This window comes from Sedimenticola thiotaurini, assembly GCF_001007875.1.
In the GTDB taxonomy this organism is placed as follows: Bacteria; Pseudomonadota; Gammaproteobacteria; order Chromatiales; family Chromatiaceae; genus Sedimenticola; species Sedimenticola thiotaurini.
The window spans coordinates 3,734,522-3,792,192 of sequence record NZ_CP011412.1 but is presented as its reverse complement, the minus strand read 5'-3'; the positions used below and the strand labels follow the sequence as shown (position 1 = coordinate 3,792,192).

Here is a 57,671-nt window from a genome sequence, read left to right as displayed (position 1 = left end):
CTTCGGCCTCGGTGCATTCCTGGGCAATATCGGCGGTACCCACTGGCTGTTGAGCGGTCTCAAGACCAGCACCATCGCCCTGGCCACCGTTGCCCTGATACTGCTGGTCGGATAATCATATGAACACACCACAACATCGCGCCGCTGCCTGCTACCAGGAGACAGCGGAGGCGGTTGTGGCACGCCTCGGTTCTGACCGGCAACAGGGGCTCACCGATCAGCAGGTGGCGGAGCGGCGGACAGAGTACGGCGCCAACCTGCTCAGTGAAGGAAAACGCAAATCGCCGATTTTCCTGCTGCTGCACCAGTTTACCGATTTCATGATCCTGGTGCTGATCGCCGCCGCGATCGTCTCCGGCATTATCGGTGAAGTGGAGGACAGCATTGCCATACTGGTGATCCTGACACTCAATGGCCTGATCGGTGCCGTGCAGGAGTATCGTGCCGAGCAGGCGGTAGCCGCCCTGCGGGCCATGGATATCCCCCAGGTGTCGGTACGCCGAAACGGAGAGCGGCAGTCGGTCCCGGCACCCGACCTGGTACCCGGTGATATCGTTTCGCTGGAGGCGGGTAACCTGGTGGCGGCAGACATGCGCCTGTTGCAAGCGGCGGGGCTGGAGAGCGACGAATCCATGCTGACCGGTGAGTCCCAGGCCGCCCAGAAGCATAGCGACGTGATCACCACCCCCAACCTGCCACCCGGGGACCGGCACAACATGGTGTTTCGCGGCAGCCACATCACCCGGGGACGGGGCGAAGGGGTGGTGACCGCCATCGGCATGCAGAGCGAGATCGGCCAGATCGCCAGGCTGCTGAGCGAGCAGAAACCGGTACAGACGCCTCTGCAGATCCGCATGGCCCGTTTCGGCCGACGCCTGGCCCTGGCCATCCTGGCGATCTGTGCACTGATTTTTATTACCGGGCTGTTCAAGGGAGAACCGGTGATGCTGATGCTGCTGACCGCCATCAGCCTGGCGGTGGCGGCCATCCCGGAGGCATTGCCGGCGGTGATCACCATCTCTCTGGCCATGGGGGCACGGCGGCTGAGCCGGCACAACAGCCTGGTGCGCAACCTGCCGGCGGTGGAAACCCTCGGCTCAGTGACCTACATCTGCTCCGACAAGACCGGCACCCTGACACAAAACCGCATGACAGCGGAGCGTTTTGTGATTGCCGGCAGCCCCTTTTCCACCCTGACCGAGGCGCTGGCGCTACCCGCCGCACACCAGATGGGCAAGGCGCTGGCACTCTGTAATGACGTCACCCGACAGCAGCAGCAAGCGCAGGGCGAGCCCACCGAACTGGCCCTGTACCAGGCGGCTGAAGCGGCCGGATTCCAGAAGCAGACGCTGGAACAGCAGGCGCCGCGACGGGGAGAAATCCCGTTCGACAGTAAACGCAAGCTGATGCTGACCCTGCACCCCGACGGAACCGGGAGCATCGCCTATGTGAAAGGGGCCCCCGAGGTGGTGGTGGCCCGCTGTCATCACCAGTGGGGGGCAGAGGGGCCTGAAGCACTGCATAACCGGGATTGGCTGGATCAGGCGGAGGCCCTGGCCAACCAGGGATACCGGGTTATCGCCGTGGCACAACGCCGTTTCACCGAACCGGAGGAGAGTCTGGACGATGCGGATCAGCACCTGACCCTGCTGGGACTGGTCGCCCTGATCGACCCGCCCCGTGCCGAAGCCAGGGCTGCCGTGGACGAATGTCGCCGGGCCGGGATCACCCCGGTGATGATTACCGGTGATCACCCCGGTACGGCAAAAGCGATCGCGGTCAGACTGGGTATTGTGCAGGAGCAGGCCCGGGTGCTGACCGGTCAGCAGCTCGATCAACTGTCAGAGGATGAATTCCAGCAGCAGGTCAGGGAGGTGAGGGTCTATGCCCGGGTCTCCCCGGAGCAGAAGATCCGCATCGTGCAGGCGTTGCAGCAACAGGGTGAGTTTGTCGCCATGACCGGTGACGGGGTCAACGACGCCCCGGCACTGAAACAGGCCGGCATCGGTGTGGCCATGGGCGACAACGGCACCGATGTGGCGCGCCAGGCCGCCGACATGGTGCTGCTGGATGACAACTTCGCCACCATTGTCAAAGCGGTCCGGGAAGGGCGGCGCATCTTTGACAACATCCGCAAGTTCATCAAATACACCATGACCTCCAACTCGGGCGAGATCTGGACCCTGTTTCTCGCCCCCTTCCTGGGCCTGCCGGTGCCGCTGCTGCCGATCCATATTCTCTGGATCAACCTGGTGACCGACGGACTGCCGGGCCTGGCCTTTACCCTGGAGCCGGAGGAGCCGGGCAGCATGCAGCGTCCACCCCGACCGCCGGAGGAGAGCATTTTCGCCCACGGCATGTGGCAGCATATCCTCTGGGTGGGACTGTTCATCGGTGCCACCTCCATCGGTTCCATGGCCTGGGCGATCGGACAGGATGACCCCAACTGGCAGACTATTGTGCTGACGGTGCTGACCTTTTCCCAGCTGTTCCACGCCATGGCGGTACGCAGTGACCAGCGGTCAATCTTCAGCCAGGGGCTGTTCAGCAATCCGGCCATGCTGGGGGCAGTGATGCTGACAGTGGTGCTGCAACTGGCGGTGATCTATCTCCCGTCCCTGAATGCCCTGTTCAATACCGCCCCCCTGCCGCTGGCGGATCTGCTGATCTGTTTCGCCATCGCCTCCCTGACCCTGCTGGCGGTGGAGTGCGAGAAACTGCTGATACGCCGGGACGTGATCTATCGCGACAGCCAAAAGCCGCTTCAGACCAGATCCGGATAGCATACAATAGCCGTCCCGAGTGCCGAGACATCCCATGAACAAGCTGCTTGAAGTCGATAACCTGGTAAAGCATTTCCACCAAGTCCAGGCGGTGAACGGGGTCAGCTTCGCCATCCAGCGCGGCAGCTGCTTCGGCCTGCTGGGTCCCAACGGGGCCGGCAAGACCACCACGGTGGAGATGCTGGAGGGGATCATCCAACCCACCAGTGGCAGCATCCGCTACAAGGGCGAGCCGACCGGTGCCACCTTCCGGCAGGAAGCGGGCATCATGTTCCAGGAGACCTCGCTGCAGGAGTTTATCCGGGTCGGCGAAACCCTGGAGCTGTTCAGCCGTCTCTACACCCACACCCGTCCACTGGATGAACTGATCGAACGCTGTGCACTGGCGGAGTTTCTCGACCGGGATGTGCGGCGTCTCTCCGGTGGCCAGCGCCAGCGTCTGCTGCTGGCCATCGCCCTGGTGAATGACCCCCAGATCGTATTCCTGGACGAACCCACCACCGGTCTGGATCCCCAGGCACGGCGCAACTTCTGGCAGCTGGTGAATGATATCAAGCAGGAGCAGAAAACCCTGGTGCTCACCACCCACTACATGGAGGAGGCCTACGAGCTGTGCGACGAGATCGCCATCATGGACCACGGCCGGATCATCGCCCAGGGTTCCCCCCGGGCGTTGCTGAAGAAGCACTTTGACCACTCGGTGATCTGCCTGCCGGCCCAGGATGTCCCGGCGTCACTCGACCTGGATCCGCAGCTGAATCTGCGCCGCGCCAACGGGCAGGTGGAGATCCTGAGTGACGATATCAACCTGACCATCAGGCAGCTGATGGCCCAACAGGTACCCCTGACCCACCTGCAGATCCGCTCCCGCACCCTGGAGGATCTGTTTCTCGAACTGACCGGCCGCGCACTGAGGAGCTGAAGCATGGGATTACGCCGCTTTCTGGCTGTATTTTCCGCCCGTAACCTGGAGTTTATCCGTGATCGCAGCGCCCTCACCTGGAACATTGTGCTGCCGGTACTGATCGTGTTCGGTTTCGCCTTCGCCTTCACCACCGGCGGCGAGACCCTGTTCAAGGTCGGGCTATACCAGCAACAGGCGCAGGCCCCCGGCATGGATCGGTTCCTGGCGCTGAAACATATCCGGTTCATCCCGGTGACCGATATCCCCGCCGCCATTACCAAGGTGGAACGTCACCAGCTGGACATGCTGCTGGACAGCAGCGGTCGTTACTGGATCAATGACCAGTCGGCCAACGGCTACCTGCTGGAACAGCTGTTGAACGGCGCTGCAAACCGGTTTACCAAACAGACGGTGAGTGGGGAGCCGATCCGTTACGTGGACTGGCTGATCCCCGGCGTGCTGGGCATGAATGTCATGTTCAGCTCCCTGTTCGGGGTCGGCTATGTGATCGTGCGCTATCGCAAGAACGGGGTGTTGAAACGGCTCAAGGCGACACCGCTGACCGCACTGGAGTTTCTCGCTGCCCAGGTGATGTCGCGGCTCTGGCTGATCGTCGGCGTCACCAGCCTGGTCTATGTAGGCACCAATCTGCTGGTGGGTTTTCGCATGTACGGCTCCTATCTCGACCTGCTGCTGGTGCTGGTGCTCGGCACCTTCAGCATGATCTGCCTGAGCCTGACGGTGGCGGCCCGCCTCTCCAACGAGGAGACCGCCAACGGCCTGCTGAACATGATCAGCTGGCCCATGATGATGCTGTCCGGGGTCTGGTTCTCCCTGGAGGGCTCACCGGCGATTATTCAGCAGGCTGCCCAGATCTTTCCCCTGACCCACATGATCGACGCGGCCCGGGCCATCATGATCGATGGCGCCGGGCTGGCGGAGATCTACCCCCACCTGCTGATCCTGTTAACCATGAGCGCCCTGTTCATGGCTATCGGCGCACGCAGTTTCCGCTGGGAGTAGTCCCGCGCCGGGCCTGGCTGTGGGGATGTTTCTCCCTACCCTGCCAGCTCCAGCCGTTGCAGGGAGACCAGCTTGCTCCCGCCCGCCACCTGCTGCCGACCCACTTCCGTGAAACCGAACCGGGCGTGGAAGGCAGCCGACGCGGGATTGGGGGGTTCCAGGTTATACTCACAGGTGATCATGGAGATGCCCTCGGTCCGGGCCCGGGCGAACAGCGCCTGATACAGTGTGCTGCCAACCCGCTGGCCGGCGAATTCAGCCCCCACCACGATACGGTCGATGTAGATGAACTGCCGGTAGCGGGAACGGAACCAGTCGTAATTGTCATTCGGATAGGCGGCGCCCTCACGCATGGCGAGCAGGAAACCGGCCACCCGACCGTCGACCAGCGCCACCTGGTGGAAGCTGGAGAGACGGTGCAGAAACTCCAACCGCTCCAGATCCATGGGACTGGTCTGCTGCACTTCAGCGTCGTTCAGTTCAAGAATAACGGCGAAGTCATCGGCACTGGCATCACGCAGTTCAGGCATCGCAACCCTCCCCCTCTGTCGGTCCGAACGGTAACCCCGGAGCACGGCTACCCGAAGCATAAAAAAGTCTGGCCGATGGAAGGCTCATACCGATTGTTCTCCAAGGTTAAGAAGCAGAAAACGGGATTATATCTATAATGGTAATTCAGGAACCACGCTTTTACTGTCCGGGCCGCCTGTTACCTGTATAGCCCCACACCGGCTTGGGAAATCGTTCCATCTATCGGGTCAATGTGGGTTATTCCCCCATTGTCGTGTAGGATCGCCGGACTGATTATCCAAACAGCGCTGTACGGATTTAATCGCATCAGGTGTGATGCGTCGACTCACCAGGGAGCAACATGAGAGATTGTCCGGTATACAGACGTGCCCTGGGGACGCTGCTGTTTGGCATCATGGCACTCCTGATGACCGCCTGTAGTCCCGATTCAACGTCCGACCAACGGGACAATGAGCTCTCGGCCACCGAACAGAAGACATTGACTATCGCCCTGGTGATGAAAACCCTCACCAATCCGTTCTTTGTCGAAATGGAGAAGGGTGCCCGGAAAGCGGAACAGGAGTTTGCCATTCACCTGGTGGTCAAAACTGCCGCCCAGGAGACCTCGATTCTGCAACAGATCGGTATTATTGAGAGCCTGATACGGGACCAGGTCGATGCCATTGTGATTGCGCCGGGCGACTCCATAGAGCTGATCCCGGTGTTGAAAAAGGCGCAGGAGATGGGGATCACCGTTATCAACATCGATAACCAGCTCGACCCCGACTTCTCCCGAAAAAGCGATCTACAGGATGTCCCCTTCATCAGCGTGGATAATCGCCTGGCCGCCTACCGGAGCGCCAAATACATTGCCGACCAGATCACCAGTCCCGCCAAGGCACTCCTGATGGAAGGCATCCGCACCGCCAAGAACGCCGACATGCGGATGCAGGGGGCCATGCAGGCGTTTCGCGAAAACCCCCACATCGAACTGGTGGCCAGTGAGAGCGCCAACTGGAAGATCGACGAAGGTTACCACCTGATGCAACAGTGGCTGGCAACCTATCCGGATGTACAGCTGGTGTTCGCGGCCAATGACATGATGGCACTCGGCATCATCAAGGCAGTGGGTGAGGCAGGGCGCAGCGATATCCTGATCGCCGGCTACGACGCGATCAAGGAAGCCCGCCAGGCGATTGATGAAGGGATTCTGCAGGCGACCATCGACCAGCAGGCCGCTGAACAGGGTTATCTCGGCATTCAATTTGCGATCCGTGCCATCAATGGGGAAAAACTTCCCCAGGAGACACTGATCGACGCCCTTTTGATTACCCGCGATGATCATTGAACGGTGATTCCCATCTTTCACCATCTCAAGATCACCCATCGCTTCACTATTGCCCTGCTTGTGGCCGGTGTGCTGCCGCTGCTCGGGGCCGGTCTGGTCTCCTACCACACCACCCAAAGCGCTTTGATTGAACAGTTTCTGGCCCAGCAGCAGGAGTTGCTGATCAACTACCGGGAACAGCTGGAACTGACCCAGGAGCAGATAGAAAACCTGGTGGCCAACATTGCCAGCGACCAGACCATCAACCAGGTACTGCAACTGCAGCAGAACAGCGTCGTCTCATCCAGCTACCAGCGACTCTCCACCCAGGCCCAGGTCGGCCACATCCTCAACAGCTATATCAATGTCAAAGGCCTGGTTTCAATCCACGTCCTGGGCAACGGAGATAGCCACTTTCAGGTTGGAGATACCCTGACCGTCCGCGATCAGCCCGGCGTCAGGGAGCAGATCCTGGCGACACTTGAGCAGCAGGAGTCCTGGATCTACTGGCCGGGGGTCATCCCCAACCTGAACGCCGGCTCCCGTGAGGCTTTTGTGTTACCGGCGGTGAAAGCCCTGTATCGGTTTAACCGCCAGCGCCTGGAGCGGGAGCGGATCGGCCTGGTGGTGGCCAACTACAGCATTCAGGGACTGCTTGACAAGTTCAGTCAGCGGGCCAGGGAGAGCGGCTTTCCGGTATTCCTGATCGATCAGCAGGACCGCTTTATTGTCCATCCGGATCCCGCCATGGTGGGCCAACCAGCCAGTACTGAACTGCAGCAGAAGAGCACCAGCAGCCAACCCAGCCGAATCGATGGCCAGGACTATTACATGGTGAGCGAACCCCTGGATCACACCGGATGGAAACTGATTTCCACCATTCCGGTCAGCGCCACCAACCAGGCGGCCAACCTGATTCGTGATGTCAGCGTGCTCAGTTTCACCATCGCCCTGCTGATCGCAGCCCTGTTTGCGATCATCTTTTCACGTACCGTGATTGTCCATATCCAGCAGGTTACGGACGCTTTCCGGCGCCTGAAATCGGGCGCAAGCGATATTCCCAAGCTGCCGGTTGCCGGCAATGACGAGATATCGCAACTGGCCCAGTGGTTCAATCTGTTCCTGGATGAACTGAAGGTCAAACATCAGTATGAAGAGGCCCTGCGCATCAGCGAAGAGCGCTACGAAATGGCCACCCACGCCACCCAGGAGGGCATCTGGGACTACGACAACAGCTCGGATACTATCTACTGTTCTGACCGGTTCCAGCAGATCACCGGGTTGAACTGCCAGGATGACACAGCATCACCCGCCATCTTTTTCCAGATGATGCATCCCGATGACAAGGCTCGCATCAAAGCCAGCTACACCGCTTTCCTAAAATCCAACGACACCGTCATCAAGCTCGAATACCGTATTCTCAGGCCGGACGGTAGCTCCGCCTATCTGCGCAACAACTGCCGGGCGGTGCGGGATGAGCACGGCAGAGTGATCCGCACCGTGGGTTCAATTCAGGACATCAGCGCCCAGAAGAGTGTCGAACAGCGCCTGCATCACGACGCCTCCCACGATCCCCTGACCGGCCTGCATAACCGCACCTGGATGATCAAGCGAATCGACCGGGAAATACAGAGCAGTAACGCCGAGCAGGAGAAGAGCTTCGCGGTCTTCTTCATTGACCTGGATAACTTCAAGACACTCAACGACACCCTGGGCCACAGCACAGGCGATCTGTTACTGATCCAGATGGCGGAACGGATAGAGTCCTGCCTGCGCCCGGGGGACGCACTGGCCCGGCTGGGGGGTGATGAGTTCATCGTGCTGCTACCGGAAATCAGCAGCTCCGATACCGTGATAGTGGTCGAGCGGTTGGTCAGGGAGATCGCCGTACCTTTTCAGCTCAACTCCCATCGGTACGAAACCCACGCCAGCATCGGCATCGCCTTTTCCAAATCGGGTTACCGGAATGCTGAAGAGATTCTGCGGGATGCCGACACCGCCATGTACCGGGCCAAGTCTGAGGGCAAAGGGCGTTACGAGATCTTTGATGACCAGATGCGCAGGCTGCTGCTGGAACGCACCACGCTGGAGCATGAGCTGATCGTGGCGCTCAAGGAGCAGCAGCTGGAGATGTACTATCAGCCGATCCTGGACCTGTCCAATGACAGCATTGTGGGATTCGAAGCGTTGCTGCGCTGGAATCATCCAACCCGTACCATATCGCCGGAGCAGTTCATTCCGGTGGCCGAAGAGGCCCAGTTGATCGAGCCCATGGGCGACTGGATTTTTCAACAAGTGGCTCAACAAGTTGCGCTCTGGCAGCGGCTGTTCGTCCTGCCAGAACGGTTCCGGGTTGCGGTTAACTTCTCACCCCAGCAGTTCGGGAATACCCGCCTGATCGACAAGCTCAACCGGACCATGGCAGAGACCGGCGCCAAACCGTCCAACATCTCCGTAGAACTGACGGAAACCGCCATATTCAGTGACAAGCAGGTGGTACAGAAGTATCTGCAACAGTTGCAGGCGCTGGACATCCTGATTTACCTGGACGATTTCGGCACCGGCTACTCTTCGCTCAGTTACCTGAACAGTTTCCCGATCGATGCCATCAAGATCGACCGCTCTTTTGTCAGTGGCCTGGCCAGTGACCAGCGCAAGAAACAGCTGGTCAATATGATGGTGCTGCTGGCCCAGGAGCTGGGCATTTCGGTGATCGCCGAAGGGGTGGAGACCGAAGAGGTGATGGCGTATCTCAAGAGCCGCGGATGCAGTTATGCGCAGGGCTATTTCATTCAGCGCCCCATGGCGGCCGATGCGGCGACCCGGCTCCTGTCGGATAACCTGACCGGTATAAGGTTACGCATCTAAGGTGGTGCTGGCCGGGCCGACCGGATAACCGTTACCCGATCTCATACATCAGCGGCAGCAGCCAGGAGAGCGCCAACCAGACGATCAGGGTCAGGGGTATACCGACCCGGACAAAGTCGTTGAATTTGTATCCCCCCGCATTCATCACCAGCAGATTGGTTTTGTACGCCATGGGGGTGGCATAACTCATATTGGCCCCGAACAGTACCGCCAACACAAACGGCTCCGCCGGCAACCCCAGCTGCTGGGCGATACTGACTGCAATAGGGGTACCGATCACCGCCGCGGCGTTGTTGGAGACAATGTTGGTCAATACCGCCATCACCAGCATCAATCCACTGAGCATCACCGTGGGAGAGCTACCGGTGGTTAGCCCCACAAACAGCTGGGCCAGATACTCCGCCCCGCCGGTCCTGGAGAGCGCCATACCCAGTGCCAGACTGGCCACCACGATCAGAATCACCTGGGTGCTGAGCGCCTGGGCCGCATCGCGCCAGCTCAGGCAGCGGGTAATAATCAGCAACAGGACACCGCAGGTGGCGCTGATGGCAATGGGCAGCAGGCCAAACGCCGCCACTGTCACAATGGCCGCCATGATCAGCAGCGCCAGCGGCGCCCGCTTGGTGGTGGGCAGGTCGCTGGTGGCGTCCAGTACCAGCAGCTCGCCGCTGCGCTTCAGCTCCGCAATCCGCTCACGACTGCCCTGTACCAACAGCACATCGCCCACGTTCATACGTACACTGCCCACCTCTTCCCGCAGGGTGCGGGTGGTGGCCCCTGCCTGATGCAGCGCAAGGGTCACCAGCTGGTAGTGATCGGTAAAGTGCAATCGTGACAGGGTGGCGCCCTCCAGGGGCGACCCCTGGGTCACCACGATCTCCGCCAACTGCTGCTCCTCGTCACGCAGGGGATGCTCATCATCCACCCGGGTCTCTCCGGTGTAGAGTTTGACCCCCAGCACACTCTCGATCTCTTTCAGATTGTCCGGGGTATCCCTGACGCTCAGGCGGTCGCCCGGCTTGATCAGCACATCCGGTAGCGGGGTCAGCGCAACACCGCCATTGCGGCGAATCTGGGTGACTTTCAACGTTCTGCCCACCGCTTCGTTCACCTCGGCCAGGGTTTTGCCGGCGGCGGCACTCTCCTCCTCCACCTGCAGTTGGGCGGTGAACACCCGTGGCGAGGTGTCCTCCATCAACGCCTCACGCCTGGGCAGCATGCGTGGCGCCACCAGCCACAAAAACAGAATAGCCAGACCACCGGCAATGGCCGCCGGCAGAAAGAAATGGAACATGCTGAAACGGGGCAGCCCCATGTCAGAGGCGACGGAGACCACCAGCAGATTGGTGGAGGTGCCGATCGTGGTACTCATACCGCCCACCAGGGTGGCGAAACCCATGGGCATGAGAATGCTTGAGGCCGGTTGGTTGTTGCGCAGGGAGACACTGACCAGAATCGGTAACAGCAGCACCACGATGGGCACATTGTTCACAAAAGCACTCAGCAGGGCGCCCACCAGCAGGGTCAACAGCAGAGACAGCATCGGACTGATTGACCAGAGACGGGCCAACTGCCGCCCGACCGGCTCCAGGGCACCGGTACGCACCAGCGCCTGGCCGGCGATCATCAGGGCACAAACCGCCACCAGCGCCTCGTGGCCGAAGCCGGAGAAAAAATCGATAGCGTGCAGTTGGACACCGTCTGTCACATAGGGAAACAGTTCAAAACCGGCTGTCAGCAGCGCCAGCACCGCCAGGCTGGAGGTCTCCAGGGGTATGCGCTCCCGGGTGAACAGGGCCAGCGCAACCACAACCAGCAGTAGCACGGCCAGACCGTGGGTATCGGGCAGAGGGGGCAGTTCCATGGCATTCGGCTCCAGTAGTCAGTTTGCTGTCAGGATGAAGCGGAGAAACAACGACAGACTATCCTTCAGAGAACCCGGTTGCCACACGCCCATCCCACCGGCGACCAAGCACATCGGGCCGCCAGGTTAAATACCGTTGAATGTACGCTTTGCCGGATGACGGGTCCAGGGCCGGATCGTCTGTAGTCCACGCTGCGAAGCCGGCCCTATGCCCGATCCCCTGCTCCAGACCGGTGTGGAGTTGTAGATGGCGGCAAACAGGGCATCACCTGGCCGGCGTTGAATCCGGGTGAGCTTTGCCAACGCGGTTCGGCGCAGATCACTCCAATATCCGCTGGCACACCCCTTTTTGCAACAAGCCAAACAGTTCATCCGCCGGCAATGGACGGCTGCAGTAGTAACCCTGTACTTCATCACAGCCGATCTCCTGCAGAAACCTGATCTGATCCAGGGTTTCTGTACCCTCGGCGATGACCCGCAAGCCGAGGCTTTTCGCCATGGCGATGACCGCCTTGGTGATGGCGGCATCCCCTTCATCATCGGGCAGGCCGGTGATGAATGCCCGGTCCACCTTGAGCTTGTGCAGCGGAAACCGTTTCAGATAACCGAGTGATGAATAGCCGGTACCAAAATCATCCATGGCCAGATGCACACCCAGTGCACTGAGGGAGTTGAGCAGTTCGACAGAACTGTCGGAATCCTCCATCACCATGCTTTCGGTAATCTCCAGTTCTAGGTTTCCGGCCGCGATGCCGGTACGGGACAATACCGCCTCCACCATACCGACGATATTAGTATTGAACTGACGGGCAGATAGATTCACCGCCACGCGAAAACCGTCCGCCACCTCGCCTTCCCAGAACTGCCGCTGCCGGCAGGCCTGCTCCAGCACCCACTCACCCAGCCGTCCGATCAGGCCGGTCTCCTCCGCGATAGGGATGAAACGGGCCGGAGACACAGTCCCCAGATCCGGGTGGCGCCAGCGCAGCAACGCCTCCACCCCGACGATCTCGCCATCACTGAGTCGTACCTGGGGCTGATAGTAGACTTCCAGCTCTTCCCGCTCTACCGCATACCGCAGGGCGTTTTCAATCACCATCCGCTCCTCGGCACCGGCATTCATCACCGGCAGGAAGAATTGATAATTGTTTCTGCCCTGCTCTTTTGCCCGGTACATGGCAATGTCCGCGTGTTTCATCAACGCGTTCAGATCGGTGCCATCATTGGGAAACATGCTGATTCCGATACTGGCCCCGATGAACACTTCATTACCTTCGATATCGAATGCGTCGCCGATGCGGCCGATAATCTTCTTGGCGATATGGCTGGTTGAAACCTGGGTCACACTATCCAGGACAATACCGAATTCATCGCCCCCCAAACGGGCCACCGTATCACTCTCCCGCACCTCCTCCTGCAACCGCCTGGCCACCTGAATCAGCAACAGGTCACCCGCCTTGTGCCCCAGGCTGTCGTTAATCGGTTTGAATCGATCCAGGTCGATATAGAGCAGAGCTACCGATCTGTCCTTGCGTCGGGCCAGGCGCAGCGTCTGTTCCAGGCGATCTTCGAAGAGTCGTCGATTGGCCAGTTCCGTCAGAAAATCGTAATAGGCGAGATGGGTGATCCTCTGTTCCGCCGCTTTCTTCTCAGTGATGTCCTTAAACACACCCACGTAATTGACCAGCCTGTTATCGGAATCGTGCACGCTGCTGATGGTGAGCCATTCGGTATAGCTTTCACCATTCTTTCGCCGATCGGTCATCTCTCCCTGCCAATGCCCGGTGGTTGACAGGCTGCGCCAAATCGCTTGATAGTGCTGTTTGTCATGCAGACCGGAGCTGAGTATTCTGGGTGTTTTCCCCAGCGCATCCTCTGGCGTATAGCCGGTGATCGTACTGAATGCCGGATTAACCTCCAGAATATTCATCTTGTCATCGGTAATCAGGATACCGTCCGGACTGTGTGCGAATACACTGGCCAGCAGACGCAGACCGGCCTCGGTCTTTTTCCGTTCAGTGATATCCAGTACCGTGCCCTGTACATAAGTCGCCCGGCCATTCTCATCGCGGGTCACCTCCCCCTCGCAAGAGACCACATGTTCACGTTCACCAGGGCATATCAGACGATACTCCAGGGCAAAGCCATCACTATGCTTAAGCGCATCGGTGAACTTCTCTTCGAACTTGGGGCGATCATCCGGATGTATCAATGAATGGAATATCCAGTAACTGGGCTGGTGCTCTTCTGGATTCAACTTGAAAATCCGGTACATCTCGTCAGACCAATTCAACTGGTTCTTTTCAACGTCCCACTCCCAGCTGCCCAGGCCGGCAATGCGCTGGGCATTAACCAGGCTGCGTTCCCGTTGACGCAGTTTGTTGGTTCGGTCTTGAACCCGCTGTTCCAACTCCTTATTCAGCGTGGCGAACGACCGTTCCCGTTGCGCCACATCGTTTGCTGCGTGTCGCAGGGCTTCCGCCAACTCCTCCAGCTCCAGGCTGCCGGTGTCCGGTATCTCTATGTCGTAATTGCCTTCGGCTATTCTCTGAGCACTACTGGCCAGACTGTGCAGGGGACGGGTAATACGCTGCAGCAGGACATAGGTTGTTACGATGATAACCAGCCCGAGCCCGACAATGAGCAGAATATTACGCAGCCACCCCTCATCGTAAATTTCCAGTATGCGATCATGGGGGATCGTCAGTACTATCCCCAGGTAGCGGGACTCATTTAGCGGATCAAAAGCGATACGCTGATACGTCAGCTTATAGGTTGTGCCGTCAACGTCCATATCCAGGTGGGCGTCCGACATGGCAGGATTCCCAGCCAACATCTCCCCCAGCTGCGAAAAATCGTCGGTCAGCTTATAGGGTTTTCCCAGATCAAATCCGAAGCGTTTAGCCTTGTCAGGATGGTAGAGATAATCCCCCTGCTCATTGGTGATGTAGAACTCGATACCGCGTGGCAGTTGCTTTTCAAGTTCCTCAAAAAGTGGCTCCACTTTTCGGTTGAGCACCACCATACCGTGCAGGTTGCCCTGTTTACTGAACACCGGCTTGGCGATACGCAGAGTCGGAAAACTGGGGCTGGTGATTTTTCCAAAATCACGATTAAGGTTTATATCCGAGAGGTATATCTGATCCGGGCTCAGCTTTATCGTGGATTGAAAATAGTCCCGATTCTCTTTCTGTTGCAGCTTTTCACTGGGAACCAGTTCTACCCTGTCACCGATCCGATTGATGCGTACAACCTCGCGTCCGCCATCCGCTATCCCGATATATCGCAACTGGTCATATTCAGGGGACTTGCGCGCCACTATTTCCAGAACCTTGCCGAGGCGAGCACGCCATAACCGGGTGGTGGAGCCATCAAACGGATCAACACCATTGCCATACTCACTGCGGATGAGGCCCTGAACCGAAGGGATCTCACTGATCAGGTCGACATCGTATTTGAGGCGCTCTACTTCACTGAGAATCTTTTCACTGAACAGACGGGCGTCATTCTCAAGGGTCTGTTCAGCCTGTTGCATCGCGCTGCGATACTGATTCCTGTCATAGATGGCCACCATGATGACCGTGACGATCACCACCAGCGGAACAATCGTCAGCCCCACCCTGCCGCTCAAACGGGATGCATACTTGTACATATCAACCATAAATTCGACCCTGAAGAGACGTCCCTTCCTTCCGCTGATGTTTAGCGCTTCAGTACGATATTAGTTCCCTGCGGCCTTAAACACCACCAGGGTCAATCGAGCCACAACCCCACGACCATGCCAAGCCCCTCCATTCACCCTCTCTGGTGCCTGCGGTTGGTCGCGTCAATTAATAGCGTAGTAGAGAACATACCACGGTTATCTATATTGATGAGATTTATTCCCGGTGTATTAATGGCCAGAACAGGTGAGATTGGAATGGTCTCCGAGGGCCACCGTGTTCTGCCGGCTCACCTGAGGTACGGACCGACGTCGGGCCGCCCGACTCTGGAAAAGAGATCAGCGTCACTACGGTGTTCGCCAGGGCAGTTGGATAAATTCAGTTGTCAGGCCCCCACTTTAACCACCACAACCAGCACCAGGGACATCAACCAACCAAACGCTGAGAACGGTAGTGACACCTTGAGGTTACGATACTTCTCCCTGTCGATGATCGCCCGGTCATAGATAAAGGTGCGCAGCTCAACCAACAACTCTTCATCCGGGATCTGCTTTATACGGGTAAGATACTGATCCAGGGAAAATTGCGAGATACGCACGGAATCGACCACCCCGCCGCCCCGGCACTCATCTGGCTCACCCCTCGGCTTGATTACCCAGATGGCAAACCCGATACCGACCGCCAACAACAGACACGCCAGAGAGCCAAGGGCCAGGGTGATCGGGCTGTGTGGCGAGATCAACGGATACATCACTCCGAGAAGCGCCCCATTTATCCCCATAAATGCCACCGCTTTTTGATCAGCGAACTTGATGTTTTCGTGGATATGCTGCTGATTCGCCAGCAGCAGTGCTACCGCATCTTTCGGATCGATACTTTGATTCATTACGCTCCCCCATCATTGGCTATGAGTCGATTATCACCGCTTCGTAGTAATTGTTCCCACCACTGTCCTGGTGTCTCCTTAACACTCGAAATCCTGATTGATGCAACAGCTTTTCATACACCTCCTGGCCCAGGGATAGGCAGGCATGCCCGGTAATGGCATCCGTCCAGCCACCCGCTTCCAGCGGGGCCGTGAACAGGAAACTCGCTCCCGGGCGGAGAATCTCCCCTATCCGGGTGATCATTCTGCTCTGGTCCGTTTCGCGAAGGAGGAAGATCAGGCCAATGGCGATAGCCCCATCGAACTCTCTCCGAAAGTAATCACAGGCCAAGACGTCAGCAAGCTGCGTCGGTATCTGGGGAAAGCGCGCCCTGAAACAGGCCAGCAGGGTGGGGGATGGATCGACTGCCCAGAGTTTCAGCCCTGCATCCTGCAACACCTGGGTAACCGGTAACCCACCACCACAAGCAATCTCGATCACTTCGGCACCGGTGTCCAATGAATGCGCCCACCGCCTCGCCACCTGAATACCGATTCTGGAACAGTCCCGACAGTGCAGGTAACGTCGAGCCTGCTTTTCATAGGCGGCTATGGAGGCTCTATTCATCATTCGAAGAGAAACAATGGCTGAGCCAGTCCACTTACAGCACGGAGCTAAGCCAGAAATCCAACATAACTGAACCATCTGGCGTAAAGAGCCAGACAAACACCCCGAAATTAATCAACACCGTTACCCAGAACACCAACTGAAACGGCTGTTTCCTGGTTTTGTGACGCAACCGCTGTTGCGCCACCAGGGCACCCGGCCAGCCACCCACCAGTGACAGCAGGTGCAGCGTATTCTCCTTTGTCCGCCATGCCCCGGTCCGTGCCGCTGATTTGTCCAATGCATAGGTAATAAAGGTAATGGCACTCACCCCGATATAGAACATCAATACGGGGAGTGGCAGTCGCGCAGTCAGAACAGCGAGCCCGACAACACCAAGGAAGAACACCGCTGTAACGATTAACAGCCCCCCATTTCCACGTTTTGATTTTTTATCGAGCCGATCACCAGCCAGGGTCGCCCTGATCGCCCGGGGTCGTCCCTGTTTATCTGACGAGCGTTCAAAAGTAACGATCTGGCCGATGACCGGCCGTCGATTACGATTGCTGAACGCCTTGATATGAATAAAGACCTGCTTACCGCCCGTCATGGGCGCTATGAATCCGAACCCACGCTCTTCATTCCAGGAGACCAGTTTTCCCTTTACCCGCACATGTTTTTCCATAGTGGCGATTCTACCCTCCAAAGCCGGGTGATGTCCCATGGTAATCTCCCCGATTCAGAAGTTAACCCGAGCTGTATGCCCTCTACTTTTAGATGTCATTAAAAATGGGGGATTACCGCAAGACCGGGAGTGGTCTTTGGAAAGTGTGGTGAATAAGAGAAAAAAGCGAGGTTTTAAGAGGCTACGGCGTAGCGGTTTAGTTTAACGCCTTAAACACCGGCGCAGCTCTGCTGCGTCCGAGTGCTTTGATTTGCTAAATGCTTATTTAGGTCTTCAGCGTAGTTGCTGTTGTCTTTGTCCAACTGCCAAAGCCTGTAAATTTCCGATAACTCTGCATCACTGATTAGATTATGCCCACTCGCCTCTTGTGCAGCGATAAGCATTTCAAGGATCTTTACTCTGGCGGAAAGTCGAAAAGGCCCCAACCCACCCTGGCCATTTCGTCGAACGGTACATCTAAACTCAATTTCGTCTCGAATAGATAGCAACCATTCTCTAAACTCGTAAAGAGGCTCCAATGATTTATATCCGTTTAAAATCAGATTTTTAGAAGCTTTATCTTTACGAACTACTGTGCACGTCCAACAACCGAATCGCCCTTTGCTACAAGGGTTAGTCTCGGGGAGTCGAATGATTGGGCACTCTCCAGATATTTCTTTATAAATTTTGGAGATAAGATGTAAATCAATTGCGGAAACTCCTTTTATGCAAAGCAATCCCTCCCAGACGTCTTCTGCCGTAAAATCGACTATGGGGCAGAACAAAGTAGTTTTTTGATGCCCTTGCTGCTTGAATAGGTAAGGTTTATCAAGCGCGTTGGCTTTTAGGATCTTGTCCCTTTCCCCACTCTCAGAAAACCTAGTACCTAAAATTACCGTGGCCTCTCCATCTCCCACGTATTGTTTAATCGCAACCTGAATGGGATCAATCCTTAGTCGATCTGTACACCACCTAAAAATGTTTGTGGGAGGGGGGTAACCCCTGCCAATGACTTTTACAAAATAGCGGTCTTTCACGGCAGGCTTTATGGCCTTCACAGAAATATCAACGCCCAACGCTCTCCCTTCTTTTCTTATTCTTTCGAGCGTATTTTTTATATAGTCTTTCAGTACTGGTATTTCCACTCCTGTGTCACAGTAAAAAACATATAGCTTTTTTCTCTTACTAACCGGGAGTTGACAAAACGCAGATATAAGAATTTGGATAACGAGTGAGGAATCCTTTCCACCACTGAAGCCAACTATCCAAGGGCTATCATCATTATTTAATTGTTCAATTGTGGCTTCGATCGAATTATGTAATTTTTTCATTTAGTTAAACAACTCCGTGACCCGCCTTTTTAGTTCCTCTTTATGGTTGGTCAGAATAAATTCGATTTGCTCATTTCCCAAGCTAATATGCTCTTTCACAGTTCTTGGATGAAGGATTGCTCCCGAAATTAAACCGATAGAGCCGATCATTAGCCCCGCTGAGGCTAGAAGTCCATCAAGCCCAAAGATTAAAATTAGGATGAAATACAGCCAGGAAAAAAAACACCCAAGAATTGCAACATCGGCAGTTGACGTCCAAATCAGCCCATTGTCTCTCACAAGCTTAGATTTTTCCTTGAGGCTTTCGTCGTTATCAATCAGATGATAGAAAACATGCATAAGCTTTCTAGAATTCTTGATCTCATTTTTTTCTTCTTCCGATCTCTCTTCAGTAAGCCCCTCCTCAAGCAACCGAGACTTAATATTCTCGTTAATCTCTCTATGGGTTGCCTCGTTTCTTAATCTTCTTATCTTAAGTGTACCGAATAAGCTTCCAATAATTACTGCCAAGACGGAGCCGTATCCTTCAAGGGAGAATTTTAAGCTATCGTCAACTTGAAATAGGTCATCGACAAAGAACTGATAAATTGGAACTGAGAAAAAAAGAAACACAGTCCCCGGAACAATTTTTCGTAGCTTCTTTAGAGTTGATAGTTCCATATAGTATTAGCTTTACTCGTCTTTATTGTGAGTCGTAATTCCGAAGCTTCAGGCATTTAACGCCTTACATCACCGGCAGCAGAAAGCAGAGCGACGAAGGAGCGGCGCTTTTTGCTATCCGAGTGAATGTGATTGTTAGCGCTCATTTCTTTGATGCCTTCTTCTCCTTATACGCGGCTTTAAGCTTTTCCTCACAATCAGCGTGTTCGTCATTGCCTGAACAAACCTGCTTCTTGATTGAACAAAATTCACTCATATTTTCATCCAGTTTTTTCACTCTTTGGCATATTTCTGCACCAATACAATAATCATGAGAAGCATCTGAATTGGAGCATTTTATTAATGAATCTTTGGCCCCTGGATATTTTGATAACTTGTCTAATTTCTCAAGATAGTATTTTACGGACAATGCGGCATACCCTATATCATATTGACTGAACACGCCCATGAATGCGCTTTGAATATCTCCACATTTTTTTGCATATAGTTTCTCAAACTTTTCCTTGTCACCATCCAGAGCGATAGAAGAATCCAGCGATAATAATTTTTTAATCTCTCCATCAATCTCCAGCCAGACATCCCCCGTAATACCTTTTTCTTCATTATTTACCGCAACTTCGGCATAAAAAGGCCGTGCTGACCCATAAACTGCCATTGCATTTTGAGCGGAATATTGGCCACACAGAGTCGCAAACTCTAATTCTTTTTCTGGCGCCACATTAATGCCATGATCGTTAAATACGCGCCTATATTCATAGTTCGTATTTCGAAACCTTACACTTTCAGGAAATTTGAACAGTTGCGAAAGGCTATGCTCCATAATTTTTCTTAAGTCGGCTTCTCGTTGGTTATACTCATCCTTTGAATCTTCGCTCAATTCAATTTCTTCAGAGGGCTTATGTATTCCAGTTTCACTTAATGTTGGCGTCTGCAATATGCCTATGTTCATGCCCATAAGGATGGCAATAGCAGACAATAGCGCAATTTTTATAAACTCAATGACCACTTTCACGATTTTCTCCATTCCCAATTTTGAGCGCTAACGTCGCAATAAGTGGCGCTTTGGCTGGATTGGAGTTTTGCGAAAAAATGCCGAAGGCATTCGCAAAACGGAAAGGAAGCCAAAGTGTCCATGCTTCATTGCTTTGTTAAGCGTGACTTGCTCCATGCCACAAGCTTTTTTATGTTTACACCGATACCAGCAAAGTTTGGTTCAAGAATTAGGGCGTCCACGAATGCCCCATGTTCAGAAGCGCGCAACTCTTTGGCGACCGTAAAATTTTGAATTTCTTTTTTCTCGCTTATATCGGTAAATATTTTTTCAATAAGATTAATCACATCAGATGGTTGTTTGCAAACCTCTCGAATCTTTAAAAATATTAGTGCGTCACTGATTTCTGGCTCAGGCTTGTTTTCATTAGCCTCGATAAAATATTTAGGGTGAATCGTTGTTATCATCAATGCCGGTAATATTGTATTTGGCCCCTGACCATTAATTTTTATCCAGTTAAGAACCTCTGAATAAAAATGACTATCAGGAAGACCTCGCACCATGACGGAGTTATGTTTAGCACATAGGGATTCTATTTTTGGTAGATTGGCTACTAAAGTATCCGATATTGGCTCTTCCCAATTATAGTAATCGAGCACGTACAGATAGTAATCTCTTTCTTCTGGAAGGGGTAAATCTGAAATTGAATTTACGTGAAGTCCCATATGTTTCCCTTACGCTTAACGTTCAAAGCAGCCGAAAACCAGGCTTGTCCTGGTTTGTCGGCTGCCTTTTCTTGTTAGGGCTTTTGTTTCGTCAAAGATGCAAACTGTGGATGTGTTACCACCTGTTTTAGAAGCTCTTGTACGGCTGGACCAAATGCATCTGCAACATTTTTGCAGGCTGAGTATGCGTCCCAGCTAGTGTCAAAAGCATAATTAGTGCTTACCGTGTAACCTGGTGCCACATTACTGCTTACTTCTAAAGTAATCTTCCAATTTGCCGGTGAAACAGAACTAAAGCTTAATTCCTTGATAGATCCATTTATAGATATAGGTGATTTCGAAGAATACACCCCAGCCATAAACAACTCTTCCTGGAAAGCATCTTGAATGTAACGCGAAGGAGATTTACCTGGTGCAACCTTAACCGGCCCCATAAGACGGCACATTGGGCTTTCTTCCACGCCAGGTGCCGGAGTCACTTTTCCGATGTTAACCTTCACACCAGTCGTTTCTAACGACTCTTGTATAGAAATCACATTGGCTGTTGATGCTTTGTAGGGGATTGAATTTGTTGTTGAACAACCAGATATAAGCAACGCTGAAGATGCTATAATGGCTAAAGCTACCTTGTTCAATTTTTATCTCCTTTTTTGGTTTGGATACAAGTGTGTGAAATTAGCGCATAACCCTAACGCTTTGGCTTTGCGGCGCACCGGAGCGCCAGTGAACTAGCACCACTTTTGTGGACACTTTTATTGGAATAGCTTTTCATAATTCTCTGGTGATTGGTAGCCTATCCCTGAATGTAAACGCTCTCGGTTATAAAACTCGATATACTCCACCAGATGCGCCACCGCACTGATGTCATTTTCAAATAGCCTGCGATGAATGAGTTCTGCCTTCATGGTGTGAAAGAATGATTCGACAAAGGCATTATCCAATGGGTTGCCCTTTCGACTCATGCTCCTGGTCATGCCAGCGGCCTCCACCATATCTCGGTATTCATGTGCCGCATATTCAATTCCCTGATCAGAATGGAATAGACAACCCTCCTGAGGATTCGACCGGGTTAGTGCCATTTTGAGGGCGCTTTTTGTCAGCTCTGCATTCCGTTTTCGACTAAATGACCAACCCACAACCTTTCTACTGAATAGGTCAAGAACTACTGCATGGTAGAGCCAACCCGTTTTGGTCTTAATATAGGTAAAGTCACCCGCCCATTGTGTGCCTGGCTGTACTGGCTTCTCCATCTTCTTCAATTGATTGCCGGTAGACGAGTAGAATTCATGTTGTCCGGGTCGCCACGCATAAAGTCCTGTGGTAGAAGCCTTTACACCCATCTCTTTCATCAAGCGATTAACCCGTCTGCGGCTGCAAGGCAGACCTTTTTGAATCAATTCCTGATGTAATCTAGCTGCCCCATAGCTGCGACGAAAACCTTGATGTAGCGTCTTGATCGCTTCCATCAGCTTGAGATCATGTGCTCTGTGGTTACTCATAGGCCGTGCTTTCCATGCATAAAAACCACTTCTTGAAACACCATAGAGTTCACACAGGCGATCCAGTTTGTGTTTGTCACGGTTCTTCTCGATAAAAGCAAATATTACCGCTTTGTCTTCTCGAAGAACCGTTTCGCTTTTTTTAACAGATCAAGCTCCTCTGTACGACTTTCCAGGGCTTGCTCTAATTCTTTGATCCGCTTATTTGCTTTTGCCAGCTCTGCCTCTTTTTCAACCAAAGGGTCTGTTCTTTTTACTAGCCTCTTGGGTGATACCTTCTTTGATTTCATGTGCTTATTTTCCCGGAGTTCGCCGTTTTTGTACTCCATTCGCCAACGGTAAAGCATGACCGGGTGGATTCCAAGCGACTCAGCAATATCCTTGGCTATAACTTTAGGGTGATTAGCCAACTTAACGGCCTGTTGCTTGAACTCTAGTGTGTATCTATCGTAATTCCGCTTCTTTGTTTGTCCCATCTCGTACCCCTTCAACAGATCAGTCCACGACTGTCCATTAAAGTGGTGCTAATTCACCAGCGTAGGTGCGTCCGACAACAGCCACTTGTTAGTTTTGACTATGCTTGACGTAAAATCATCGCGCATACTTCCTCCGGCATATATAAAGCTTAACTTTTCGGTCGATAAACGGAGAGCCAATCAGCCACTGACTGCGCCCCCAATTAACTCCATAGGCCTCTAATAGACGGACGCTTTCCGAAAATGGAATAGCTGCTAAGTCCATAGACACTGCTTGCCATCTCTGAAGACGATTTGCAAAGCCTTGCTGGTTTCCAATATAGCGCAGAGCGACACCACCAAATGGGAGCGTTCTAACTAATTGCAGGTGATGGCTCGGGGGATAACTTGAGTTGAATACCCTTGCGCCAATTTTCCGCTTCAAGTCCCTGTATAGAGAAACCCGATTCTTACCTTCTGACGCTACGTACAGCGAAAATTCACCTATTCGTACATAGTGAGCGCCTTCAGATTCGTCGTTCTTTGCCTGTGCATCCAGTACATCCGCCACTTTATCTCCCTCGGCCGCACTAAGCGTGGGGACACCGTAGTAAGCACCAGCTACAACATGAAATGGATCGACGTACTCAAATGTGGAGTTTTTCGCCTCGTACCAGCAAGCGGAGAACGGGAGTATGGCTTGAACAAACGCTTCTCCATTCGTGATGACTTTTTGACCTATTGACCGACTATTCCATCCAGGATGCAACTGCCCTTGAGAATACATTCGGGACAGGAGGAAAGCATCCAACTTATCCATTGGAAGGATGTCAACATCGATCCTTTCTTTGAGCTGCAAAATATCGACTAGAGCGGCTTCTATCACTATGGATCTATCCATAAAACTAACGCCAACCACAGCGGAAAAACGGAGCAGAGCCAATTTGCGGTAAAGTGAGCGTAGCGAACCGCAAATTGGCGGCGCGTAGTTTTTTCCGCTGCTGGTTATTGTTAGCCGTGAAGTAGCACATTTGCTCTGTGGTGCTCCAGATATTTCTTGTGTTCGTCATTGAGTAATTTTGATTTTACTTTTAATTTGGGCGTAATTCTGAGGGAGTACGCGTGCTGATTATCAAAGAAATCAGAGATAATAATCTTTCCGCTATCGTCGAAGGATATATATCCAGCGTCGAACGCTACATCAAGATTTGGAGCTAGCAGTAAACCATTGAAAACATCAAGACGCTCTACGTTGTCAGAAGCTCTCCACGGCTTGATATGAGATGCCCTTAGCAAAGGCGCGAATTCACAATCTGTCACCGCACAACCACCCCAATACTTTATTAATTTATCTCTGAAAAGTCCTTGACCAAGCCTACTTTGAATTATGGAGGTACGCTCTGTTTCAGAGCATTTGGAAAGGCTCGTTTCAATAGATTGGATGTCTTCAATAGCAGTTGGCCTGGCATCCAACGCCCGCACCATCCTTTGTCGTTTCAAATCCTCAGTTGTAACAAAAATGCTATCAAATCCGCCTTTTCCAGATAATGAATTAGCCAGCTCATCTTTCAAACCAATTTCAGCCAATTCACTTGTTACATGGATATAAGCACCCATTCCAGTTGCTTTAATTATGCGGTAGACATCGCCGTCAAAATTTTGAACGCCGACAATCATATCTTTACCGCCACCATCAATTGGATAATCACAGATGGCCTTTGACACTTCACCATCGAAATAGGGAATATCTTTATTTTCTACGTATTTTGATTCAAGCACGATACTCTCTCTTTTCGGCTAACATCTGATTATGCATCTCGCGCATCTCATGAGAAATGTTGCTCGCGCATCATTTGAAAAAAGCGACTTATTGAGCTGAGCCTCTCCCGCTTGCCCGGAAAAAGCCCACTCTGTCAAAACGAGTGAGGCTAGGGATATTCGCCAACCGCGGACATATAATCGCTAAAGTCTGCCCAGATTAGCAAATAATTACGCAGGAATAAAACGCCCCTGAAGCGGGGGTATCTCTATAGTAGCTGGGTCAGGTGTATGTGGCGGTGGCGCCAGTGGCGGGGATGAGGCTAGGTGCTTGCCGGGCGCCGTTGCTCGGGGCGCAGTTTGGTGGTGAAGTAATCGTCGGCGTCGTCCATATCCACCGGCTGTTCCTGGGCGTCCACCAGTGGCTGTTCGTAGTCATTCCAGCCGCGCAGACCGGTCTGCAGGGAGACCACGTTGTTAAAGCCGAGTACCTGGAGGGAGTTGGCGGCCAGCACGCTGCGGTGGCCGGAGCGGCAGACCACGACCACCTCCCGGTCCCGCGCCTGCACCAGTTCCGGTTCAGTCTCTTCAAAGTCCCACTCGCAGGCGGACTCCAGGATGCCGCGGGGCACGTTGAGGGAGCCGGGTATGTGCATGGCATCGAATTCATAAGGCTCGCGCACATCCACGATCAGCAGATCGGGGTTGGCCTCCAGCCGCTCTTCCAGATCCCACGGCATGATCTCTTTGACATCCGTCAGGCAGCTGCGGATCAGTTCTATAAAACGCATCATGGCGATAAGTCCTGTTACTACTTGGGGTTAAGTTTTGTCGGGCTACTGTTCACGGGAGCAGAGCGCCTGCTCCACGGCGATCACCGCCGCTTCGACCCGGGAGTGTACATTGAGTTTGCGCAGGATGGATTTGACATGCAGTTTGACCGTGCCGTCGGAGATACCCAGATTGCGGGCGATCACCTTGTTGCTCTGGCCATCCGCCAGCAGGCAGAGGATCTCCGCCTCGCGCGGCGTGAGGTCTGAAAAGACATCCCGGGCCGCGGTCGTCTCGCTTTCGCCCTGCACCGCCTTGGCCAGGATGCCGGTCAGCTCCTGGGCGACGATGGTGGCACCACCCACGATGGCGCGCAGGGCGTTGATCAACTCGTCCGGCTCCATATCCTTGAGCAGGTAACCCTGCGCCCCGCCCTGCAGGGCGTTGATCACGTCGCTCTCTTCACGACTGGTGGTGAGCATGGCGATCGGCATGGTGAGGCCCTTCTCACGCAGCACCTGCAACACTTCGATGCCGCTCATGTCCGGCATGCGCATATCCAGCAGCACCACGTCGGGTTGTTCCCGGGAAGCCAGCTCAATGCCCTCCTGACAGTCACCAAAGGCGCCAATCACGTTGATGCCACGGCGCTGTAACAGCTCCTGGAGTCCGATTCGGAACAGCGCATGATCGTCAATTAACAGGATACGCATCAGTGGGTCTCTTTCTGATCACTTTTGCGGCCACCCGGGCCGGGGTTATAGGTCACTTCCACCCGGGTACCTTCCCCGGGCTCGCTCTCGATCTTGAACTGGGCCCCGACACGGCGGGCACGCTCTTCCATAATGGACAGCCCGATATGTTCACCCGGACTGCCATTCGGTCGCACGTTGTCAAAACCGACGCCGTCATCCTCCACCAGCAGCCGGTATTCACCTTCCGCGCTGCAGGTGAGCAGCACCCGCACGGTGTGGGCCTTGGCGTGTTTACGGATATTGGCCAGACTCTCCTGGGCGATACGTAACAGCTGCATCTCTGCACTGGCGCCCATGTTCACCTGGCGGCAACCGCACTGGAAAAAGATGGAGACGTTGGTCTCCTGGCGGAAGCGCTGGGTCATCTTCTCCAGCGCCAGCACCAGCCCCCGCTGATCCACCGGCGCCAGGAAGTTGTTCAATAGCTCCCGCAGCTCGGTATGGGCCTCGTCCAGACCATTCTTGATCCGCTCCAGCTCGCCACGCGCCGGCGAGCTGTCCCCGGTTCCTGCTCCAGGGTCTCATCCAGCATGCGCACCTGGAATCGCAGGCTGGCCAGGGTCTGGGCCAGGGAGTCGTGCAGTTCATGGGCCAGGGCGGTACGCTCCTCGATAATGGAGAGGCGCCGGGCCTCTTCATCCGAGCGGTGTTTGGCGATAGCGATACCCAGATGGCTGCCGATGGTATAGAGCAGGTCGTAGGTCTCTTCACGCCCCTCCATGGCCGATTTTCTGATAAACAGCCGGTACAGGCCCAATATATCGCCATGAAATTTGAGTGGTATGGTGATCTGTTCCAGCTCGTGACTGCCGTACATATGACGGCCGTTGCGTCGTGAGCAGGCCACCGCATCATGTTCACACAGCACGTCGCCACTGGAGAGCGCCTTGCCGCACTGACAGAGCGGCACCGGCAGCTGCTCGCTCTCGGTCAGCACCCGGTCATCCGGCCCGATACTGCCCACCAGACGCATCTGACCCTGGGGTGTGGTGAGCTGTACCGTGGCCGCCACGCCATGCACCATCTCTTTGAGTACCCGCAGGAACCGCAGCAGCAGCTCATCCATATCATCGGTCTGGTTGATACTGGCCGCCACATCATACAACGCCTTCAGACCGGTGGTCTGCTGAGCCAGTCGGCGGGTCTGCCGTGCCACCCGGTTGTCCATATCCTCGTAGAGATCGATCAGTTCGCTACTGAGGCTGTCCAGATCCCGGGCCAGTGGCCCCAGCACACCCACATCATCAAACAGCAGGGAGGTCCAGGGCTCCCCCTGACAGACATCCCCCACCGCCCGCTCCAGTTGCACCAGGGGGGCCAGCAGCCGGTTACGCAGCCGGTTGACGCCGACAATGAAGGCGCCGATCGCCACCAGCGTGGAGACCAGGGACAACAGGTGGCTCACGCCCACTTCCAGGCCGGGGAGAGACCAGAGCGACAGCAGCAGGCTGAACAGCAGGGCGCTGGCCATAATGATGAGCGGACCCAGCATGCGGGCGGCCACCAGTACCTGTAGATAGGGGTAGCGGCTGACTATGCTCATGAGCAGCCCGCTGCTCTCGGGCACAGGAGAACGAGACAGCTTCTCTTCGTTCGTCACGGCCTTGTCCATTGCTCACCTTGTCGGATATGAATCGGGCAGATACTGCACCACTGTATTCGAAGTTGCTAATTTAGCATGATTTCCGATCACAAAGTAAACGGGCCGGCCGGGGGGTGCGGGTTGACTCCCAACGGACCGGCAAAACGGCCGGTCAGGATTATTTCGACAGCGCTGCACGGGCTTCCGCGATGGCCGCCATCTGCCGGACCCGGAGCATCCGCCCCAGTTCGGCCCCCTGGTATCCCTCTCCACTGAGTCGCGCAGGCGAAACCGAGGCCATGGCGCGACCCGCTTCCGCCAGCCAGTTGGAGGCCTCTACCGACCGGTCCGGCCAGAGCGCCGCGAACAGCATCAGCAGGCGATGGAAACGTTCCGGCTGCTGTTGCGCCCGTCCCCGGATCAGCAGATCCAGGGTCGCCTCCGCATCACCCTGTGCCGCCTTGGGGTAGAAGCGGGCCACGCCCTGGGCCTGGGCCAGCAGATCGAGATAATCCCGTTCCACCGGCAGCGCCTCCTTCAACCAGCGGGTCCGGGCCGGTCCCTGGCAGAAGGGGTACAGGAGTGCGGCAAACCGGACTCGCGGATCGGTCCCGGCGGCCACAGCGCGTTTCAGGGCCAGTATCGGTTCACTGACCGGTTGGTCACTGTGGGTGGCGTCGCCACCGATCTCCTCCGCCAGTTGCGGCAGTATCAGGGCCAGGGCGCCGCAGCGTTGCAGCACTTCAAAGAAGCGCCAGGGCTCCGGCTCCGACAGGGCCTGTTTCATCTCCTGCCAGATCCGTTCCGGTTTCAGCGCGGACAGCTCTTCAGGTGTGGCCATCTGCTTCATCAGCCGGAAGGTCTCATGGGCCAGGGCAAAACCCTGGGGCGACAGACGGGCGATAAAGCGTGCCGCCCGCAGCAGTCTGACCGGATCTTCACTGAAAGCCGCAGTGATATGCCGCAGCCGGCGTTGTTCCATATCCTCCAGTCCGCCAACCAGGTCGATCACCTCACCCTGCTCATCTTCCACCAGGGCGTTGATGGTGAAATCCCGGCGCTGCAGATCCTCCTCCAGGGTGACATCCGGGCCGTACTCCACGTCGAACCCTTTGTAACCGGGGCCGGTCTTGGTCTCCCGTCGCGCCAGGGCGTACTCCTCACCGCTGTCGGGGTGCAGAAACACCGGAAACACGCCATCGGCGCGGACAAAGCCCCGCTCCAGCATCTCATCCTCGGTACCACCCACCACCAACCAGTCCCGATCCTTGACCGGAATTCCCAGCAGCCGGTCGCGCACGGCTCCGCCGACCAGATAGATATTCATTTCTCCCCTCCCGGTACTGCACGCTGCGCCGCACCCTGACGGGCGGCCTGCGGCCGTGGAAATTGTCTCTCCTGCCAATTTTTCATGCGGCACCTCCCTCGGCAACCGCTCCCTGCGTTGCTCTACCTCCTGCATCCATGCAGTCGTGTGCCGCACCCTGACGGGCGGCCTGCGGCCGTGGAAATTGTCTCTCCTGCCAATTTTTCATATTGTTTGCTCCACCTGCATGTTCCGCTCCTCCTGTTGCAACTGCCACATCTCCCGGTAGACTCCAGCCTGTTCCAGCAGCTGCCGATGGCTGCCCCGTTCAATAATCCGCCCCTGCTCCATGACCAGTATCTGGTCAGCATCCACTACCGTGGAGAGCCGGTGAGCGATAACCAGGGTGGTGTGGTCCTCCGCCACCTCCCGCATGGTTTCAAGAATAGCCTGCTCGGTCTGGGTATCCAGTGACGAGGTCGCCTCATCGAAGACCAGAATCCGTGGGTGTTTGAGTATCGCCCGGGCGATGGCAATACGTTGCTTCTCGCCCCCCGAGAGTTTCAGGCCCCGTTCACCCACCAGGGTCTGGTAGCCATTCGGCAGGGATTCGATAAAGTCACGGATGTGGGCCATGCCGGCCGCCGCCTCGATCTCCGAACGGCTCGCCTCGGGTCGGCCATAGGCCAGATTGTAATAGATGGTGTCATTGAACAGCACGGTATCCTGGGGCACCACGCCGATCACCCGGCGCAGACTCTCCTGGGTCACGGTCCGCACATCCTGTCCATCCACCAGCACCGCGCCCCGGGTCACATCATAAAAACGGAACAGCAGCCGGGACAGGGTCGACTTGCCGGCACCGCTGTGCCCCACCACCGCTACCTTTTCGCCGGGCCGGATGGTGAAATCCACATCCCGCAGGATCTCCCGCTCCGGCGTATAGGAGAACCCCACATGCTGAAAGCGCACCTCGCCCCGCTCCAGCTGCAGCGCCGGGGCATCCGGTCGATCCTGGATCTCCGGCTGCTGCTCCATCAGCTTGAAGATCAGATCCATGTCCGCCAGGGAGTATTTGATCTGCCGGTAGACCATGCCGAGGAAATTGAGCGGAATAAACAGCTGCAGCAGAAAGGCGTTCACCAGTACCAGATCGCCGATGGACATGGTGCCATCCACCACACCGGCAGCGGCATAGAACATGATGGCGGTCACACCCAGACCGATAATGGCACCCTGGCCAAAGTTGAGCAGGGACATGGAGTGCTGGCTCTTGACCGCCGCCTCCTCCCACTCATGCAGGGTACCGTCAAAACGGGACAGCTCCAGCTGTTCATTGCCGAAGTATTTGACCGTCTCGTAGTTGATCAGGCTGTCCACCGCCCGGGAGTTGGACTGGGACTCCAGCCGGTTCATGGTGTGGCGATAGTCCATGCGCCACTCGGTTACGGAGAAGGTAAAGAGGATATAGACCGCCACGGTTCCGAAAGTGACCAGGGTGAAGACCAGGGCGTAATTGGTGAGCAGGATCACCGCCACCAGGGCAAACTCCACCAGCATGGGAATGATGCTGAACACCATGTAGTTGAGAATGGAGCTGACACTGCGGGTGCCCCGATCCAGATCCCGGCTGATGGCACCGGTCTGGCGGCCCAGGTGGAAACCGAGCGACAGCTGGTGCAGATGGGTCAGCACTTTGGTGGCCAGGCGCCGCATGGCATGGTAGCGCACCCGGGCAAACACCACGTCGCGCAACTCGTTGAACAGGGTACTGCTGACCCGCAGGGCACCATAAGCGATCAGCAGGGAGACCGGCAGTACCAGCAAGGTCTCCTGCTTGTCACTCATGCCATCGACAATCTCCTTGAGTACCACCGGAATACCCACATTGGCCAGCTTGGCCAGCACCAGGCAAGCCAGTGCCAGCAGGGCCCGGCCCCGGTAGTTCCAGAGGTAGGGAAGCATGTTTTTCAGGTTCTTCCAGTCGCGTCGATCAGCATGGGGACGCGCCTGGGCTTGACGATTGTGTGCCATATAGAGAGACTGTTTAATAATTTACTAATACAGCAGAATTCCCGGGCCAACCGTTATGACACAAGATTGCAGCTACAACGAACTCTACGCCCTGCAGGTGCTGGATGACAGCATGGAACCGGAATTTCCGGTCAAGTGTATCATTGTCATCGAACCCTCGGAGGTGTGTGCCAGTGGCGCCTACGTCATTATCACGGTGGATGGCGAGCGTCTGTTCCGCCAGTGGGTACGGGATGCCGACGGCCGGGTGCGACTGAACGCGCTGAACCCGCAGTACCCTAGCATAGAGCTGGCCGGCACCAACCACAAAATTGAAGGGGTGATTGTCCAGCGCAATATCCGCCGCAAGATCAAGCACTACAAACCCTACGAAGAGAATAACGGCCTGGCGAGCTGATATCCCGCAAACCGGTGGGCGGGGATGACCCTTGTGGCCAAGCCGGCTCTCTTCCGCTGATCAGCTTTTCAGCGCCCCTTCCAACTCCTGCCAGAGCGCATCATAGGCGATTGCCGCGGCGCTGCGCGGTGCAAAACTGCCCAGCGGGGCGCGGAAATGGCCCATCCGTTCCACGTCACTGGCATAGGGGATATGGGCCTTGAGCAGTTCGGGAAAACGCTCCGGCAACTGTTTGATCATATCCAGATGCATGCGCTTGCGCCGATCCACCATGGAAAAGAACGGCATGCGCTTCACGTTGCCCACCTTGTGCCCCGCCAGAAACTCCACCATCTGCTCATAGGTGCGCAGCGACAGGGTGGTGGGAATGGTCGGCACCAGCAGGGCATCGGCAGCCCGGAAGATATTCTCCGACACCAGGGAGATGCTGGGCGGACAGTCCAGGTAGATTCGGTCATACTCCTCTGCCAGGGGCCGCAACAGGCGTAGCAGCTGTTTTACCGGGCCCTTCGCCTCACCCAGCATCAGGTCCATGTTGCGATAGGAGAAATCCGCCGGCAGCAGATCCAGATTTTCGAAATCACTCCCCTTGATCAGGCGGTCCAGCTCCCGTTTGCCCTTTAGCATCTTGCGCCCGCCACCCTTGATACGTGGCTTGATGCGGAAGTAGTAGCTGGCGGCCCCCTGCGGGTCCAGATCCCATACCAGGGTGCGCAAACCGGCCTGGGCCGACAGGTAGGCGAGATTCACCGCGGTGGCGGTCTTACCCACCCCGCCCTTGATGTTGTATACGCCGATAATCCTCATGCCGGCTCCCCATCCGCAACACGCTTTTTCCGGCGCCCGCCAAACAGCTCCTGGTAGACAGCTACCTGCTTGGCGTCGGCAAAGCGGGCAAAGCGGTCGGCAAACACCTGGCGGCTGGCCTGTTGACGCTTCAACAGACCGTCCACCAGCATGCCCATGGCGAGCAGGGTATCCGCCGGTACGTCGCCCTCCTCCACCATCTGATGGGCAAACTTGCGCAGCTTGTCCGCCTGCACCTCCAGGTCCTGAAAGTCACCCAGGTTGTCCAGCAGACCTTTCAGATTTTTAATCAGGGGTTTGACCCGCTCCGCCGGGTAGAGGCTCTGGAAGAACTCCAGCAGGTAGCGCAGTTTCTTGCACCCCTTGCGCAACTCATGCAGCGCCTCGGGTGGTGAGTGGGGGGTGATGGCCAAGCCCTCTTCCAGAACCCGGAAAAACGTGCGGGAGATACGCTTGCCCGCCACCTTGCCGATCGGTTTATGGGCATTGGGACAGATCGACTCCGGTGCCGACTCTGTATCCAGGAAGGCCCGCCACTCCTTCAGCAGGGTATGAAAATGGGGTGAATTGAGCTTGCGCACCATGGCCCGCTGTTCGCTCTTCTGATGATTCACCAGAAACCGGTGAAGCGGGTCCAGGTCGGGGCGGTAAGGCTCCGGCAGACTGTCGCGGTAATCATCATAGCCCAGCAGGTAGACATCCAGATCCCGGGTCGGGCCGGTCAGCTGGCCAATCCAGGCGAACCGCTCCTTGTACTTTTCCACCTCATCTTCCGGAAACACGCCTTTGATCTGACTGAGCGCCGAGCGGGTGCGCCGCACTGCCACCCGCAGGTCGTGCAGAAACTCTGAATCCAGATCCGCCCGGGTACCCGGCAGATTGGTCTCCAGGGTATCCAGCAGGGCCCGGTGAATCTGCCGGGCCACTTCGCCGGCCGGGGTGCCCGGCTGAAGCTGGAAATTGAGTTTGGAGCTGTAGTCCAGGGGGCGACGACCGATGGCGGCAAGGCCCAGCGTGATCAGGGCATCGGATTGGGGTTGCAGTTCCAGGGTACGGGTCAGGAAACGGCTCACCTGGCGCAGGGGCTTGTCATAACCGCGCACCGACAACAGGCCAACCAGGGCCACCATCGGCTGGTACTCGCCCCGCCCCGGAGGCCGGGCCTCCTGCTCCTGCAGAACAATTCGCAACACCGTCTTCTGCTCGCTGTCCAACACCCGCAGCAGCCGTTCACGGCGACGAATCTCCACCTGGGGCAGCAGAGCCCGCATCGCCAGGCAATCCGCCAGCCGGTCCCGCAACAGGCCCGGTGCATAGTGTTGAAAAAAGGCGGGTACCGCCCCCTCCAGGCGGATGGTCTCGCAGGCAGTGCCACCATCCAGTTTACGCAGCGTCAGTTCATGGCGGCCGGTTGCCCGCAACTCCTCAAGTTGCAGACCGGCCTGAAACAGTCGCCAGTCAAAACTGTCGTGGAGTACGTACCGCACGGTTTTTTCAGGTTCACTGGTGAGTGTGAACTGTGCGGTTAGCGCCGTCATCACCTCCCCGATCGATTCTGAATCCTTCAGCTGATACTGGAGTGATTGCGTTGTCATCTTGCCCTATCCTGCCCTGATTCCGGGGGTTCCGGGTTTCGCGTAATGGCCTAGATACTAATCAAGCGGGCAGAAAAATACCATTACAGTTGCCGGGTTCCGGACCGGACAGGATAAAACAGGCCAGGTTTCGGCAGTATGCCCCAGGGTCCGTGCCGGTACGACTTCTGTTATCCGGCGGGACCGCTGCCGGTCAGGCGTGCTCCAGACTCTTGGAGACAATCTCGTACACGTCCCGGGAGACACCACTGGTATGCAGAATGCGCTCAAGCTGGGTCTGCATAAGGCGTTGGCGGGCAGGATCATAGCGCTGCCAGCGGGTCATCAGGCGCACCATGCGGGCAGCCACCTGCGGATTGAGCTGATCCAGCTCCAGCACCCGGTCACTGAGAAACCGATAACCGGCTCCATCCGCTGCATGGAAACGTACCGGGTTGCCGGAACAGAAAGCACCGATCAGGGAACGTACCTTGTTGGGATTGGCTATGGAGAACGCCGGGTGGTCCAGCAACCCCTTCACCCGCTCCAGGGTATCGGGACGTTTGGACATGGCCTGCAGACTGAACCATTTATCCAGCACCAGGGGATCGTCCCGCCACTGCTGGTAGAAGCCCTCCAGCAGCTCCGCCGTCTCCGGGATGTCCCGGTCGGCCAGCAGAGAGAGTGCGGTGATCACATCGGTCATGTTGTTGCCGGCCCGGTATTGCGCGATACAGAGCGCCTGAATGGCCTGATCCTCCAACTGCATCAGGTAACCCAGAGCCAGATTGCGCAGACTGCGTCGTCCGATCGCATCCGCATCGGGTCGATACTCACCGGTCACTTCATTGTCCCGGTAGACCGCCAGCAGCTCCGTTTTCAGCTCGCTGGCCAGCAGGGTCTTGAGCTGCTCCCGGGCGCGATGAATCCCCTCCACATCCACCTCGGCCATCTGGTCCCCCAGATAGCTCTCGGCCGGCAGGGTCAGAACCTCGGCCAGCAGGGCTGGATCCGATGCGCTGTCCTGCAAGGCCTGCCGGAACGCCTGGACAAACCCTTCCGGCACCAGGCTATCGGGATCATCCACCAACTGGAGCAGGATGCGCTGGGCCAGGGTCTGTGCCGCATCCCAGCGGCTGAAGCCGTCGCTGTCATGGGCCATCAGGAACATCAGCTGTTCGTTACTGTAGTCAAACCGCACCTTCACCGGCGCTGAGAAACCACGCAGCAGGGACGGGACCGGGGCCACCGGGACCTGTTCGAAAACAAACTGCTGGCGAGGTTCACTGATCTCCAGCATGCGGGTGGTCGGACCGGGGTCGCTATCACCTGCCAGTCGCAGGGCCAGGTCGGTGCCCCGGTCGTCCAGCAGTCCCACCGCCAGGGGGATCAGGAACGGCTCCTTATCCGGCTGACCGGGGGTGGCGGGACAGTGTTGTTCCACTGTCAGGGTGTAGGTCTGCTGTGCGGCATCGTAGACGCCCTGGATAGTGAGCTCCGGCGTACCGGCCTGGCTGTACCAGCGTTTGAACTGGCCCAGATCACGCTGACCGGCATCCGCCATGCACTGGACAAAGTCGTCCGTGGTGACCGCCTGCCCGTCGAAGCGTTCAAAGTAGAGGTCAGTACCACCCCGAAACGCCTCCGGCCCCAGCAGATTGGCCTGCATGCGCACCACTTCGGCACCCTTCTCGTACACCGTGACGGTGTAGAAGTTGTTGATCTCCATGTAGGAGTCCGGCCGTACCGGGTGTGCCATGGGGCCGGCATCCTCGGCAAACTGATGTGCCCGCAGCAGCCGCACATCCTCTATCCGTTTCACCCCCCGGGAGCCCATGTCAGCGGAGAACTCCTGATCCCGGAATACCGTCAGCCCCTCTTTCAGACTGAGCTGGAACCAGTCACGGCAGGTGATGCGGTTGCCGGTCCAGTTGTGAAAATACTCATGGGCGATGACCGACTCGATGCCCTGAAAATCCCGGTCGGTAGCCGTTGCCGGTGAGGCCAGCACGAACTTCGAGTTAAAGATATTCAACCCCTTGTTCTCCATGGCACCCATGTTGAAATCGTTCACCGCCACGATCATGTAGATATCCAGATCGTATTCACGGCCGTACTGCTGCTCATCCCAGGCCATGGCCCGCTTCAGCGACGCCATGGCGTGGTCGCACTTATCGATATTTTCCGGTTCCACGTAGATACGCAGCGTCACCTCCCGCCCCGAGGGGGTGGTATGGCTGTCCTCGATGGCACGCAGATCCCCCGCCACCAGGGCGAACAGGTAGGCGGGCTTGGGAAACGGATCTGTCCAGGTGATCCGGTGCCGGCCATCCTCCAACTCCACCGTATCGCTCGGATTGCCGTTTGAAAGCAGCACCGGGTAACGCTGCTTGTCGGCGCAGATGGTGGTGGTGAAACGGCTCATCACATCAGGTCGGTCCAGATACCAGGTGATCTTGCGGAACCCTTCCGCCTCACACTGGGTACAGAACAGTCCACCGGACTTGTAGAGCCCCTCCAGCGCGGTGTTCTGCTGTGGCAGAATACGCACTTCGCTCTCCAGTACGAACTGGTCCGGCACCTGGCGGACGGTGAGCCCCTCGTCATCCTGCAGGTAACCGGCCGGCGCGACTGGTTGGCCATCCAGGCTCAGGGAGATCAGCTCCAGCTGTTCACCATGCAGACGCAGATCGGGTGAGCGGGATTGGGCCGCCGGGTTGCGCCGCAACTCCAGCCGCGACCGGACCCGGGTTTCGGTCTCATCCAGATCAAACCAGAGCATGACCTGGTCGATCAGAAATTCCGGGGGCAGGTAATCCTTCAGGTAAACCGTGCTGGGGGTATCTCTTAGCATTGATAATCTCTTGTTGGCTGGCGAAAATCGGCAGTAGGTACAATAGATCAGGATTCTAACCCACTATTCAAGCCCCGGGGGACGAATCAGTTCTACAACGGCGTCAGAAGAGGGGGGATGACCCCGCTAGACCCCCTTTGGGGGGCTTGGTACGATAGGCCAAACCCCTTGTAATCGTAGAGACTGAACATGCCGAAAGTCGTGATGTATACCACCGCCATCTGCCCTTACTGTCTGCGCGCCAAAGCGCTGCTGAACCGCAAAGGGGTGGCATTTGAAGAGCTTCAGATCGAGGGTGACCGGGAGCGGATGCGGGAGATGCTCCAACGCAGCCAGCGCAACACCGTGCCCCAGATCTTCATTGATGATTTCCACGTGGGCGGCTATGACGACATGGCCGAACTGGACATGCTGGGCAAGCTGGACCCGCTGCTCGGTCTGGCGCCCCGGGATGAGTCGGACATCATTACATGAGCAATGGCCAGATGCGGCTGGACAAATGGCTCTGGGCGGCGCGCTTCTTCAAGACCCGGCAGTTGGCCATTGAGGCCATCAACGGGGGCAAGGTGCATCTCAACGGCCAGCGGACCAAGCCGGGTAAAACCGTTGCTGTCGGCAGCCGGCTGACCATCCACAAAGAGTCACTGGAGTGGCAGATCGAAGTGAAGGAGCTGCCCAGGCAGCGTCGCCCGGCCAGCGAGGCGGTACTGTTTTATGAAGAGGATGAAGCAAGCCGGGTCAAGCGACAACGCCAGATCGAGGAGCAGCGGCTGCTGCGCGCTGCGGCCCCCCGTCCTGCCCAGGGCAAACCCAGCAAACGGGACCGGCGCATGATCCACAGTTTCACCGGAAAAGATCGCTAAGGCCGCCAACAGGCCCGGAGGGATATGGACCAGGACGCCTACCGCAAAACTTTTGAACAGATCAACGAGCGCGCCTGTCTGTTCGAAAAGTGTCTGTTTGCCGGCCATGCCGGCTGTTCCCAATCGGAGAAGTTCAACCTGGCCGAGCGGGAAGGCATTCACTGCAAACAGGACAAGGCCCAGGCCCAGTGCGGCGAGTTACTGAAACTGCTGCGCCACCACAGCCGGTTTGTCCTCAAGGCGAGCCAGGAGAGCGGCGTACTGAGCCATGCCCAGGCGTTGCGCATCCAGGTGGGCGGTCTGCGCGGACTCGAACAGGTCATGGAGCAGCAGACCCAGCAGGACTCCCGTTTCATTCCCGATATCTACTCCCTGATAAACCGCGCCAAGAAGGAGTACGGTGCACTGGATAATCTGCCTTTCAATCTGATTATCCAGCAGGTCGCCGCCTTCAAGGGCCGCCGTCGCTGACCCACCCGCCGGTGGCGACTACACTGAATAAAAATAGCGTCGGCAGACAGTTCACCTCGACCACTTGTTGATCCGGGTCATGGCGTCCGAGCCCGTCTTCCAGTGGGATAACAGGAGATTCAAAAACAAGCTGTCAAAACAACTTCCAAGGAGAGAATAATGCCTGACTACACCACCCAGGATATCCGGAATATCGCCCTGGTGGGCCAATCAGGCGCCGGTAAAACGACGCTGGTCGAGGCCCTCCTGTATCACGCAGGCGTGATACAGAACCAGGGCGCGATCGAACGGGGCGACACTGTCTGTGATTTTGATCCACAGGAGAAGCGTTACGAACATTCGCTGGACGCTGCCCTGGCCCATCTGCGGGTCGATCAGACCCACATCAACCTGTTGGACACACCGGGATTGATCGACTTCTTCGGTCGTGCATTCAGCGTCCTGCAGGCCGCCGAAACCACCGCCGTGGTGATCAACGCCGAGACCGGTATTGAACCCGCCACCCTGGCGATGATGGAACACGCCCGGAATGACAACCTGTGCCGCGCCATCATTGTAAACAAGATCGATGCCGACAACCTGGATCTGGAGGCTCTGCTGAACAGCATCCGGGAGACCTTTGGCGATGTCTGCCTGCCGCTCAACCTGCCGGCTGCTGAACCGGGCCAGGTGGTGGACTGCTTCTTCTCCCCGGATGGCGCACCGACCGCTTTCTCCTCCGTTGCCGAAGCCCACACCAATATTGTCGATCAGGTGGTGGAGATGGATGAGCAGTTGATGGAGCTCTACCTGGAACAGGGTCAGGAGCTGAAATCGGAACAGCTGCATGATCCGTTCGAAGTGGCCCTGCGGGATGGACACCTGATACCGATCTGTTTTGTATCGGCAAAAAGCGGCGCTGGTATCAAACAGCTGCTGAAGATTATTACCCGCCTGCTACCGGACCCGACCGAAGGCAACCCTCCCAATTTTATGAAAGGCGAGCCGCCCCATGCCACACCGGTGAGCGTAACCCCCGATCCCGACAAACATGTGGTGGCTCATGTGTTCAAGGTCAGCAACGATCCATTCCGGGGCAAGCTGGGTATTTTCCGGGTCTACCAGGGCACCGTCACCACCAATAGCCAGCTGCTTATCGGCGACTCCCGCAAACCGTTCAAGCTGAGTCACCTCTACCGTATCCAGGGCAACGCCCAGACCGAGCTGACCCAGGCCATTCCGGGGGATATCTGCGCCGTGGCCCGGGTTGACGAAATATTCCGCGACGCGGTACTGCATGACTCCCACGACGAGGACAACTTCCACCTGCAACCGGAGCAGTTCCCCATGCCACTGTTCGGCTTGGCAGTGATTCCCAACAAACGGGGAGATGAACAGAAACTCTCCGATGCCCTGCTGAAACTGGCATCGGAAGACCCTTGTCTGGCTATTGAACACGATGCCCAGGCCAACGAAACCGTGATCCGCGGCATGGGTGAACTGCACCTGCGGGTGGTGCTGGAGCAACTTGCAGAACGCTACAACGTCCATGTGGAGACCCACCCGCCCAGCATCCCCTACCGGGAAACCATCAGCGCCGCGGCGGAAGGGCACTATCGGCACAAGAAACAGACCGGTGGTGCGGGCCAGTTTGGGGAGGTCTCACTGCGCATTGCCCCCCTGCCCCGGGGCGAGGGTTTTCTGTTTGTGGATGAGGTAAAAGGGGGCGTCATCCCCGGCCAGTTCATTCCCGCAGTGGAAAAGGGGGTCAGGTTGGCACTGGAGGAGGGCTATATCGCCGGCTACCCGATTCAGGATCTGCAGGTGACGGTCTACGACGGCAAATTCCACGCCGTGGACTCCAAGGAGATCGCCTTTGTCACCGCCGGCAAAAAGGCATTTCAGGCCGCTCTGGAGAAGGCCCGGCCGATCGTACTGGAACCGGTGGTGAACATCAGCATCACCGCCAGTGGCGATGCCATGGGCGATATTACCGCCGACCTGTCCGTCAAGCGGGGGCGGATTCACAATACTGAAATGACGACAGATGGGCGCATGCTGATCAGTGGCCAGGCTCCCTTGGCGGAGTTGGACGACTACAGCACCCGGCTGAAATCACTGACCGGCGGCGAAGGCAGTTACGAGATCAGTTTCAGCCACTACGATCCGGTGCCGGACAACATTCAACGGACCCTGGCGGAAAAACACCAGCAGCAGATTCATCACCAGGATGAGTGAACAGCCCCTGCCCCATCGCTCCGTCAATCCGGGAGCGATGGGGCAGTGACCTGAATCACGAAGAAAAAGGGTCATTATTGTTTTTATCTATCCAGGCTTCCGGAGGCCATACTCGGCACCCGTTACCTGGAGCTACTGTATCCAACCCGCCAGCCGGCCAGCCAAAAAGGGAAGTAACTGATTCAGGGGCTACTTGGAACGGCTCTTAGGTGCCGGTTCGTAGTTGGCATCCTGGGGATTGATAAAAATAAACCGCAGTTCGCCATCATCCAGTTGCGCATAGTCCATCACCGCTTCATCCAGCAGGGTCGCATATTGCGGCTCCATCACCACCTCTATGCCATTGGTAACAACCCGCAGGTCGTCATCCTTTGCCTCATCGAAACCCATCAGATAATCGATCGTGCCATCTTCCTTCATCCGCGCGGCCATGCGCAGCGCCATACCCTCGGTACCACCCTGTTCTGCTGCATTGCGTACCTGCTCGGCAGCACTTTCTGTGATTTCAAACATGCGAATGCTCCATACTGCTATAGGGATACTTCAGACGAGGTTATCCCGGTTATACCTGATCTTTCAATTATTTGTAACAGCACCCCGTTCTTTCCGAGCCGGCGGCGCGGTTCTGTTTTGTTATTTTGTTACTTCCTGCAGGCGCGTACATGCGCCAGGAAACGTTCAATCCAGTGATTGCCACCCACGTCCCGCAGGTGGGTATAACTGGCCAGCAGATTCTTGTATATAACCCCATCATGGGTCCCGTCTATACCGGTACCCCGGGTCACCCGGTAGGCAAAGCGGATCGACGGATCCAGCTGCTCCAATGCCGAGTAGTGAAACTCGTGAGCCGCTATACCGGAACTGCTGCCCGGCACTTTCGGCCAGGGACTGGCATCGGTCTCCTCGAGACGCACATAACCCCGCCCCTGGGGCCGGTCATGCATTACCACGTCGCCCGGGATGGCGCCCACCATCTCACACCGCCGGCCCTGCCACTGCATGCTGCGGGCCAGATACATCAACCCCCCGCACTCCGCATAAACCGGACCGCCCTGTTCGATAAAGTCGCGGATCTCCCCACGCAGCGAAACGTTGGCCTCCAGCTCATCCATCACCATTTCGGGGAAGCCGCCACCGATAAACAGACCATCAACCGGCGGCAGATGGGAATCCTGCAGAGTATCGAACGCCACCAGCTCCACGCCCTGATTGCCCAACTTGCGCAGATCGCCCGGGTAATAGAAACCGAATGCCCGATCCCGGGGATAGCCGATGCGCAGCGGCTCTGGATACGACCGGGGCTCTGTTGGTTCGGGGTGATCGATTGCCGGCACATCGGCAGCAATCTCCAGGATCCGATCAAGATCCACCTGCTCGGCCACCTTCTCCCCCAGCAGTGCAATCTTCTTCTCCGCCAGTGCACTCTCGTTGCTCGGCATCAGTCCCAGATGGCGCTCATCGATAATCAATTCCGGAGAGTTGTGCACGGCGCCCACCACCGGCAGATCGGTATAGTGGTTGATGACGTTGCAGAGCTTCGCCTCGTGCCGGCTCCCCCCCACTTTATTGAGGATAACACCGGCAATACGCACCTCGGGATCAAACGCCTGATAGCCGAGAATGAGTGGCGCGATACCCCGGGTCATACCCCGGGCATCAATCACCAGAAATACCGGGGATTGCAACTGCGCAGCCAGTGCCGCATTGCTGTTACTGCCATCCAGGTCCAGGCCATCATACAGACCCTTGTTGCCCTCGATAACACCGATATCCGCCGTCGCCATGGCGCGTCCGAACTCGTCCGCAATCTCCTGCCGGGACATGGTGAAGAAATCCAGGTTTTCACAGGGACGTCCGCTCGCAGCCGTAAGCCAGAGTGGATCGATATAGTCCGGCCCTTTTTTAAACGTCTGCACCTGCATGCCACGACGGCACAGGGCGGCTGTCAGGCCAATGGAGAGTGTCGTTTTACCGGAGGACTTGTGGGCGGCGGAGATAAAAAAATAAGGCATAGTTCTCGATCAGCTCAGTGACACTGTTACCGGCGGGTCGGTGGGCAGAGCCGCCGACTCACCGGAGGATTATAGTCACCCGTCCGGTTATGCCTGTAAAGCGGGAATAGGTGTTCTCTGCGATGCAGGGTTACTCTGCACCCGGACAGGGGGGTCACGTTACCACGGGACGCCCTGTCCAGGTACAACTTCCAGCGGGATCAGACGCATTCAGCGTCGGCGGGATCTTCCAGACTCTCCGGCAACACCCGCAGCATACGGGCGCCGATAGCGACCAGCGTCATGGCCACCACCACTCCGGCAAATCCCAGCAGCCCTTCCGCCAGCGTGGGCGAGTAGGCGGCTACAACGCCATCAAAGAAGCTGCTCTCCAGTACCTCTTTACCCGGGAACAGGTTCATCGGGAACGCCTGGCCGCCAATCACGATCACATAGATCTGGAAAAAGCCACCAATCAGCACCAGCATAGAGGCCACCGCTATGGCGAAGCGGGAGGTGGCAAAGGCCGGTGAATAGAGCAGGAACAGGGGAATGATGCCGCCGATAACCACTTGCCCGATCCAGAACATGGCTGTGTAGATGCCCCCATCCAGCAGGATGAAACGCTCCACGCCGTGATGCTGTGTGACATAGAGGTTGGTGAGATGATAGACCAGCGCAAAATAGAGCACTGAGCCGACAAACACACCCAGCAGGTTCTTCAACCTGGCCAGCCGCAGATCCCCGATGGTACGGTCGGCCCACCAGTAGGCGGCCATCAGCGTGATAATGAAAAACGCCAGACCGTAGCTGAAGGACATGATGATAAACATCGGCGCCATGATGGCGGCATCGTAAGCCTCCCGGGCCACCAGGAAGCCGAAAATGGAACCGGTACCGGTGGTTAACGCCAGACGCCAGAAGAACGCAGCAAAGCCAATCGGCGTCTTAAACTTTTCGAACTTGCGATCCATCATGGCCCAGAGATAGAGCCCGACAATGGTAAAGAAGCCGGTATAGAGGATAATGTTCCAGGCGAAGATGGATTTGAAATTATAGGTGGTAATGGCCACGATCAGGCGGTCAGGGCGCCCCAGATCCAGCAGCAGCACCACCAGGCCACCAGCCAGCAGGCCAATCGCCAACAGGCCGGAAAACCGCCCCAGCGGTTTGTACAGGGGTCCACCGAACACAGAGCCGATGGAGGCGACGTTCAGCGCCCCGGATGCGGCAACGATCAGGAATATGGCAAAAACGTGCGGCAACCCCCAGACAATCTGGTTACTCATGCCGGTCACGAAATGGCCATTGTGCTCCATGTAGTAAGCGGCACCCATGCCCAACAGAATGAGAAATACGAGGGAGGCGAGACCGCCCCAGTAACGGGGTGAACTACAGTAGAGCTCGCGGTATTTGGTTTTTATCATCGACTTCTCTCCCTACCGCTCAGACATTGGTGTACCGGACACCGGTATTCAGTTCCAGATCAGCCCGAATCTGGCGACTGTGATGGGTTTTCAGCGCCTGAGCAATTTCGCTTTGCGGATTTTTCAGATCACCGAACAGGATGGCCTTATGTCCTTCCTGATTGCAGGCATCCTGGCAGGCAGTGGTCTCCTGCCCCTCGTCTATCCGATTCGCACAGAGGTTGCATGACTCTACGCAACCCTTGCCGCGCGGGGCGCCGGTCAGCTGCTCCGCCACATTCTGGTGGATGAACGAACGTGCCTTGTAGGGGCACGCCATCATGCAGTAGCGACAACCGATACAGATATGCCGATCCACCATGACGATGCCGTCGGCACGCTTGAACGAAGCACCGGTGGGACAGACATCCACACAGGGCGGATGCTCGCAGTGCTGACACATCATCGGTAAATTGGAGACTTCGCCGGTCTGGGTATCACGCAACTTCACCTTACGAATCCACTGCGGCCGCTGCGCATCCCACATTTCATCCGACTGCCCCTCAGGGCGCTGGATAAGATCGATACCATTCTCCTTATTACAGGCTTCAACACAGGCGGTGCAACCATCTGCGCATTTGTTGGTGTCGATCAGCATGCCCCAGCGAACATCACTGGAGACTCCCTCCTCCGAGCCGGCATTGGCAACTGTCAGCATCACGCCGGGCGCTACAGTGGCGGCACCTGCTGCCAATACGGTCTTGCCGATAAAATTACGTCGCTGCAGATCAGGCTGGTCATTGTTAATGCTCATGATCAGTTCCCCTCAATCTTTGCATGAAGCCGGGCCAGCTCTTCCCGGGTCAGCGAAAGCGGCTGGTCGACCGATTGCAACAGGCCCAGCCCCTGTCGGTCACTACCGAGTTCCCCCATGGCCGCACTGTTGGCATTAGCGGTTTCCGGTGTCTTGCGATGGCACTGGAAGCAGGTCAGATCAACCGCCACATAGCTGTGGCAGCTTTCGCAGAATTCACCTTCCGCATTGACCGGCTTATAGGCGCCCGCGTCATCTTTTGTAGCATGACATTCGACACATTCAGCCAGGCTGAACTGGGTATCCCGGATACCCTGGTGCACTGTCTTGTTTCGGTCATGCTTGAGGAAATCCATATGATTTCGCCGCATCACCGCAGTGGGTGCTACGCAACTCTCCAGGCCTGCCGCCCTGGAACCCTTGGTAACAGCCGTATCACTGAACGCGCTGCTGGTGAGGAGCAGCAACGCTCCTCCCAGCACCAGTCCAGCAAATCGCCTAATGCCGGATAAACTACCCATTACTGCTCCTACTCACCCAGGCCCATCTGAATATAACCGGTCGGACAGACATCGCTGCAGACGTGGCAGCCGATGCACTTGTTGTAGTCGGTATCAACATAACGACCGGTGGTCGCTTCGGTCTTTTTGACCCGGAACACGGCATCCTGGGGACAGAACACCACGCAGTTATCACACTCGAAACACATGCCACAGCTCATGCAGCGCTTCGCCTCTGCGACCATCTGCTCCTCGCTGTAGGGGTGCAGACGTTCGTGGAAGTGACCCAGTACCACCTCGGCGGAGGGTACCTCTTCACTACGTTTGTTGCGCGGCGTAAAGGAGAAGTGACCCAGGAACAGCTCACTGGATGGGATCACCTCCTGCTCGGCACGGTTCTCGAAATTGTGCACGGCGTAGTTGGCAGTGGAAGTACCCCGCTGGTCCCCTACGGTGGGATCAAACGGTTCGGGATCCTTGCCCGCCTCATGCAGCTTCTCCAGCAGATCGAAGTGGTGCACATCCACCTTGGGACGTTTCACCTGCTCTTCCCGACGCAGGAAGTGGTCGATGCTTTCCGCTGCAATGGAAGCCTGGCCGATAGCGGTAGTCAGCAGATGGGGACGAATAATATCGCCAGCCACGAAGTGTCCCTCTTTACCCGGCACCTGGAAGAACTTGTCGGCATCGATGAGGTTGCGCTCATTGGCCAGGTCCTCAAGGCCGCTCATGTCACCGCCCTGGCCGATGGCCGATACGATAAGATCAGCTTCCAGTACCCGCTCGGTCCCTTCAACCGGAATCGGCTTCATGCCGTCCATGGTGCAGTCACACACCTTGAGTCCGGTAGCCCGGCCATCTTCACCGACAATCACCTCCAGCGGCATGACGCCATCCAGGATGGTGACACCTTCGGTGGTGGCATCCTGCACTTCATGCTCGGCTGCCATCATCTTGTCTTTGGTGAACAGCGAGGTCAGGGTCACGTCGGAACCCTGGGCAGCTGCGGTGACCGCGGCATCATGGGCGACATAACCATCCCGGATAACCAGCTCGGGCCGGTCGGTTGGATTCATGTTTTTCACATAGCCGAGGCGACGCGCCACCGAGACCACGTCGATAGAGGTATCACCACCACCGATACAGACCACGCGCTCTGCGGTCACTTTCAGGCGACCCTCGTTGAACGCCTTGAGGAACGCGACACCGGTAACGCAGTTGGGTGTACCCTCCCAACCCGGGACCGGCAGGCCACGGCCGCTCTGACAACCCAGGGCCCAGAGCAATGCATCAAACTCTTTCTCCAGATCTTCCACTGACACATCGCGGCCGACCCGGGTCTTGAGGCGCAGATCCACGCCCATCTCCACGATACGGTTCAGCTCTGCATCCAGCTTGTCACGGGGAATACGGTAACCGGGGATGCCGTAGCGCATCATGCCGCCCAGTTCCTCGTTCTCGTCGAAGATCGTTACACCGTAGCCCATGCGACGCAGTTGGTACGCAGCGGACATGCCGGCCGGGCCACCACCGATCACCGCCACGCGCTGATCCTTGGCCTCACCAACCGGGAACTTGTAACCCTTCTCAATCGCCGTATCACCGATGAACTGTTCAACGGCATTGATGCCGACAAAGTCCTCGACATCGTTACGGTTACAGCCGTCCTGACAGGGCGCCGGACAGACCCGACCCATCATAGCCGGGAAGGGGTTGGCGTCGGTGGAGCGACGGAACATGTACTCGTCACGCTCAACACCCTCGGGCGGCTTCTCCTGACCACGACCGATCGCAAGATAACCCCGGATATCCTCACCGGAGGGGCAGCTTCCCTGGCAGGGCGGAGTTTTATGGATATAGGTTGGGCATTTGTAAGAGGTATCTTCCCGGAAGATCTTCTCACTAAAATCGTCCCACTCGTTATCGCCATCATTAAAGCGACGGAAACTCAGTTTTTCGTTCATCTGTTCCGTAGGAGTTGCCATGGAATTCTCTCCTCAACCTGTATAATTTTTTAGAACACCGTCAGTGATTGCATCGCCGACGCGTTATACCTCAACTTTTTCAATATCCTTTAAGCGTCATCGTCCGCATCGGTTTCATCTTCATCGGTCTTCTGCCCGGTGAGGATGATGGCATTGCTGACCAGCTGATGGACACTGACAATCTGATCCATGTCCATGCCGTAGTACGGCAGCACCTTGGTAAACTGGCTTTTACAAATAGCGCAGATGGCGGCCATGTGCGTTACCCCCTCATCCTTGATCACGTTCTGCAATGCCGTCATCCTTGGCAATGCGCCTTTCACCCGGACCTCCATCAGGTCGTCGGTCAGCAGACCACCGCCACCACCACAGCAGAAAGTCTTCTCGCCGATGGTTTCGTGGTCCATATCCACGTAGTTGTTACAGACCGCTTTGATCACTGCCCGGGGGATATCGAACTGTCCACCCGGCTTGTCGCCCATGCGTGTCGCACGGGCCACGTTGCAGGAGTCGTGGAAGGTCAGGGTCATGTCATCGTTGGCAGATTTGTCAAACTTCAGTTTGCCCTGCTGGATCAGGTCATAGGTAAACTCGCAGATGTGCTGCGGTACCGGATAGCGGGGATCAAGAAAATCGAACGGTCCGGCCAGGGTGTTCAGGAACGAGTAGGCAACACGCCAGGCGTGACCGCACTCACCGAACACAATCCGTTTCACACCCAGTTCGAGGGCGGCCTGGCGGATGCGTAGCGCCACCCGACGCATGTTTTCGTAGCTGCCGATAAACATGCCGAAGTTGCCCGCCTCGGAAGCGGTGGTACTCAGGGTCCAGCTCACGCCAGCTTCATGGAACACTTTGCCGTAGCCGATCAGCCCATCCACATGGGGCTCAGCGAAGAAATCCGCAGACGGGGTCACCAGGAGGATTTCCGCTCCCTTCACATCCAGCGGATACTTGACTTCCACGCCGGTCTCGTCGAAGACATCCTCTTCCAGTCCCTCCAGGGTATCCAGAATTGCCGGTCCCGGCAGACCCAGGTTGTTACCCTTGTCATGCACCTTGGCGATGATCTCGTTACAGTACTTCTGACCGTAGCCCACACTGTCCAGAATCTCACGGGCAGCCATGGAGATCTCCGCAGTATCGATTCCGTAGGGACAGAACACCGAACAACGGCGGCACTGGGAGCACTGGTGGTAGTAGCTGTACCACTCGTCCAGGGTCTCCCGGGTCAGGTCCTTGGCTCCCACCAGCCAGGGGAAGTACTTGCCGGCAAAGGTGTTATAACGGCGATAGACCTTGCGCAGCAGATCCTGACGCCCAACGGGCATGTTCTTCGGATCCTTGGTGCTGAGGTAGTAGTGACACTTGTCGGTGCAGGCACCACATTTTACACAGGCATCCAGATAGACCTGCAGGGAGCGGTAGCGTGAACGCAGGTCGTCCAGTTTATCCAGCACCTTGTCATGCCAGTCATCCACCAGCTCGCCCGGAAAACCCAGCGCGGTGTTGTGATCCGGTTTGGCCACAAACGGGCTGAGATGCGCCATTGTGCCTTCCACGAGTTCCGGCACTTCCACATATTCCTGGAGCTCCGGTACATCGAATTCTGCCTTAGCCATGTAATACCCTCTTCGGCTCTCAGTCGATTGCTGCTTTTATTCTTCCATCGCCTTCGCCCAGTCGGCGAGGTGACGCTTTTCACGGGGGTTATCCACCTGGTTGCGGGTCGGGCTGAAAAAGATACCTGGGACATGCAGCAGTTTGCTGAACGGGAACAGGATCATCAGCACCAGGACGAGCGACAGATGAATTATCAATGGAAGATCGATGGGCAATGTACCGATACTGAAACCCATCAGACCGGTGAAAAACTGCTTCACCATGACGATATCGGTGTGTGCTACAAACTTCATCATCAGACCGCTGATGCCGATAAACAACAATACCAGCAGCCAGAGATAATCGGACGGTGCCGATATGTAGCGGACACGATCAACAAAGATGCGGCGAGCCAGCAGCCCGGCCAGGCCGATAAGCATGGCGAAACCGGCGTAAACCCCAATCGGCTGGATCAGTTGTATCGGCAGCCAGACCGGGTCCATGAAGTAGCGCAGGTGTCGCAACAACACAACGAATAGCGCCATGTGAAACAACCACCCGAATATCCAGGTCCATTTGGTGCTCTTGAAAAGACTTTCAAAAAACACCACTTCACGAAACATGCGCATCACCACTCCGGACTGGGTTACCGGGGCCGGGGTGGTAGGAATCTTTAACGGGGCCGGCGTCTTGGCATACTGGACAATCTTTCTTGCCAGGCCAACTACCAGCACGACAGTCGCTACGATAAACAGCAACGCATAGACAGTGGACATGTTCCTGCGATCCTCAAGCTATTCTGGTAACCGGTGGGCATTCACCCGCCGGCGTTCGAACACTCCCAAATTCTGAAGTGTGCAGTATCTGGTATTCTCGCGCTTCGTCGCGCAGAGTCCCCTCCTCCGCGGAGAAGGCCTCTCTGAGCCACCCTCTCAATACCGCAGAGAGGGTGGTCCTTACCGAACAGATGACGGTTTAGATACAACCGGTAGGCTTGGGCAGGCCAGCAAAGCGGCATGCCTGTTTGCCAGGGCCGTAGGGGAACAGGGCGTACAGATATTTGCTGTTACCTTTTTCCTTGCCCAGTTTCTTGCCGACCGCCTTGGTCAGTACACGTACCGCCGGGGCGATCTGGTACTCTTCATAGTATTCGCGCAGGAAGTTGATGATATCCCAGTGCTCCTCGGTCAGTTCCAGGTCATCTTCCTTGGCCATCTCTTCGGCCACGCCGGGCTCCCAATCAGACAGATTGACCAGATAACCCTCTTCATCCGTCTCAAAAGTTTTGCCGTTGACTTCAATTGCCATGATGCATTCTCCAAATAGCTAGTGTCTAAAGTTCAGTCATAAAGTGACTAGAGCCACGCATTGACCTTGTCATGATCCGCTGCAAGGTCAACAAAACCGGCATAGTCAACAATCTCGATGCCATCGATCACCCGCTCCCCGGTCATGCCCCGGGCATTCAGGTCCGGGCCCAGAACGTAGAGCTTCAGGTTCTGGGCTGCTTCCTTGATTTGAGCCTCCCTGGCGGTACCCTTTAGTGCCCCGTAAACGCCATCCTCGATCAGAAGGACACCGCTACCGGCCTTGGCCAGTTTCAGGCAGCTGTCGAGAGAACTCTTCTCGAATGGTGATTTGTTTACCGTATGTAAAATACTCATCTTGCTCGCCTCTTAGAAACTGAAGATGACATCTTGGTCATCCATAAGGTCCGCCAGCGCCTCATCACCCAGCACCTCGACATCGACGATCAGGTCGTCCTTGGTCAGGCCGCGCTCGTCCATCGATGCCTTGGATACATACAGCTTCTCGACGTCGTACATTTCCAGAGCCCGGTATGTGGGTGAGAAGTTCTTCATGCCCACGCCTTCGGTTTCCTGCCCCTTCTTCAACTGGAAGACACCATCATCGCTGAATACCAGGCTCACATCCTGATCAAATGCGGCGGCGATCAGCACCACCTCAAGTGACTCCAGTGCATAAATGGAACCATAAGGAGCACGCCGGTTGACGAACATGAACTTTTTGACGACCTCGTCGTCCATCATCTCTTCTTCGGACATCTCTCTATCCCTTCAACTAGTCGCCAAACACGACCAGGCGATCCGCCTGGATGCCGGCCTCTACCAACTGCCCTAGACCCGAAATACGGAACCCGGGGGCGATATTTTCAGCATCCTTGCCGTTACGCTTGGCTTCACCCTCATCCACAATACCGCGGCGTTGGGCGGCCGCCACGCAGACCACCAGATCCAGATTATGCTGCTGAGCCAGTTCGCTCCAGCGATCAACAATATTTCGATCGTCCTGGGGCGGTGTGGTCAGTTTGGTCGCGTTGTTCACACCGTCATGGTAGAAGAAGACACGAAAGATCTCGTGCCCCTTCTCCAGGGCGGCCTTGGTGAACTGGTAGGCCGAATCAGACGCCTGGTGCTGATAAGGACCCTCATTTACTTGAACCGCAAATTTCATTATCGATTCCCTAATAGCCAATCAACTTAGAAGCGAATATGTGCAGATGCATTCAAATTCGCACGACTTCCACGCCAGTTGTCGATATGGTACTTGGTGAACGGCAGTCCGGTCTTCTCGAAGAAACGCGGCCAGCCGATACGCTCTGCCCATTCGCCAATACGCTCGAAGTCCTTGGCATCCTCTTTATAAACCCGGAGGATATTCTTAACCACAGCGGCAACCTCAGGCCAGCGCGGTGGGTTGTTCGGGATGCCAGCGGCAACCAACTTATGGAAGGTCGGTTTGGATCGGGCATTGGAGTTCTTGCCACCCACCCAGATCGCAAATTTGGAGTGTTCCGGATCGTTGATCTGCATCGGCGGGCAAGGCGGGAAGCAGGCACCACAGCAGATACACTTGCGCTCATCCACTTCCAGGGTCGGCTTGCCGTTAACCACTGCGGGACGAATCGCAGCCACCGGACAGCGCGCCACGACTGACGGACGCTCACACACGTTACCAACCTGATCATGATTGATCTTGGGCGGCTTGGTGTGCTGGATATTGATGGCGATATCGCCCTGGCCACCGCAGTTAATCTGGCAGCAGGAAGTGGTCAGACGGACACGGTTCGGCATCTCTTCACGAACGAACTCTTCGTGCAGTTCATCCATCAGCGCCTTCACCGCACCAGAGGCGTCGGTTGCCGGAATATCGCAGTGCAGCCAGCCCTGGGTGTGGGAGATCATGGAGACCGAGTTACCGGTACCGCCGACCGGGAAGCCCTCTTCCAGCAGCTTGTCGATCAGCGGCTGAACCTTGGACTCTTCCGAGACCATGAATTCGATATTTGAACGGATGGTAAAGCGGACATAACCTTCAGCGAACTCATCGGCGATGTCCATCAGCTTGCGAATGGTGTAGACATCCATCTGGCGCTGGGTACCGGCACGCACAGTCCAGATCTCATCACCGCTGTGGGCCACGTGATGAAGGACGCCGGGACGGGGCCGGTCGTGCCACTTCCAGTTGCCGTAGTTCTTTTTCAGGACAGGGTGCAGATAGGGTTCAATCTCGGGAACGCCTGTCTCATCGGGCATGCGAGGTGCTTCAGCCATTGTTACCTCCAAAATTCTTAGTATCTGATATCTATTCTGTTTAAACCGGCAACATACCGGTTTGCCGGCCCGCCGCAGTGCGGCGGGCCTTCACCTGATAATCACTGAGCAGCCTGGCGCTCTTTCCACTTGGCCGCCTCTTCGTCCCAACCGTCAGTACGGACGTAGGGATTGGTGCGGGGCCGGGTGATCATATTCGGATCAATCTCGATATTCAGGCCTTCCAGGAAGTTGGTCAGGCCAATACGTTCGATCATCTCACCGGTACGCTCATGCTCCAGCGCATTCTCGGCAAAGAAGTCCAGAATTTCGGTACTCAACTCTTCCAGCCACTCGAAATCTTCGTCGGTCTCCAGCTTGTGGAAGGGAACAATGACGGTGCCCATCAGGTCACCGATCTTCAGGGTACGCTTACCGCCGACCAGAATGCTGACTCCGCGGTCATCGCCGGGAGAGAGCGCTTTGGTCATGACGTTGATACAGTGCATACAGCGGACGCAGTTGGGGTTATCAACAGCCAGCGTGTCGTCATCATTCAGCGACAACGCCTGGGTGGGACAGCGGGTGATGACGTTGTCGATCACATACTTGCGACCCTTTCTGTTTACAAACGCCTTGACCTCTTCCTGATCCACCTTCATGTCATCACGCCAGGTTCCGATCATGGAGACGTCGGCGCGCTGAATCGAGTTCATACAGTCATTGGCACAGCCGGAAGCCTTGAACTTCAGCTTGTACGGCAGGGCCGGACGGTGCATATCATCCAGGTTGGCATTGACGCAGGTGCGCATGGCGCGGGCCTCGTCAAAACAGGACTGCTCGCAACGAGCCGATCCGACACAGGACATACCGGTGCGTACAGCAGGACCGGCGCCACCCATGTCGAAGCCCATCTCGTTAATGGCGTCAAAGGCCGGCTGGACATTGTCAGTGGTACAACCCTGGAACATGATATCGCCGGACTGACCATGGAAAGCGATCAGACCGGAACCGTATTTCTCCCAGATGTCGCAGAACTTGCGAATGGTGCCGGTATCGTAATGCATACCGGGAGGGGGCATGATACGGAGGGTGTGGAATTCAGCAGCTGCCGGGAATTTCGGATTGTTGTTCTCGTCCTTCAGCTCGGTAAAACGGGGGATAACACCGCCACCGTAACCGATGACACCCACTGTTCCACCCTTCCAGTAACCCTTCCGGGTCTCGTAAGAGGTCTCGAGCTGGCCGAGCAGGTCAACCATCATATCGTTGTCTTTAGCCAGTCGCTTGAGTCCACTTACGAAGCTCGGCCAGACGCCGTCCTCCAACTGATCAAGCATGGGGGTGTCATACATCGGTTTTGCCATCAGTTATTCTCCCATCGATCTCGATTTATAGTGTAGCTTCCAGCCTATCCGAAAAGTCAGCCGGTACAGTGCGACCGGAAGCAATCAATAAGCGGGAAATCCAAGATCCGTGATCCATTCGGATAACAGACCCCTGTTCCAAAACATGGGTTGCATTTTAGGATTCACTTATGCAGCAAAAATACCCCGCTAATGGGGGGTAGGGATAAAAAAAGGCATATCCACTATGGGATATATGATAACTTGGTAATATATGAAAACAGTAAGTAGCTAAAACCATTTATCTTTTTAATTTCAATAGGTTAATATCTATTTTTTGGTAGGAATTAATATATTACTGCCCATTTTCATAGTGCGCCGCAGCATATCCCCTGTGCTAATCTGGGCTTGCCTAGAGCACCATCCCTGGGGTTCAATAATTGCCCAACTGGTTTACTTGGGTATTTCAGGAACACTGGAAATCGCCGGCAAATCTCTACCGAACCATGACTGATTCTATATTAAAGAGGTAATCCCATGCTCCTGTTGAGTGAGGTCCTGATTCAAAGCCCCGAAGTAGACAGCTTCGAGGAACTGATCGAAGTGATCAAAGTACGTCGCCAGTCGGAGATGTTCTTTCGAATCGATGTCAAACCCCCCTTTAGCGACACCCCGGAAGACTGGGAAGATCGACTGGAAGCTGCATTCACCTGAGCCATCCATTTATTGAAGGAACTGATTGCGTGAAATATCTGCAAACCGAAACCATCATGGGTGATAACGACTCCGCCGAAGACGCGGTGCCATCGACCCAAAAAATAGAGTTACGACTCGCCGAGCTGCAGCAACAGCTGGCGGAACTGCCTGGCGATGCGCCGCTAGAACAGCGCTTGCAACTGGAACTGGACAGCGGCTACACCCTGCTTGAACTGAACCGATTTGACGAGGCGTCAGCACTTGCCCGCCCACTGTTCGAACAAGCCCTGCAGGCCAACCAGTGGCAACAGGCGGTGGAAGCGTGTGATATTCTGTTCCAGTCTGAACAGACCGACTCCATTCCCGCACTGGCGCACGGCATCTGGCTGGGGGTCACCTTCCCGATCGACCCGGAACTCACCGTCGCCATGCTGCAGCACCTGATCGACGAAACCCCGGACCGGTCCGACGGTGCCGCTGTCGCTGCCGCCGTAGCCAACTATATTGTGGATCTGCGCGCCGATGAACAGAGCCGGGAAAACCTGCTCTTCTTCACCAATCAACTGCTTGGACAGGTGGCACGGCGTCACAGCCAGGTGGAAGAGCAGGAGATTTTCGATTTCTGGGTACAGCAGTTGGAACTGGACCAACCGGACAAGTTTCTACCCCGCCTGGCCAAGGTGCTGGATGTGCTGGTTCAGGGCAAGTGGTGGTTTGACCGCGATGCCCTGCGGGCACTGATCCCGGATTAACGACAGAACAGGTTGAAGAGGATGTATTGGGACGAAGATACCGGTGAAGAGAGCTTTGTTGTTCCCCGGGACATCATAGACCTGCAGTTTCGGATCAGCTGCCCGACACTGCCGGTTGATCACGCCTGGACCCTGGCCCAGGCCATTCAGGCGCACCTGCCCTGGTTCATGAGTGAGCCAAAAGTGGGACTGCACCTGATCCACGGCGCAGAATCCGGTAACGGCTGGGAACGGCCCGAGTCTCGGGATGCACTGCTGCACCTCTCCAGACGAACCCCGCTGACCCTCCGATTACCGACAGCGCTGGCAGAAGCGGCAGAAACACTGGTAGGACAGACCCTGGATATCGCCGGCCACCCCATGACGATCCAGGGAAGCCGACCAAAACCACTGGCCATGACCCGATTTCTCTACGCCCGCTATATTGCCGCTGATCCGGAGCTACCGGAAGAGCAGTTTATCCAGTGGGCTGTCAGTGAACTGAACAGCATGGGACTGCGTTTCAAAAAAATCCTCTGCGGCAAGCCCCATCGACTGGAGAGCCCCGACGGACCGATCCACACCCGCAGCCTGATGGTGGCTGAACTCTCCTATGAAGATGCGGTTACCCTGCAGGAACAGGGACTGGGCCCCTACCGGGCGCTCGGCTGCGGCCTGTTTCTACCACAGAAATCCTTTTAGGCGGACGACAAAACCGGGTCAAGAATCGGTTTAATTTTGCCGGCAGCCCCTATAACATATAAGTTTTCATTAATACCCTTAAATTGACCACCATCAAACATTTGCACGGCCATCCAGTACAGGTTGGCCCGGGGTGGTGATATAACAAAACCGGAGGTAAGCAATGTCCTATCAACTGAACGGTAACACCATCGAGACCACCGAAAACGGCTACCTGGTGAATCACGAAGACTGGAGCGAGGAACTGGCCAACGTAATCGCTGAAGCAGAAGGCATCACCCTTTCAGAGAAAGCCTGGGAAGTGATCAACTATCTGCGCGACGAGTACTTCAACAACAACGGTAACCAGCCGAACGAGCGCAACATGGTCAAGCACTTCAAATCGGTCTGGACTGATTTGGAAAAGGTGGATGCCAAGGCACTCTACGAACACTTTCCGATGGGTCCGTCCAAACAGGCGGGCAAGATTGCCGGTCTGCCGGAAACCAAACGCAAGGGTGGTTACTGAGCAAATCCAAAAATGGCTGGTGGCCTGTGTGCCACCTTCCATTTTCTCACTCTCCAACCTGTTGCCCAAAAACGCGTTTAACCACTATCCCGCGGGGCATCTGATTCAGCCACACCGGATCGATTGCTGTCATAACGCCTGGTCACATCTGCTCAGCTTGTAATACCAGCAACCAGGGATCATCCGCGTACTCACACAGAATCGCCTCCACCCGCCTCTGCCACAGGATGCCGAACCGCAGCGCTTCATCGGCGTCAGCCTTTCCCGCCAGGACTCTGGGAAAAAGCCTCTCCATGGCAGGGTCAACCGGCACTACACTGGGGTCATAGGTCATGGAGAGGCGCCGGCCCGTATCCCGCCTGATCAGACTGACCGATGCCGTACCTGCATGGCCGAACGTCAACAGATTACGTCGATCGAAGCGCCCCGCCAGACCGTGAAATCCACCCTGGTCTGTAGCGCCGGTGATATAGGAGAGTACATTGGCAACCACCCCGGTGACACCCTCACCAATCCCTTGCTGCATCTCCACAGCGATATCACCCCGTTCCGGCATTGTCTTCTCTCCGTAAAGTGCCTCCAGCCCCTTTTTCGCCATCAGATAAGCACCCGCCACCGTGGGACAGGAGTGGCCTGCCAACCGCACCACATCCAGATAGTGAATCTCCACGATACCATCAACAAAGCTCCCCAAAATCTCGGCCAGGGGGTCATGGAGCCGTAACGGCTCGATTCGATCAAAAAAGGCGGGATATCCCATGGTGAGCTCCGGGTATGGGTAACTGAATTGAGCTTCATTTTCCACACAGCGATAGCGCGCGCCTTATACCAGATCAATTCAGGGCCGCAATAAGCCATCCTCTGATCTGGAACAGATCACACGCTGTGCTATATTAATCCGAACTAATATTTACACCGGATAAGCCAACAATGCTTACCGTAACGAGGATATATTTATGGCGTTGAGACTGAAGAGCCAGTGGCATAAAGAGGAATCTGAACGTTCACTGGAGGAGATTGGCGGTGCCATCGCATTCAACGCCTGGCGCTTGGGAGTGGACAAGGCGATCAACCTGCACAGCCAGCACTTTGCTTACAGGGACGATGCCCAGCGCCTGGCGGTCGTTGCGGAGTACCTGATCTTTCAGGCGCTGGCCGTGGAACGCATGCTGTACGAATCAATTACCGATGAACAGCGTCGGGAACTGGTGACCGCTATGGTATTGAAACTGGCGGATCATTATGAAGAGAACAGCCAATCCCTGCTGGGCGCCGGTGATTACCGCACCAGCTTCATCGAAACCTTCAACCAACGGGCCGGTGAATATGCCGAATTCGGCTATACCGATGAGGGGCCCACCTACCCTTTCCTGCGTCATCTCGGTTACGAGATCCAGCAGGCCATGGGGGACAGCCAGGTGAACCGCTGGGTGATCGATCAGGTGATGGATAGCGACGCTCCCGAACTGCTGAAACAGCTGACCCGCACGGTGAAAAATCTGTTCAGCTGAGCGCACAACAGATATCGGCCATCCAGACAATCGAGGGGCCCTGGCCTGATCCGGATTAAAAACCCTGTTATATTGGGGCAATCTGAAGACACAACCCATTTGTTGCAGGGAATATTGTGAACTCAAGCCTCACACCCCGATGGCCATCGGCTGAACTATCAGATGCACGCCTTGTCTCTCAAAGCATGTATCTGATTT

Annotated in this window: 56 protein-coding genes (2 of these 56 running past the window's edge); 17 read left to right on the top strand and 39 right to left on the bottom strand. The window is 56.1% G+C overall.

The window, feature by feature from the left end:
* The 4 genes in view from AAY24_RS17535 to AAY24_RS17520 are tightly spaced (at most 34 nt apart) and all read left to right on the top strand, a layout consistent with a single transcriptional unit that may run on beyond the window.
* Positions 1–115, top strand: partial view of a VIT1/CCC1 transporter family protein gene (locus AAY24_RS17535; RefSeq protein WP_046860762.1) — the 3' portion only. Its footprint begins 461 nt before the window's first position; 115 of the gene's 576 nt are visible here — the last part of the coding sequence; the start codon falls outside the window, past its left edge; it ends in the stop codon at positions 113–115.
* A gap of 4 nt (positions 116–119) precedes the next feature.
* On the top strand, positions 120–2,783 hold the full coding sequence (locus tag AAY24_RS17530; protein WP_046860761.1) for a calcium-translocating P-type ATPase, PMCA-type: 2,664 nt from the start codon (positions 120–122) through the stop codon (positions 2,781–2,783).
* 34 nt (positions 2,784–2,817) lie between these two features.
* Positions 2,818–3,705 (top strand): ABC transporter ATP-binding protein, encoded by an 888-nt coding sequence (locus AAY24_RS17525; RefSeq protein ID WP_046860760.1) that lies wholly within the window; start codon positions 2,818–2,820, stop codon positions 3,703–3,705.
* 3 nt (positions 3,706–3,708) lie between these two features.
* A complete protein-coding gene (locus AAY24_RS17520; RefSeq protein ID WP_046860759.1) occupies positions 3,709–4,710 on the top strand; it encodes an ABC transporter permease in 1,002 nt (333 codons plus the stop codon).
* Between the two features lie 35 nt (positions 4,711–4,745).
* On the opposite strand, the gene AAY24_RS17515 is transcribed toward AAY24_RS17520, so the two are convergent.
* Positions 4,746–5,240, bottom strand: coding sequence for a GNAT family N-acetyltransferase (locus AAY24_RS17515; protein WP_046860758.1), 495 nt, complete (start codon positions 5,238–5,240; stop codon positions 4,746–4,748).
* Positions 5,241–5,581: 341 nt separating this feature from the next.
* Between AAY24_RS17515 and AAY24_RS17510 the strand changes: the two genes are divergently transcribed.
* Complete coding sequence (locus tag AAY24_RS17510; protein ID WP_063370474.1) at positions 5,582–6,568, top strand: substrate-binding domain-containing protein; 987 nt, start codon at positions 5,582–5,584, stop codon at positions 6,566–6,568.
* Positions 6,569–6,571: 3 nt separating this feature from the next.
* Positions 6,572–9,415, top strand: a complete 2,844-nt coding sequence (locus tag AAY24_RS18695; RefSeq protein ID WP_052761316.1) for a bifunctional diguanylate cyclase/phosphodiesterase — start codon at positions 6,572–6,574, stop codon at positions 9,413–9,415.
* 31 nt (positions 9,416–9,446) lie between these two features.
* Here AAY24_RS18695 and AAY24_RS17500 read toward each other — a convergent pair whose 3' ends face one another.
* The 20 genes from AAY24_RS17500 to AAY24_RS17415 form a co-directional block, all read right to left on the bottom strand.
* The gene (locus AAY24_RS17500) at positions 9,447–11,279 is read right to left on the bottom strand and encodes an SLC13 family permease (RefSeq protein ID WP_046860757.1); all 1,833 of its coding nucleotides are present in this window, start codon (positions 11,277–11,279) and stop codon (positions 9,447–9,449) included.
* 319 nt (positions 11,280–11,598) lie between these two features.
* Positions 11,599–14,940, bottom strand: a complete 3,342-nt coding sequence (locus tag AAY24_RS18690) for an EAL domain-containing protein (RefSeq protein ID WP_052761315.1) — start codon at positions 14,938–14,940, stop codon at positions 11,599–11,601.
* 386 nt (positions 14,941–15,326) lie between these two features.
* Positions 15,327–15,827: a Pycsar system effector family protein gene (locus AAY24_RS17490; protein ID WP_046860756.1), complete on the bottom strand. Its 501-nt coding sequence runs from the start codon at positions 15,825–15,827 to the stop codon at positions 15,327–15,329.
* A 19-nt stretch (positions 15,828–15,846) separates the two neighbouring features.
* Positions 15,847–16,437, bottom strand: a complete 591-nt coding sequence (locus tag AAY24_RS17485; RefSeq protein WP_052761314.1) for a methyltransferase domain-containing protein — start codon at positions 16,435–16,437, stop codon at positions 15,847–15,849.
* Positions 16,438–16,468: 31 nt separating this feature from the next.
* Positions 16,469–17,137, bottom strand: coding sequence for a DUF1294 domain-containing protein (locus tag AAY24_RS17480; protein WP_234422210.1), 669 nt, complete (start codon positions 17,135–17,137; stop codon positions 16,469–16,471).
* Positions 17,138–17,307: 170 nt separating this feature from the next.
* Entirely contained in the window at positions 17,308–18,408 is a 1,101-nt protein-coding gene (locus AAY24_RS17475; protein ID WP_052761312.1) for a phosphoadenosine phosphosulfate reductase domain-containing protein, read from the bottom strand.
* Positions 18,409–19,068, bottom strand: a complete 660-nt coding sequence (locus AAY24_RS17470; protein ID WP_046860755.1) for a hypothetical protein — start codon at positions 19,066–19,068, stop codon at positions 18,409–18,411.
* A 142-nt stretch (positions 19,069–19,210) separates the two neighbouring features.
* A complete protein-coding gene (locus tag AAY24_RS17465; protein ID WP_199930427.1) occupies positions 19,211–20,080 on the bottom strand; it encodes a hypothetical protein in 870 nt (289 codons plus the stop codon).
* Positions 20,081–20,205: 125 nt separating this feature from the next.
* Positions 20,206–20,784: a hypothetical protein gene (locus tag AAY24_RS17460; RefSeq protein ID WP_046860753.1), complete on the bottom strand. Its 579-nt coding sequence runs from the start codon at positions 20,782–20,784 to the stop codon at positions 20,206–20,208.
* Between the two features lie 74 nt (positions 20,785–20,858).
* Positions 20,859–21,419, bottom strand: coding sequence for a hypothetical protein (locus AAY24_RS19030; RefSeq protein WP_082117211.1), 561 nt, complete (start codon positions 21,417–21,419; stop codon positions 20,859–20,861).
* Positions 21,420–21,536: 117 nt separating this feature from the next.
* Complete coding sequence (locus tag AAY24_RS17455) at positions 21,537–22,376, bottom strand: IS3 family transposase (RefSeq protein WP_234422306.1); 840 nt, start codon at positions 22,374–22,376, stop codon at positions 21,537–21,539.
* 11 nt (positions 22,377–22,387) lie between these two features.
* Entirely contained in the window at positions 22,388–22,759 is a 372-nt protein-coding gene (locus AAY24_RS17450; protein WP_046860751.1) for a transposase, read from the bottom strand.
* Between the two features lie 115 nt (positions 22,760–22,874).
* Positions 22,875–23,624, bottom strand: coding sequence for a hypothetical protein (locus tag AAY24_RS17445; protein ID WP_234422209.1), 750 nt, complete (start codon positions 23,622–23,624; stop codon positions 22,875–22,877).
* A gap of 125 nt (positions 23,625–23,749) precedes the next feature.
* Positions 23,750–24,517, bottom strand: a complete 768-nt coding sequence (locus AAY24_RS18685) for an HNH endonuclease (protein ID WP_052761311.1) — start codon at positions 24,515–24,517, stop codon at positions 23,750–23,752.
* 302 nt (positions 24,518–24,819) lie between these two features.
* Positions 24,820–25,290 (bottom strand): rhodanese-like domain-containing protein, encoded by a 471-nt coding sequence (locus AAY24_RS17435; RefSeq protein ID WP_046860749.1) that lies wholly within the window; start codon positions 25,288–25,290, stop codon positions 24,820–24,822.
* Positions 25,291–25,332: 42 nt separating this feature from the next.
* The gene (locus tag AAY24_RS17430) at positions 25,333–25,980 is read right to left on the bottom strand and encodes a response regulator (protein WP_046860748.1); all 648 of its coding nucleotides are present in this window, start codon (positions 25,978–25,980) and stop codon (positions 25,333–25,335) included.
* Positions 25,980–26,444, bottom strand: a complete 465-nt coding sequence (locus tag AAY24_RS19530; RefSeq protein WP_234422208.1) for a sensor histidine kinase — start codon at positions 26,442–26,444, stop codon at positions 25,980–25,982. The genes AAY24_RS17430 and AAY24_RS19530 overlap by 1 nt, the downstream gene beginning before the upstream one ends.
* Positions 26,441–27,565 carry a histidine kinase gene (locus tag AAY24_RS17425; RefSeq protein WP_234422207.1) on the bottom strand — a complete coding sequence of 375 codons (1,125 nt, stop codon included), beginning with the start codon at positions 27,563–27,565 and terminating at the stop codon, positions 26,441–26,443. Before AAY24_RS17425 ends, AAY24_RS19530 begins: the two co-directional genes overlap by 4 nt.
* A gap of 217 nt (positions 27,566–27,782) precedes the next feature.
* A complete protein-coding gene (locus tag AAY24_RS19525) occupies positions 27,783–28,931 on the bottom strand; it encodes a tRNA nucleotidyltransferase/poly(A) polymerase-related protein (RefSeq protein WP_046860747.1) in 1,149 nt (382 codons plus the stop codon).
* Between the two features lie 204 nt (positions 28,932–29,135).
* Complete coding sequence (locus AAY24_RS17415; protein WP_046860746.1) at positions 29,136–30,944, bottom strand: ABCB family ABC transporter ATP-binding protein/permease; 1,809 nt, start codon at positions 30,942–30,944, stop codon at positions 29,136–29,138.
* Between the two features lie 55 nt (positions 30,945–30,999).
* Between AAY24_RS17415 and AAY24_RS17410 the strand changes: the two genes are divergently transcribed.
* Positions 31,000–31,341, top strand: a complete 342-nt coding sequence (locus AAY24_RS17410) for a S24 family peptidase (RefSeq protein ID WP_046860745.1) — start codon at positions 31,000–31,002, stop codon at positions 31,339–31,341.
* A gap of 60 nt (positions 31,342–31,401) precedes the next feature.
* On the opposite strand, the gene AAY24_RS17405 is transcribed toward AAY24_RS17410, so the two are convergent.
* The 3 genes from AAY24_RS17405 to pepN form a co-directional block, all read right to left on the bottom strand.
* Entirely contained in the window at positions 31,402–32,148 is a 747-nt protein-coding gene (locus tag AAY24_RS17405) for a ParA family protein (RefSeq protein WP_046860744.1), read from the bottom strand.
* Entirely contained in the window at positions 32,145–33,743 is a 1,599-nt protein-coding gene (locus AAY24_RS19025; protein ID WP_052761310.1) for a CHAD domain-containing protein, read from the bottom strand. Before AAY24_RS19025 ends, AAY24_RS17405 begins: the two co-directional genes overlap by 4 nt.
* A gap of 193 nt (positions 33,744–33,936) precedes the next feature.
* The gene (gene pepN / locus AAY24_RS17395; protein WP_046860743.1) at positions 33,937–36,576 is read right to left on the bottom strand and encodes an aminopeptidase N; all 2,640 of its coding nucleotides are present in this window, start codon (positions 36,574–36,576) and stop codon (positions 33,937–33,939) included.
* Between the two features lie 189 nt (positions 36,577–36,765).
* Between pepN and grxC the strand changes: the two genes are divergently transcribed.
* From grxC to fusA, 4 genes are all read left to right on the top strand, one after another.
* Complete coding sequence (gene grxC / locus AAY24_RS17390; protein WP_046860742.1) at positions 36,766–37,050, top strand: glutaredoxin 3; 285 nt, start codon at positions 36,766–36,768, stop codon at positions 37,048–37,050.
* A complete protein-coding gene (locus AAY24_RS17385) occupies positions 37,047–37,439 on the top strand; it encodes an RNA-binding S4 domain-containing protein (protein WP_046860741.1) in 393 nt (130 codons plus the stop codon). Before grxC ends, AAY24_RS17385 begins: the two co-directional genes overlap by 4 nt.
* Before the next feature lie 24 nt (positions 37,440–37,463).
* Complete coding sequence (locus tag AAY24_RS17380) at positions 37,464–37,910, top strand: hypothetical protein (protein WP_046860740.1); 447 nt, start codon at positions 37,464–37,466, stop codon at positions 37,908–37,910.
* Positions 37,911–38,069: 159 nt separating this feature from the next.
* Positions 38,070–40,127 carry an elongation factor G gene (gene fusA / locus AAY24_RS17375; RefSeq protein ID WP_046860739.1) on the top strand — a complete coding sequence of 686 codons (2,058 nt, stop codon included), beginning with the start codon at positions 38,070–38,072 and terminating at the stop codon, positions 40,125–40,127.
* Between the two features lie 189 nt (positions 40,128–40,316).
* On the opposite strand, the gene AAY24_RS17370 is transcribed toward fusA, so the two are convergent.
* The 14 genes from AAY24_RS17370 to dsrA form a co-directional block, all read right to left on the bottom strand.
* A complete protein-coding gene (locus AAY24_RS17370; RefSeq protein WP_046860738.1) occupies positions 40,317–40,640 on the bottom strand; it encodes a HesB/IscA family protein in 324 nt (107 codons plus the stop codon).
* 128 nt (positions 40,641–40,768) lie between these two features.
* Positions 40,769–42,139 carry a cobyrinate a,c-diamide synthase gene (locus tag AAY24_RS17365; protein ID WP_046860737.1) on the bottom strand — a complete coding sequence of 457 codons (1,371 nt, stop codon included), beginning with the start codon at positions 42,137–42,139 and terminating at the stop codon, positions 40,769–40,771.
* 200 nt (positions 42,140–42,339) lie between these two features.
* Positions 42,340–43,545 (bottom strand): NrfD/PsrC family molybdoenzyme membrane anchor subunit, encoded by a 1,206-nt coding sequence (gene nrfD / locus AAY24_RS17360; RefSeq protein ID WP_046860736.1) that lies wholly within the window; start codon positions 43,543–43,545, stop codon positions 42,340–42,342.
* 19 nt (positions 43,546–43,564) lie between these two features.
* Positions 43,565–44,338, bottom strand: a complete 774-nt coding sequence (gene dsrO, locus AAY24_RS17355) for a sulfate reduction electron transfer complex DsrMKJOP subunit DsrO (RefSeq protein ID WP_046860735.1) — start codon at positions 44,336–44,338, stop codon at positions 43,565–43,567.
* A 2-nt stretch (positions 44,339–44,340) separates the two neighbouring features.
* A complete protein-coding gene (locus AAY24_RS17350) occupies positions 44,341–44,859 on the bottom strand; it encodes a sulfur reduction protein DsrJ (protein ID WP_234422206.1) in 519 nt (172 codons plus the stop codon).
* An 8-nt stretch (positions 44,860–44,867) separates the two neighbouring features.
* Positions 44,868–46,823 carry an NAD(P)-binding protein gene (locus AAY24_RS17345; protein ID WP_046860734.1) on the bottom strand — a complete coding sequence of 652 codons (1,956 nt, stop codon included), beginning with the start codon at positions 46,821–46,823 and terminating at the stop codon, positions 44,868–44,870.
* An 89-nt stretch (positions 46,824–46,912) separates the two neighbouring features.
* Complete coding sequence (dsrK, locus tag AAY24_RS17340; protein WP_046860733.1) at positions 46,913–48,445, bottom strand: sulfate reduction electron transfer complex DsrMKJOP subunit DsrK; 1,533 nt, start codon at positions 48,443–48,445, stop codon at positions 46,913–46,915.
* 36 nt (positions 48,446–48,481) lie between these two features.
* Positions 48,482–49,201: a respiratory nitrate reductase subunit gamma gene (locus AAY24_RS17335; RefSeq protein ID WP_046860732.1), complete on the bottom strand. Its 720-nt coding sequence runs from the start codon at positions 49,199–49,201 to the stop codon at positions 48,482–48,484.
* Between the two features lie 199 nt (positions 49,202–49,400).
* The gene (locus tag AAY24_RS17330) at positions 49,401–49,733 is read right to left on the bottom strand and encodes a TusE/DsrC/DsvC family sulfur relay protein (protein WP_046860731.1); all 333 of its coding nucleotides are present in this window, start codon (positions 49,731–49,733) and stop codon (positions 49,401–49,403) included.
* A gap of 47 nt (positions 49,734–49,780) precedes the next feature.
* Positions 49,781–50,089, bottom strand: a complete 309-nt coding sequence (gene tusB / locus AAY24_RS17325; RefSeq protein ID WP_046860730.1) for a sulfurtransferase complex subunit TusB — start codon at positions 50,087–50,089, stop codon at positions 49,781–49,783.
* Between the two features lie 12 nt (positions 50,090–50,101).
* Positions 50,102–50,491: a sulfurtransferase complex subunit TusC gene (tusC, locus tag AAY24_RS17320; RefSeq protein WP_046860729.1), complete on the bottom strand. Its 390-nt coding sequence runs from the start codon at positions 50,489–50,491 to the stop codon at positions 50,102–50,104.
* A 16-nt stretch (positions 50,492–50,507) separates the two neighbouring features.
* Positions 50,508–50,900 carry a sulfurtransferase complex subunit TusD gene (gene tusD / locus AAY24_RS17315; protein WP_046860728.1) on the bottom strand — a complete coding sequence of 131 codons (393 nt, stop codon included), beginning with the start codon at positions 50,898–50,900 and terminating at the stop codon, positions 50,508–50,510.
* Positions 50,901–50,926: 26 nt separating this feature from the next.
* Entirely contained in the window at positions 50,927–52,000 is a 1,074-nt protein-coding gene (dsrB, locus tag AAY24_RS17310; protein WP_046860727.1) for a dissimilatory-type sulfite reductase subunit beta, read from the bottom strand.
* A gap of 101 nt (positions 52,001–52,101) precedes the next feature.
* Entirely contained in the window at positions 52,102–53,346 is a 1,245-nt protein-coding gene (gene dsrA / locus AAY24_RS17305) for a dissimilatory-type sulfite reductase subunit alpha (RefSeq protein ID WP_046860726.1), read from the bottom strand.
* A gap of 516 nt (positions 53,347–53,862) precedes the next feature.
* Between dsrA and AAY24_RS17300 the strand changes: the two genes are divergently transcribed.
* The 4 genes from AAY24_RS17300 (at position 53,863) to AAY24_RS17285 (ending at position 55,962) form a co-directional block, all read left to right on the top strand.
* Positions 53,863–54,039 carry a hypothetical protein gene (locus AAY24_RS17300; protein WP_046860725.1) on the top strand — a complete coding sequence of 59 codons (177 nt, stop codon included), beginning with the start codon at positions 53,863–53,865 and terminating at the stop codon, positions 54,037–54,039.
* 29 nt (positions 54,040–54,068) lie between these two features.
* Positions 54,069–54,773: a hypothetical protein gene (locus tag AAY24_RS17295; RefSeq protein ID WP_046860724.1), complete on the top strand. Its 705-nt coding sequence runs from the start codon at positions 54,069–54,071 to the stop codon at positions 54,771–54,773.
* 21 nt (positions 54,774–54,794) lie between these two features.
* Positions 54,795–55,454, top strand: a complete 660-nt coding sequence (gene cas6, locus AAY24_RS17290) for a type I-MYXAN CRISPR-associated protein Cas6/Cmx6 (protein WP_046860723.1) — start codon at positions 54,795–54,797, stop codon at positions 55,452–55,454.
* Positions 55,455–55,617: 163 nt separating this feature from the next.
* Positions 55,618–55,962 (top strand): TusE/DsrC/DsvC family sulfur relay protein, encoded by a 345-nt coding sequence (locus tag AAY24_RS17285; RefSeq protein ID WP_046860722.1) that lies wholly within the window; start codon positions 55,618–55,620, stop codon positions 55,960–55,962.
* Between the two features lie 142 nt (positions 55,963–56,104).
* Here the strand turns inward: AAY24_RS17285 and AAY24_RS17280 are convergent, their stop codons facing one another.
* The gene (locus AAY24_RS17280; RefSeq protein WP_046860721.1) at positions 56,105–56,722 is read right to left on the bottom strand and encodes an FmdE family protein; all 618 of its coding nucleotides are present in this window, start codon (positions 56,720–56,722) and stop codon (positions 56,105–56,107) included.
* Positions 56,723–56,918: 196 nt separating this feature from the next.
* On the opposite strand from AAY24_RS17280, the gene AAY24_RS17275 reads away from it, so the two are divergent.
* Together AAY24_RS17275 and AAY24_RS17270 are read left to right on the top strand one after the other, a co-directional pair.
* Entirely contained in the window at positions 56,919–57,473 is a 555-nt protein-coding gene (locus tag AAY24_RS17275) for a hypothetical protein (protein WP_046860720.1), read from the top strand.
* A 185-nt stretch (positions 57,474–57,658) separates the two neighbouring features.
* A protein-coding gene (locus AAY24_RS17270; RefSeq protein ID WP_052761308.1) for a M48 family metalloprotease crosses the window boundary here: on the top strand, positions 57,659–57,671 show its beginning. The gene runs 1,466 nt beyond the window's last position; 13 of the gene's 1,479 nt are visible here — the first part of the coding sequence; its start codon is at positions 57,659–57,661; its stop codon lies off the right edge, out of view.

Excerpts from the sequence above, each read along its gene's own strand:
- AAY24_RS17285 (WP_046860722.1), top strand. The coding sequence starts at position 55,618 with ATGTCCTATCAACTGAACGGTAACACCATCGAGACCACCGAAAACGGC.
- dsrK (WP_046860733.1), bottom strand. The coding sequence starts at position 48,445 with ATGGCTAAGGCAGAATTCGATGTACCGGAGCTCCAGGAATATGTGGAA.
- AAY24_RS17300 (WP_046860725.1), top strand. The coding sequence starts at position 53,863 with ATGCTCCTGTTGAGTGAGGTCCTGATTCAAAGCCCCGAAGTAGACAGC.
- AAY24_RS17480 (WP_234422210.1), bottom strand. The coding sequence starts at position 17,137 with ATGGGACATCACCCGGCTTTGGAGGGTAGAATCGCCACTATGGAAAAA.
- AAY24_RS17275 (WP_046860720.1), top strand. The coding sequence starts at position 56,919 with ATGGCGTTGAGACTGAAGAGCCAGTGGCATAAAGAGGAATCTGAACGT.
- AAY24_RS19525 (WP_046860747.1), bottom strand. The coding sequence starts at position 28,931 with ATGAATATCTATCTGGTCGGCGGAGCCGTGCGCGACCGGCTGCTGGGA.
- AAY24_RS17370 (WP_046860738.1), bottom strand. The coding sequence starts at position 40,640 with ATGTTTGAAATCACAGAAAGTGCTGCCGAGCAGGTACGCAATGCAGCA.
- AAY24_RS17380 (WP_046860740.1), top strand. The coding sequence starts at position 37,464 with ATGGACCAGGACGCCTACCGCAAAACTTTTGAACAGATCAACGAGCGC.
- AAY24_RS17280 (WP_046860721.1), bottom strand. The coding sequence starts at position 56,722 with ATGGGATATCCCGCCTTTTTTGATCGAATCGAGCCGTTACGGCTCCAT.
- AAY24_RS17525 (WP_046860760.1), top strand. The coding sequence starts at position 2,818 with ATGAACAAGCTGCTTGAAGTCGATAACCTGGTAAAGCATTTCCACCAA.
- AAY24_RS17405 (WP_046860744.1), bottom strand. The coding sequence starts at position 32,148 with ATGAGGATTATCGGCGTATACAACATCAAGGGCGGGGTGGGTAAGACC.
- AAY24_RS17530 (WP_046860761.1), top strand. The coding sequence starts at position 120 with ATGAACACACCACAACATCGCGCCGCTGCCTGCTACCAGGAGACAGCG.
- nrfD (WP_046860736.1), bottom strand. The coding sequence starts at position 43,545 with ATGATAAAAACCAAATACCGCGAGCTCTACTGTAGTTCACCCCGTTAC.
- grxC (WP_046860742.1), top strand. The coding sequence starts at position 36,766 with ATGCCGAAAGTCGTGATGTATACCACCGCCATCTGCCCTTACTGTCTG.
- tusC (WP_046860729.1), bottom strand. The coding sequence starts at position 50,491 with ATGTCCGAAGAAGAGATGATGGACGACGAGGTCGTCAAAAAGTTCATG.
- AAY24_RS17365 (WP_046860737.1), bottom strand. The coding sequence starts at position 42,139 with ATGCCTTATTTTTTTATCTCCGCCGCCCACAAGTCCTCCGGTAAAACG.
- AAY24_RS17475 (WP_052761312.1), bottom strand. The coding sequence starts at position 18,408 with ATGAAAAAATTACATAATTCGATCGAAGCCACAATTGAACAATTAAAT.
- AAY24_RS18690 (WP_052761315.1), bottom strand. The coding sequence starts at position 14,940 with ATGGTTGATATGTACAAGTATGCATCCCGTTTGAGCGGCAGGGTGGGG.
- fusA (WP_046860739.1), top strand. The coding sequence starts at position 38,070 with ATGCCTGACTACACCACCCAGGATATCCGGAATATCGCCCTGGTGGGC.
- AAY24_RS17485 (WP_052761314.1), bottom strand. The coding sequence starts at position 16,437 with ATGATGAATAGAGCCTCCATAGCCGCCTATGAAAAGCAGGCTCGACGT.
- cas6 (WP_046860723.1), top strand. The coding sequence starts at position 54,795 with ATGTATTGGGACGAAGATACCGGTGAAGAGAGCTTTGTTGTTCCCCGG.
- AAY24_RS17415 (WP_046860746.1), bottom strand. The coding sequence starts at position 30,944 with ATGGCACACAATCGTCAAGCCCAGGCGCGTCCCCATGCTGATCGACGC.
- dsrB (WP_046860727.1), bottom strand. The coding sequence starts at position 52,000 with ATGGCTGAAGCACCTCGCATGCCCGATGAGACAGGCGTTCCCGAGATT.
- AAY24_RS17330 (WP_046860731.1), bottom strand. The coding sequence starts at position 49,733 with ATGGCAATTGAAGTCAACGGCAAAACTTTTGAGACGGATGAAGAGGGT.
- tusD (WP_046860728.1), bottom strand. The coding sequence starts at position 50,900 with ATGAAATTTGCGGTTCAAGTAAATGAGGGTCCTTATCAGCACCAGGCG.
- AAY24_RS17435 (WP_046860749.1), bottom strand. The coding sequence starts at position 25,290 with ATGATGCGTTTTATAGAACTGATCCGCAGCTGCCTGACGGATGTCAAA.
- AAY24_RS17430 (WP_046860748.1), bottom strand. The coding sequence starts at position 25,980 with ATGCGTATCCTGTTAATTGACGATCATGCGCTGTTCCGAATCGGACTC.
- AAY24_RS17510 (WP_063370474.1), top strand. The coding sequence starts at position 5,582 with ATGAGAGATTGTCCGGTATACAGACGTGCCCTGGGGACGCTGCTGTTT.
- AAY24_RS19025 (WP_052761310.1), bottom strand. The coding sequence starts at position 33,743 with ATGACAACGCAATCACTCCAGTATCAGCTGAAGGATTCAGAATCGATC.
- AAY24_RS17410 (WP_046860745.1), top strand. The coding sequence starts at position 31,000 with ATGACACAAGATTGCAGCTACAACGAACTCTACGCCCTGCAGGTGCTG.
- AAY24_RS17470 (WP_046860755.1), bottom strand. The coding sequence starts at position 19,068 with ATGGAACTATCAACTCTAAAGAAGCTACGAAAAATTGTTCCGGGGACT.
- AAY24_RS17515 (WP_046860758.1), bottom strand. The coding sequence starts at position 5,240 with ATGCCTGAACTGCGTGATGCCAGTGCCGATGACTTCGCCGTTATTCTT.
- AAY24_RS17520 (WP_046860759.1), top strand. The coding sequence starts at position 3,709 with ATGGGATTACGCCGCTTTCTGGCTGTATTTTCCGCCCGTAACCTGGAG.
- AAY24_RS17385 (WP_046860741.1), top strand. The coding sequence starts at position 37,047 with ATGAGCAATGGCCAGATGCGGCTGGACAAATGGCTCTGGGCGGCGCGC.
- pepN (WP_046860743.1), bottom strand. The coding sequence starts at position 36,576 with ATGCTAAGAGATACCCCCAGCACGGTTTACCTGAAGGATTACCTGCCC.
- AAY24_RS17335 (WP_046860732.1), bottom strand. The coding sequence starts at position 49,201 with ATGTCCACTGTCTATGCGTTGCTGTTTATCGTAGCGACTGTCGTGCTG.
- tusB (WP_046860730.1), bottom strand. The coding sequence starts at position 50,089 with ATGAGTATTTTACATACGGTAAACAAATCACCATTCGAGAAGAGTTCT.
- AAY24_RS17345 (WP_046860734.1), bottom strand. The coding sequence starts at position 46,823 with ATGGCAACTCCTACGGAACAGATGAACGAAAAACTGAGTTTCCGTCGC.
- AAY24_RS17500 (WP_046860757.1), bottom strand. The coding sequence starts at position 11,279 with ATGGAACTGCCCCCTCTGCCCGATACCCACGGTCTGGCCGTGCTACTG.
- dsrA (WP_046860726.1), bottom strand. The coding sequence starts at position 53,346 with ATGGCAAAACCGATGTATGACACCCCCATGCTTGATCAGTTGGAGGAC.
- AAY24_RS17490 (WP_046860756.1), bottom strand. The coding sequence starts at position 15,827 with ATGAATCAAAGTATCGATCCGAAAGATGCGGTAGCACTGCTGCTGGCG.
- AAY24_RS17450 (WP_046860751.1), bottom strand. The coding sequence starts at position 22,759 with ATGGGACAAACAAAGAAGCGGAATTACGATAGATACACACTAGAGTTC.
- AAY24_RS17460 (WP_046860753.1), bottom strand. The coding sequence starts at position 20,784 with ATGGGACTTCACGTAAATTCAATTTCAGATTTACCCCTTCCAGAAGAA.
- dsrO (WP_046860735.1), bottom strand. The coding sequence starts at position 44,338 with ATGAGCATTAACAATGACCAGCCTGATCTGCAGCGACGTAATTTTATC.
- AAY24_RS17350 (WP_234422206.1), bottom strand. The coding sequence starts at position 44,859 with ATGGGTAGTTTATCCGGCATTAGGCGATTTGCTGGACTGGTGCTGGGA.
- AAY24_RS17425 (WP_234422207.1), bottom strand. The coding sequence starts at position 27,565 with ATGAGCATAGTCAGCCGCTACCCCTATCTACAGGTACTGGTGGCCGCC.